At 69.3% G+C, this 57,671-nt stretch carries 51 protein-coding genes (2 of these 51 running past the window's edge); 29 read left to right on the top strand and 22 right to left on the bottom strand.

Features of this window, described 5'->3' with window-relative positions:
* The 20 genes from QN206_06235 to recA form a co-directional block, all read left to right on the top strand.
* Window positions 1-260 carry the 3' portion of a YlxR family protein gene (locus QN206_06235; protein MDR7614408.1) on the top strand. Its footprint begins 55 nt before the window's first position, so only the last 260 of its 315 coding nucleotides appear in the window; its start codon lies beyond the left edge, outside the window; the stop codon is at window positions 258-260.
* On the top strand, window positions 261-2,708 hold the full coding sequence (gene infB, locus QN206_06230) for a translation initiation factor IF-2 (GenBank protein MDR7614407.1): 2,448 nt from the start codon (window positions 261-263) through the stop codon (window positions 2,706-2,708).
* A gap of 21 nt (window positions 2,709-2,729) precedes the next feature.
* Window positions 2,730-3,011, top strand: a complete 282-nt coding sequence (locus tag QN206_06225; protein ID MDR7614406.1) for a DUF503 domain-containing protein — start codon at window positions 2,730-2,732, stop codon at window positions 3,009-3,011.
* A gap of 15 nt (window positions 3,012-3,026) precedes the next feature.
* Complete coding sequence (gene rbfA, locus QN206_06220; protein MDR7614405.1) at window positions 3,027-3,437, top strand: 30S ribosome-binding factor RbfA; 411 nt, start codon at window positions 3,027-3,029, stop codon at window positions 3,435-3,437.
* The gene (locus QN206_06215) at window positions 3,400-4,392 is read left to right on the top strand and encodes a bifunctional oligoribonuclease/PAP phosphatase NrnA (GenBank protein ID MDR7614404.1); all 993 of its coding nucleotides are present in this window, start codon (window positions 3,400-3,402) and stop codon (window positions 4,390-4,392) included. Before rbfA ends, QN206_06215 begins: the two co-directional genes overlap by 38 nt.
* Window positions 4,393-4,404: 12 nt before the next feature.
* Window positions 4,405-5,307, top strand: a complete 903-nt coding sequence (gene truB / locus QN206_06210) for a tRNA pseudouridine(55) synthase TruB (GenBank protein MDR7614403.1) — start codon at window positions 4,405-4,407, stop codon at window positions 5,305-5,307.
* Window positions 5,307-6,119 (top strand): FAD synthetase family protein, encoded by an 813-nt coding sequence (locus tag QN206_06205; GenBank protein MDR7614402.1) that lies wholly within the window; start codon window positions 5,307-5,309, stop codon window positions 6,117-6,119. Before truB ends, QN206_06205 begins: the two co-directional genes overlap by 1 nt.
* 31 nt (window positions 6,120-6,150) lie before the next feature.
* Window positions 6,151-6,420, top strand: coding sequence for a 30S ribosomal protein S15 (gene rpsO, locus QN206_06200; protein MDR7614401.1), 270 nt, complete (start codon window positions 6,151-6,153; stop codon window positions 6,418-6,420).
* Window positions 6,421-6,608: 188 nt separating this feature from the next.
* Complete coding sequence (locus QN206_06195) at window positions 6,609-8,825, top strand: polyribonucleotide nucleotidyltransferase (protein ID MDR7614400.1); 2,217 nt, start codon at window positions 6,609-6,611, stop codon at window positions 8,823-8,825.
* Window positions 8,826-8,835: 10 nt separating this feature from the next.
* Window positions 8,836-10,113, top strand: coding sequence for a pitrilysin family protein (locus QN206_06190; protein ID MDR7614399.1), 1,278 nt, complete (start codon window positions 8,836-8,838; stop codon window positions 10,111-10,113).
* Window positions 10,110-10,931, top strand: coding sequence for a 4-hydroxy-tetrahydrodipicolinate reductase (gene dapB, locus QN206_06185; protein MDR7614398.1), 822 nt, complete (start codon window positions 10,110-10,112; stop codon window positions 10,929-10,931). Before QN206_06190 ends, dapB begins: the two co-directional genes overlap by 4 nt.
* 26 nt (window positions 10,932-10,957) lie before the next feature.
* Window positions 10,958-12,001, top strand: a complete 1,044-nt coding sequence (locus QN206_06180; protein ID MDR7614397.1) for an aspartate-semialdehyde dehydrogenase — start codon at window positions 10,958-10,960, stop codon at window positions 11,999-12,001.
* Between the two features lie 52 nt (window positions 12,002-12,053).
* Window positions 12,054-12,947 (top strand): 4-hydroxy-tetrahydrodipicolinate synthase, encoded by an 894-nt coding sequence (dapA, locus tag QN206_06175; GenBank protein ID MDR7614396.1) that lies wholly within the window; start codon window positions 12,054-12,056, stop codon window positions 12,945-12,947.
* A complete protein-coding gene (locus QN206_06170; GenBank protein ID MDR7614395.1) occupies window positions 12,948-14,618 on the top strand; it encodes a ribonuclease J in 1,671 nt (556 codons plus the stop codon). It begins immediately after the preceding gene.
* Window positions 14,619-14,624: 6 nt separating this feature from the next.
* On the top strand, window positions 14,625-15,467 hold the full coding sequence (locus tag QN206_06165) for an undecaprenyl-diphosphate phosphatase (GenBank protein ID MDR7614394.1): 843 nt from the start codon (window positions 14,625-14,627) through the stop codon (window positions 15,465-15,467).
* The gene (locus tag QN206_06160) at window positions 15,464-17,683 is read left to right on the top strand and encodes a DNA translocase FtsK (protein MDR7614393.1); all 2,220 of its coding nucleotides are present in this window, start codon (window positions 15,464-15,466) and stop codon (window positions 17,681-17,683) included. The genes QN206_06165 and QN206_06160 overlap by 4 nt, the downstream gene beginning before the upstream one ends.
* 36 nt (window positions 17,684-17,719) lie before the next feature.
* Complete coding sequence (locus QN206_06155) at window positions 17,720-18,475, top strand: DUF4115 domain-containing protein (protein ID MDR7614392.1); 756 nt, start codon at window positions 17,720-17,722, stop codon at window positions 18,473-18,475.
* Window positions 18,465-19,724 carry a competence/damage-inducible protein A gene (locus QN206_06150; protein ID MDR7614391.1) on the top strand — a complete coding sequence of 420 codons (1,260 nt, stop codon included), beginning with the start codon at window positions 18,465-18,467 and terminating at the stop codon, window positions 19,722-19,724. The genes QN206_06155 and QN206_06150 overlap by 11 nt, the downstream gene beginning before the upstream one ends.
* Complete coding sequence (gene thpR, locus QN206_06145) at window positions 19,721-20,296, top strand: RNA 2',3'-cyclic phosphodiesterase (protein ID MDR7614390.1); 576 nt, start codon at window positions 19,721-19,723, stop codon at window positions 20,294-20,296. The genes QN206_06150 and thpR overlap by 4 nt, the downstream gene beginning before the upstream one ends.
* 53 nt (window positions 20,297-20,349) lie before the next feature.
* Complete coding sequence (gene recA / locus QN206_06140) at window positions 20,350-21,423, top strand: recombinase RecA (protein ID MDR7614389.1); 1,074 nt, start codon at window positions 20,350-20,352, stop codon at window positions 21,421-21,423.
* Window positions 21,424-21,442: 19 nt separating this feature from the next.
* On the opposite strand, the gene acs is transcribed toward recA, so the two are convergent.
* The 6 genes from acs to QN206_06110 are packed head-to-tail and all read right to left on the bottom strand — an operon-like array spanning window position 21,443 to window position 29,298.
* A complete protein-coding gene (acs, locus tag QN206_06135; protein MDR7614388.1) occupies window positions 21,443-23,416 on the bottom strand; it encodes an acetate--CoA ligase in 1,974 nt (657 codons plus the stop codon).
* Between the two features lie 33 nt (window positions 23,417-23,449).
* Complete coding sequence (locus QN206_06130) at window positions 23,450-24,580, bottom strand: lipid-A-disaccharide synthase-related protein (protein ID MDR7614387.1); 1,131 nt, start codon at window positions 24,578-24,580, stop codon at window positions 23,450-23,452.
* Window positions 24,568-25,539 (bottom strand): glycosyltransferase, encoded by a 972-nt coding sequence (locus tag QN206_06125; GenBank protein MDR7614386.1) that lies wholly within the window; start codon window positions 25,537-25,539, stop codon window positions 24,568-24,570. The genes QN206_06130 and QN206_06125 overlap by 13 nt, the downstream gene beginning before the upstream one ends.
* Window positions 25,512-26,429: a glycosyltransferase gene (locus QN206_06120; GenBank protein ID MDR7614385.1), complete on the bottom strand. Its 918-nt coding sequence runs from the start codon at window positions 26,427-26,429 to the stop codon at window positions 25,512-25,514. Before QN206_06120 ends, QN206_06125 begins: the two co-directional genes overlap by 28 nt.
* Before the next feature lie 2 nt (window positions 26,430-26,431).
* On the bottom strand, window positions 26,432-28,168 hold the full coding sequence (locus QN206_06115) for an ABC transporter ATP-binding protein (GenBank protein ID MDR7614384.1): 1,737 nt from the start codon (window positions 28,166-28,168) through the stop codon (window positions 26,432-26,434).
* The gene (locus QN206_06110; protein MDR7614383.1) at window positions 28,165-29,298 is read right to left on the bottom strand and encodes a hypothetical protein; all 1,134 of its coding nucleotides are present in this window, start codon (window positions 29,296-29,298) and stop codon (window positions 28,165-28,167) included. Before QN206_06110 ends, QN206_06115 begins: the two co-directional genes overlap by 4 nt.
* A 57-nt stretch (window positions 29,299-29,355) precedes the next feature.
* On the opposite strand from QN206_06110, the gene QN206_06105 reads away from it, so the two are divergent.
* From QN206_06105 to QN206_06075, 7 genes are all read left to right on the top strand, one after another.
* Complete coding sequence (locus QN206_06105; GenBank protein MDR7614382.1) at window positions 29,356-30,810, top strand: hypothetical protein; 1,455 nt, start codon at window positions 29,356-29,358, stop codon at window positions 30,808-30,810.
* Window positions 30,811-30,858: 48 nt separating this feature from the next.
* Window positions 30,859-32,256: a phosphomannomutase/phosphoglucomutase gene (locus QN206_06100; GenBank protein ID MDR7614381.1), complete on the top strand. Its 1,398-nt coding sequence runs from the start codon at window positions 30,859-30,861 to the stop codon at window positions 32,254-32,256.
* A 134-nt stretch (window positions 32,257-32,390) separates the two neighbouring features.
* Window positions 32,391-32,975: an LmeA family phospholipid-binding protein gene (locus QN206_06095; protein MDR7614380.1), complete on the top strand. Its 585-nt coding sequence runs from the start codon at window positions 32,391-32,393 to the stop codon at window positions 32,973-32,975.
* Window positions 32,976-32,985: 10 nt separating this feature from the next.
* Window positions 32,986-33,576 (top strand): dTDP-4-dehydrorhamnose 3,5-epimerase, encoded by a 591-nt coding sequence (gene rfbC / locus QN206_06090; protein MDR7614379.1) that lies wholly within the window; start codon window positions 32,986-32,988, stop codon window positions 33,574-33,576.
* A gap of 4 nt (window positions 33,577-33,580) precedes the next feature.
* Entirely contained in the window at window positions 33,581-34,504 is a 924-nt protein-coding gene (gene rfbD, locus QN206_06085; GenBank protein MDR7614378.1) for a dTDP-4-dehydrorhamnose reductase, read from the top strand.
* Between the two features lie 62 nt (window positions 34,505-34,566).
* Complete coding sequence (locus QN206_06080; protein MDR7614377.1) at window positions 34,567-36,105, top strand: ABC transporter substrate-binding protein; 1,539 nt, start codon at window positions 34,567-34,569, stop codon at window positions 36,103-36,105.
* 14 nt (window positions 36,106-36,119) lie between these two features.
* Window positions 36,120-37,202 (top strand): Zn-dependent alcohol dehydrogenase, encoded by a 1,083-nt coding sequence (locus tag QN206_06075; protein MDR7614376.1) that lies wholly within the window; start codon window positions 36,120-36,122, stop codon window positions 37,200-37,202.
* Between the two features lie 3 nt (window positions 37,203-37,205).
* On the opposite strand, the gene QN206_06070 is transcribed toward QN206_06075, so the two are convergent.
* The 14 genes from QN206_06070 to QN206_06005 all read right to left on the bottom strand — a co-directional run bounded on the left by QN206_06070 (window position 37,206) and on the right by QN206_06005 (window position 51,882).
* A complete protein-coding gene (locus QN206_06070) occupies window positions 37,206-37,958 on the bottom strand; it encodes an ATP-binding cassette domain-containing protein (protein MDR7614375.1) in 753 nt (250 codons plus the stop codon).
* A 53-nt stretch (window positions 37,959-38,011) separates the two neighbouring features.
* On the bottom strand, window positions 38,012-38,965 hold the full coding sequence (locus tag QN206_06065; protein ID MDR7614374.1) for a sugar-binding protein: 954 nt from the start codon (window positions 38,963-38,965) through the stop codon (window positions 38,012-38,014).
* A 64-nt stretch (window positions 38,966-39,029) separates the two neighbouring features.
* Window positions 39,030-40,028, bottom strand: a complete 999-nt coding sequence (locus tag QN206_06060) for an ABC transporter permease (protein MDR7614373.1) — start codon at window positions 40,026-40,028, stop codon at window positions 39,030-39,032.
* Window position 40,029: 1 nt separating this feature from the next.
* A complete protein-coding gene (locus QN206_06055) occupies window positions 40,030-40,776 on the bottom strand; it encodes an ATP-binding cassette domain-containing protein (GenBank protein ID MDR7614372.1) in 747 nt (248 codons plus the stop codon).
* Window positions 40,773-41,759, bottom strand: a complete 987-nt coding sequence (locus QN206_06050; GenBank protein MDR7614371.1) for a sugar-binding protein — start codon at window positions 41,757-41,759, stop codon at window positions 40,773-40,775. Before QN206_06050 ends, QN206_06055 begins: the two co-directional genes overlap by 4 nt.
* A 14-nt stretch (window positions 41,760-41,773) precedes the next feature.
* Window positions 41,774-42,778: an ABC transporter permease gene (locus QN206_06045; protein ID MDR7614370.1), complete on the bottom strand. Its 1,005-nt coding sequence runs from the start codon at window positions 42,776-42,778 to the stop codon at window positions 41,774-41,776.
* An 8-nt stretch (window positions 42,779-42,786) separates the two neighbouring features.
* Window positions 42,787-44,295 carry a xylulokinase gene (gene xylB / locus QN206_06040; protein MDR7614369.1) on the bottom strand — a complete coding sequence of 503 codons (1,509 nt, stop codon included), beginning with the start codon at window positions 44,293-44,295 and terminating at the stop codon, window positions 42,787-42,789.
* Window positions 44,292-45,440, bottom strand: a complete 1,149-nt coding sequence (locus QN206_06035) for a TIM barrel protein (protein MDR7614368.1) — start codon at window positions 45,438-45,440, stop codon at window positions 44,292-44,294. The genes xylB and QN206_06035 overlap by 4 nt, the downstream gene beginning before the upstream one ends.
* Before the next feature lie 20 nt (window positions 45,441-45,460).
* On the bottom strand, window positions 45,461-46,390 hold the full coding sequence (locus QN206_06030; GenBank protein MDR7614367.1) for a carbohydrate kinase family protein: 930 nt from the start codon (window positions 46,388-46,390) through the stop codon (window positions 45,461-45,463).
* An 11-nt stretch (window positions 46,391-46,401) separates the two neighbouring features.
* A complete protein-coding gene (locus QN206_06025; protein ID MDR7614366.1) occupies window positions 46,402-47,232 on the bottom strand; it encodes a carbohydrate ABC transporter permease in 831 nt (276 codons plus the stop codon).
* A gap of 32 nt (window positions 47,233-47,264) precedes the next feature.
* Window positions 47,265-48,128: a sugar ABC transporter permease gene (locus QN206_06020; protein MDR7614365.1), complete on the bottom strand. Its 864-nt coding sequence runs from the start codon at window positions 48,126-48,128 to the stop codon at window positions 47,265-47,267.
* A 9-nt stretch (window positions 48,129-48,137) separates the two neighbouring features.
* Window positions 48,138-49,691, bottom strand: a complete 1,554-nt coding sequence (locus QN206_06015) for an extracellular solute-binding protein (protein ID MDR7614364.1) — start codon at window positions 49,689-49,691, stop codon at window positions 48,138-48,140.
* A gap of 63 nt (window positions 49,692-49,754) precedes the next feature.
* Entirely contained in the window at window positions 49,755-50,885 is a 1,131-nt protein-coding gene (locus QN206_06010; protein MDR7614363.1) for a hypothetical protein, read from the bottom strand.
* 4 nt (window positions 50,886-50,889) lie between these two features.
* Window positions 50,890-51,882: a LacI family DNA-binding transcriptional regulator gene (locus QN206_06005; protein ID MDR7614362.1), complete on the bottom strand. Its 993-nt coding sequence runs from the start codon at window positions 51,880-51,882 to the stop codon at window positions 50,890-50,892.
* Between the two features lie 118 nt (window positions 51,883-52,000).
* Here QN206_06005 and miaB point away from each other — a divergent pair, with 118 nt between their 5' ends.
* Complete coding sequence (miaB, locus tag QN206_06000) at window positions 52,001-53,335, top strand: tRNA (N6-isopentenyl adenosine(37)-C2)-methylthiotransferase MiaB (GenBank protein ID MDR7614361.1); 1,335 nt, start codon at window positions 52,001-52,003, stop codon at window positions 53,333-53,335.
* A gap of 21 nt (window positions 53,336-53,356) precedes the next feature.
* On the opposite strand, the gene mutL is transcribed toward miaB, so the two are convergent.
* Together mutL and mutS are read right to left on the bottom strand one after the other, a co-directional pair.
* Window positions 53,357-55,015: a DNA mismatch repair endonuclease MutL gene (gene mutL / locus QN206_05995; protein ID MDR7614360.1), complete on the bottom strand. Its 1,659-nt coding sequence runs from the start codon at window positions 55,013-55,015 to the stop codon at window positions 53,357-53,359.
* Complete coding sequence (gene mutS / locus QN206_05990; protein ID MDR7614359.1) at window positions 54,993-57,566, bottom strand: DNA mismatch repair protein MutS; 2,574 nt, start codon at window positions 57,564-57,566, stop codon at window positions 54,993-54,995. Before mutS ends, mutL begins: the two co-directional genes overlap by 23 nt.
* Before the next feature lie 71 nt (window positions 57,567-57,637).
* Between mutS and miaA the strand changes: the two genes are divergently transcribed.
* Window positions 57,638-57,671, top strand: partial view of a tRNA (adenosine(37)-N6)-dimethylallyltransferase MiaA gene (gene miaA / locus QN206_05985; GenBank protein ID MDR7614358.1) — the start only. 905 nt of this gene lie beyond the right edge of the window; 34 of the gene's 939 nt are visible here — the first part of the coding sequence; its start codon is at window positions 57,638-57,640; its stop codon lies off the right edge, out of view.

The raw sequence follows: 57,671 nt of genomic DNA, 5'->3' as shown, positions 1-57,671 counted from the left end.
CCAAAATGGAGATGATCCGCGTGGTCCGCACCCCCGCGGGGGAGGTGGTGGTAGACACCACCCGCAGCCGCAAGCTCTCAGGCCGGGGAGCCTACGTGGACCCCAACTGGGAGTGCCTGGCCCTGGCCCGCAAGGGGAAGCGGCTTGAGCGGGCCCTGGAGGTGCCGGTTCCGGAGGAGATCTTCCACCAGCTGGAGGCCATGATCCAGCAGTCCGCACCGGCGACGGCAAAGACCGCGGGGAAAACGGAGGAGAAGTGAATGCGCCTGTACGAACTGGTGAAGGCGACGGGATTGCCGCTCCGGGAAGCCGTGGAGAAGCTGGCGGAGCTGGGGTTCGACGTGAAACCCAATCCCCAGGCCGCCATCCCGGAGGGGGCCCTGGCAAAGCTGCGGGAGGCGTTTCCGCAGCTGGGGGCGGCGCCGAAGGATGGGTCCCCAAGGCGTGGGGCCGCGACGAAGAAAGTCGCCCCCGTGCCCAGTGAGCCTCCAGGGCCCAAGCGCCGGATCATCAAGCGGGCGGAGGAGATCGAGCGGGAGCGGGAGGAGCAGCGCGTCCTCGCGGAGCAGGCGGCCCGGGCCGCGGAGGAGGCTCGGCTTGCGGAGGAGGCGGCCCGCCGGGCCGCGGAAGAGGCCGCCCGGGCCGCGGAGCAGGCCCAACTGGAGCCCACCTCCGCACCCCCCGTGATCGTGGAGCCCCGTCCCGCCCCTCCCCCGCCTTCGGAGGAGCCCAAGCCCGTTCCCCTCCCCGAGCGGCACGCGGAGCCCGCGGTTACCATCTCCCCGGAGGTGCTCCGGAAGGTGGCGCAGCCGAGGCCTGAGGCCAAGCGGGTGCCGCCTCCCCCTCCGCCGCCCCTGCGCCAACCCCCCCGGCCCTCCAAGCGCCCGGCTCCCCCTCCGCCACCCCCGCCCCGGCCCCATGTGGCTTCCCCTCCGGTGGCGGAGTCGGCTCCCCCGGAGGTCCCGGTCCTTGCCAAGGAGATCCGGCTGGAGGGATCCATCACGGTGGGGGAGCTGGCCCAACGGATGGGCGCCCCTCCCTCCGAGGTGGTGAAGCGACTGCTCACCATGGGGATCCTGGCGGGCATCAACCAGCAGCTGCCCCCCGCCACCGCCAGGGCGGTGGCGCAATCCTTCGGGGTGGCGGTGGTGGAGGAGAGGCGGGAGCTGAGTCCCGCGCTGCAGGCGGCCAAGAGGCTCCGGGTGGAGGCTCAGGGGGAGCCACGACCCCCGGTGGTTACGGTCATGGGACACGTGGACCACGGCAAGACCACCCTGCTCGACGCCATCCGGAAGACCAACGTGGCCGCGGGGGAGTATGGAGGGATCACGCAGCACATCGGGGCCTACCAGGTTTCCGTGGACGGCCGCAAGATCACCTTCATCGACACGCCCGGGCACGAGGCCTTCACCACCCTGCGGGCCCGGGGCGCCCAGGTCACGGACATCGCGGTCCTGGTGGTGGCCGCGGACGATGGGGTGATGCCCCAGACCATCGAGGCCATCAACCACGCCCGGGCCGCGGGGGTTCCCATCCTCGTGGCCATCAACAAGATCGACCTCCCCACCGCCAACCCGGAGCGGACGAAGCAGCAGCTGGCGGAGCTGGGGCTCGTGCCGGAAGAGTGGGGGGGAGAGACCATCATGGTCCCCGTCTCCGCGCGAACAGGCCAAGGCATCCAGGATCTCCTGGAGATGATCCTCCTCGTGGCGGAGCTCAACGAGCTGCGGGCAGATCCCCGCAAGCCCGCGCGGGGGACCATCCTGGAAGCCAAGCTGGATCGGGGCAGAGGGCCCGTGGCCACCGTGATCGTGCAGGAGGGCACCCTGCGGGTGGGGGATCCGGTGGTGGCCGGGGAAACGTACGGGAAAGTGCGGGCCATGATGGACGACCGGGGCAACCGCCTGCAGGAGGCCGGTCCCTCCACCCCCGTGGAGGTGGTCGGGTTGGAGGAGGTGCCCACGGCCGGGGACATCCTGGAGGTGGTGCCGGACGAGCGGACGGCGAAGGCCATCTCGGAGGAACGGAGGGAGCGACGTCGGGAGCAGGAACGCGCCCAGATCCGGCGGGGCCTGGAGGAGGCCACGGGGACGGTACGGGAGCTGCGGCTCGTGGTGAAGGCGGACGTGCAGGGGTCCTTGGAGGCCATCACCGCGGCCCTGGAGCGGCTCAGCACGGAGGAGGTGCGGGTCCACATCCTGCACGCGGCCGTGGGGGCCGTGACGGAGAGCGACGTGATGCTGGCGTCCGCGAGCAACGCGGTGGTCGTCGGGTTCAACGTACGGCCGGACGGGGCGGTCCGCCGTCTGGCGGAGCAGGAAGGGGTGGAGGTGCGCCTGTACCGGCTCATCTACGAGGCGGTGGACGACGTCCGTCAGCTCCTGCAGGGGTTGCGGGCTCCCGTGGTGAGCGAGGTGGTGCTGGGCCGTGCGGAGGTCCGGCAGATCTTTCCCATCTCCCGTGTGGGGACCGTGGCGGGTTGCTATGTGCGGGAGGGGAAAGTGATCCGGGGCGCCCAGGTGCGGCTTCTGCGGGACGGCGTCGTGGTCTACCAGGGACGGGTGGCCTCCCTGCGGCGGTTCAAAGAGGACGTGCGGGAGGTGGCCGCGGGGTTCGAGTGCGGGGTGCTCCTGGAGAACTTCAACGACGTCAAGGAAGGGGATGTCCTCGAGACCTTCGAGGTGCGCGAGGAGCGCCCGACGTCGTGAGCGGGACGAGGATAGGGTGCCATGGTGGTGGGGACGCTGCGCGTCGCGCTCAGCCTGCCCGGACCTCGGAGCCTGAAGGACAAGCGGCGGATCGTGCACAGTCTCCTCCAACGTCTCCACAACGAGTTCGCGGTGGCGGCGGCGGAGGTGGACGACCAGGATCTGTGGGGCCGTGCCACCCTCGGGATCGCCGTGGTCACCAACGACGGGCAGCACGCGGACCAGGTGCTCGCCCGGGTCCTGCAGTACATCGAGCGGCAACCCGAGGCCGTGATCGTGGACTACGACGTGGAGATCCGGTAAAGCGAGGTGGTCCTCATGGCGTCCCCGCAGCGGGTGGAGAAGCTCCGGGAGCTGATCCGGGAGGAAGTGAGCGAGATCATCCACCGGGTCCTGAAGGACCCCCGCATCGGGTTCACCTCCGTAACGGACGTGGAGCTCAGCAGTGACCTGCGCCACGCGAAGATCTTCGTGAGCGTGCTGGGGAGCGAGGAGGACCGGCGCCGGACCATGGAGGCCCTGCAGAACGCGGTGGGATTCGTGCGCACGGAGCTGGGCCGGCGCATCCGGATCTACCGGACCCCGGAGATCCAGTTCCGGCTGGACACCTCCATCGAGCGGGGCACCCGGGTGATGGAGCTGCTCCGCTCCCTCTCCGCTCCCCAGGAGGGATCCGGGAGGACCGAGGACGATGGAGACGGTGCGGAATCGGATCGCGCGGGCACTTGAGTCGGCCCAGCGCATCCTCCTCGTGGTCCACGAGCGGCCGGACGCGGACGCCCTGGGAGGCGCCCTGGCCCTGGCGTTGGCCCTGGAGCGGTTGGGCAAGGAGGTGGTGGTGGGAAGCCAGGACGGTGTCCCCCTTCTGTATCGGTTCCTGCCCACCTGGGAGCGGGTGACCACAACGCCTCCCCAGGACGCCTTCGACGTGTCCGTGGGGATGGAGTGCAGCGATCTCTCCCGGGCCGGGAGGTTCGCGGTTGCCCTGGGCGCGGCCCAGGTGGTGGTCAACCTGGACCATCACCTCAACAACAGCGGGTATGGGGATCTGGTGTGGGTGGATCCGGAAGCGAGCGCGGTGGCGGAGCTCGTGGCGGAGCTGGTCCGGGAGCTCCGGGTGCCCTTTGAGGAACCCATCGCCACCTGTCTGATGGCGGGCCTCCTCACGGACACGGGATCCTTCCGGTACGCCTCCGTACGTCCCGAAAGCTTCCTGCTGGCCGCGGAGCTGGTGCGCAGCGGCGCCCGGCCCCACGAGATCTACGAGCAGGTGTACGAGTCCCGTTCCCCTGCCAGCATGCGGCTCCTCGGATGGAGCCTCGTGCGCCTGCGGCTCGAGATGGGGGGAGCCCTCGCGTGGACCACGGTGGACGAGGCCCTGCTGCGGGAAGTGGGGGGGAGCTGGGAGGATACGGAGAACATCGTCTCCCATCTGAGGGGGATTGCGGGCGTGCGCGTGGCGGTGCTCTTCCGGGTGGACGCGGAGGAAGTTCGGGTGAGCCTGCGCTCTCGGGGAGAGGTGCGGGTGAACGAGCTGGCGGCCCGGTTCGGGGGAGGAGGGCATGCGCAGGCCGCGGGGTTCACCTCCAAGGAACCCCCGGAGCAGGTGATCCGGAAAACCCTTCGCGCGGCGGAGGAGCTGCTGCGTGCAGCTCCCGCGTCCGGAACGCACGGATTCCCTTAAAGGGTGCGGCCCATGGACGGACTCCTGAACCTCCTGAAGCCCCCGGGCATGACCAGCCACGACTGCGTGGAGGAGCTGCGGGGTCTAGTGGGCATGCGGCGCATCGGGCACACGGGGACCCTGGACCCCGGGGCCGCGGGGGTCTTGGTGTGCTGCATCGGGCGGACCACCCGGCTCAGCGAGTTCCTCATGGAGCAGGACAAGGCGTACCGGGTGGAACTGGTCCTGGGAGTTTCCACCACCACGGGAGATGCCCTCGGGGAGGTCCTCGCCCGGAGGGAGGTGGCCGTGGAGCGGGAGGACCTGGAACGGGTCCTGCAGCGGTTCCGGGGGACCCTCCAGCAGGTGCCCCCCATGGTCTCCGCGGTGCACCACGAGGGCCGCCGCCTGTACGAGCTTGCCCGGAAGGGGATCGAGGTGGAGCGCTCGCCCCGCACCGTTACCGTCCACGAGATCCGCCTCCTCCGGTTCGATCCCCCGCGGGCCCTCCTGGACATCACGTGCTCCAAGGGAACCTACGTGCGCCAGCTGGCGCACGACATCGGGGAAGCGCTCGGGTGTGGAGCCCACGCGAGGTTCATGATCCGGACCCGGGTTGGCCCGCACCGTCTGGAGGAGAGCCATACCTTTGAGGAGATCCGGGAGTCCCTGCGCGTCGGGGAGTTCTCCCGCCTCCTGATCCCCCCTGCTCAGGCGCTGCCGGATCTCCCGGAGGTGGAGGTGGAGGGCCGCATGCGGGCCGCGGTGCTCCACGGGCAACCCCTTCCCCTGTGGAAAGTGGCCCCTCACCTCTCCCTCCCCCAGGGCGCCCTCGTCAAGGTCCTGGATGTGGAGGGGAACCTGGTGGCCATCGGCCGGGCGGTGGGGGGGCAGTTGCGGCCGTACAAGGTGCTCCTCGTGGCCTCGGGACGTTGATGCGGGTCTTCCACGCGCCGGAGGAGGTCCCCCCTGCTCCCACCTGCATCGCCCTGGGGACCTTCGACGGCGTCCACCTCGGTCACCGGGCGGTTCTGGAACGGACCGTGGCCTGGTCCCGGGAGCAAGGCTGGCGGAGCATGGCCCTTACCTTCCACCCACATCCCCTGGAGATCCTCGCCCCCCCTCCGGAGCCCTTCCTGCTCACCACCCTCGAAGAACGGATCGAGCGGATGGCGGCAACGGGGCTTCAGGCCCTGCTGGTGTTGAGGTTCGACGAGGCCCTGCGGAACACGGAACCCCACGCCTTCGTGGAGATGCTCGTCCACCGACTGGGGGTCCGAGGCGTGGTGTGTGGACCGGGCTTTGCCTTCGGTCGAGATCGGAAGGGGGATGTGCACCTGCTGGAACGTCTCGGGACCCGGATGGGGTTCGCGGTCCGGGTGTGCCCGCCCGTGGAGGTGGGAGGGGCTGCGGTGAGCAGCAGCCGCATCCGGGCTCTTCTCCGGGAGGGACGGGTGGAGGAAGCCACGGCGTTGCTGGGCGGCCCGTACGAGGCCCGCGTCCGGCTCCGACGTCAGGTCCAGGAGGCGGGGGGGGTTGTGGGCTGGTGCGAGGTCCCCTCCAGGAAGCTGGTGCCCGCGCCGGGGGCCTACGGGGTACAGGTGGGGGAGGAGGGAGAAGGGGTGGTCCAGATCCGATCCCAGGAGCTGATCCTCAGGGTTCCCCGACCCCTCCCTGCCCTCGCCCTCCTCCGGTTCGTGCGCCGCCTCGACCGAGAGCCCGTGTTTGCCCCCGGGGGAGGGGCGTGATAAGATGGACCCGGTTTCAGGAGGGGAGAGGATGGCTCTTCTGAAGGAGGAGAAACAAGCCCTCATCGAGCGGTTCCGCCGTTCGGACCCGGATACGGGCTCCCCGGAGGTCCAGGTGGCGCTCCTCACGGAGCGCATCCGGCTCCTCTCGGAGCACCTGAAGGTTCACCGCAAGGACCTCCACTCCCGTCGGGGCCTCATCCAGATGGTCAGCAAGCGCAGGCGGCTGTTGCGGTACCTCCAGCGGGAGGACCCGGAAAGGTACCGGCAGCTCATCGAGCGTCTGGGTCTCCGGAGATAAGGGCCGGAATGGATCGTCTCGGGCGGACGTAGTAGGGGGTGGGGAGGTCCGGGGACGGAGGGAGGGCGATCATCGCGACCTCTGCTTCGGGTCCGCGCTGACCTGGAGCAAAGCTCCCGGTGATCGAGCCCTCCTCTCCGGCCTCCCGAAGAACAGGCACCCGGAGTGCCGGAACGCGAGGAGGATCTATGGCCATTGCCGTCTCGTACGCTACCCCGGAGGTTCACCGGGTTACCTTTCAGGTGGGGGAGGAGGAGTGGGTCATCGAGACCGGCAAGCTGGCCCGCCAGGCGAACGGGGCGGTGACGGTCCGGTACGGGGAGACGGTGGTCCTCGTCACGGCCACGGCCTCCGAAAATCCCCGCGAGGGCATTGACTTCCTGCCCCTCACCTGCGAATTCGAGGAGCGGCTGTACGCCGCGGGCAAGATTCCGGGAAGCTTCTTCCGCCGGGAGGGCCGGCCCGGGGAACGGGCCATCCTCAGCGCGCGGCTCATGGATCGGCCCATCCGCCCCCTCTTCCCTAAGGGGTTCCGGAACGAGGTCCAGGTGATCGCCACCACCCTCTCCGCGGACAAGATCCACCCGCCGGACGTGGCCGCGGTGGTGGGGGCAAGCGCAGCCCTCGCCATCTCCGACATCCCCTGGGAGGGACCCATCGGATGCGTGCGCGTGGGTTGGGTGGACGGGCACCTCGTGCTGAATCCCACCCTCCAGCAGATCGAGGGGCCGAGCCGGCTGGACCTGGTGGTGGCCGCCACGGACGAGGCGGTGGTTATGCTGGAAGCCGGCGCGGACCAGGTGCCGGAGGAGGTGGTCCTGGAAGCCATCGAGCTCGCCCACGGGGAGTGCCGGAGGATCATCGCCGCCATCCGGGAGCTCGTGGAGAAGTCCGGCAAACCCAAGCGGACGTTCCCGCTCTTCACCGTGGACCCGGAGCTGGAGAGGGCCGTGCGGGAAGCGGCCACCCCGGTGATGGATGCCGCCCTGCGCAACGCGGATAAGCTGGCCCGGGAGGCCGCGGTGGCCCGGGCGGCGCAGGAAATCAGCGCGCGCCTGCTGGAGCAGTACCCGGATCGGGCCCTGGAGATCAAGACCGTCCTGGAGGCGGTCCAAAAGGATCTGGTGCGCCGCATGATCCTGGAGGAGGGCGTGCGCACGGACGGCCGGACCCCCACGGAGATCCGTCCTCTTTACCTCGAGGTGGGTCTCATGCCCCGGACCCATGGCAGCGCCCTCTTCCAGCGGGGGCAAACGCAGGTGCTCACCCTCTGCACCCTCGGCACAGGGGAGGACGAGCAGATCCTGGACGACCTGGGGATTCTCGAACGCAAGCGCTTCATGCACCACTACGTCTTCCCGCCCTACAGCACGGGGGAGGTCCGGCCCCTGCGGGGCCCCAGCCGACGGGAGATCGGGCACGGAGCCCTGGCGGAACGGGCCCTGGCGCGCATGATCCCGCCGGAGGAGGAGTTCCCCTATACCATTCGGCTCGTGAGCGAGGTCCTGGAAAGCAACGGCTCCACCTCCATGGCCTCCGTGTGCGGGAGCACCCTGGCCCTCATGGATGCGGGCGTTCCTATTCGGGCGCCCGTGGCGGGGATCTCCATCGGGCTCATGACGGGTGAGGACGGCCGTGCGGTGCTTCTCACGGACATCCAGGGGATCGAGGACGCCCACGGGGACATGGACTTCAAGGTGGCGGGCACCCGGGAGGGGATCACCGCCATCCAGCTGGACATCAAGCTGCGGGGGCTTTCGCGGGACCTCATCGCCGAGGCCTTGAGCCGGGCCCGGGAGGCTCGGCTTGCCATCCTGGACGCCATGCTCCAGGTCCTCCCCGCTCCCCGTCGCGAGCTCTCGAAGTACGCCCCGCGCCTGGTGACCCTGCAGATCCCGCCCGAAAAGATCCGGGAGGTGATCGGTCCGGGCGGGAAGGTCATCAACCGGATCACGGCGGAGACGGGCACCCGGATCGAGGTGGAGCAGGACGGCCGGGTGATCATCGCCAGCACCAGCGAGGAGGCCGCTCAGAGGGCGATGCAGATGATCCGGGAGATCGTGCGGGAGGTGGAGGTGGGCCAGACCTACCTCGGCCGGGTCACCCGGCTCACCAGCTTCGGCGCCTTCGTGGAGGTCCTGCCGGGGAAGGAAGGCCTGGTGCACATCTCCGAACTCAGCGACCGGCGGGTGAACCGGGTGGAGGACGTGGTGAAGGTGGGCGACCAGATCCTCGTGCGGGTGAAGGAGATCGACGCCCTGGGCCGGGTCAACCTCACCCGTCGTGGGTTGACGTCGGAGGGGGAGGCACCCGCCTCCGCGGCACCCGCCCGGGGACGTGAGCGTGAAGACCGGCGGCCGGTCCGTCCGGATGCCCGGCCCCGCAGGCCCGAGCCCCGACGGTAGGGGAGCGGTCGTGGACAGCGAGGTACGGAGGACCCGGCTCCCGAGCGGGATCCGGGTGGTCACGGAGGCCATTCCCGACGCCCGCACCGTCACCCTCGGCATCTGGGTGGAGACGGGAACCCGCTTCGAGCCGCCCGAGTGGGCGGGCATCTCCCATTTCGTGGAGCACATGCTGTTCAAGGGGACCCGTCGCCGCAGCGCGCAACAGATCGCGGAGGAGGTGGACGCCCTGGGGGGACAGCTGAATGCGTTCACGGATCGGGAACTCACCTGCTACTACGTGCGGGTCCTTGCGGATCACCTGCCCCGGGCCGCGGAAATCCTGGCGGACATGCTGGTGGCCTCCGTCTTCGACCCGGAGGCCATCGAGAAGGAACGGCAGGTGATCCTGGAAGAGATCAAGATGTATGAGGACAGCCCGGATGACCTCGTGCAGGATCTGTTCCTGGAGACCCTGTGGGCCGGGGATCCCCTGGGGCGGCCCGTCATCGGCACCGCGCACACGGTGCGGCGACTCCACCGGGAAGCGTTCCTGGAGTACATGGCCCGGGAGTACGTGCCCGGCCGCACCCTGGTGGCGGCCAGCGGAGCCGTACACCACGAGGCCATGGTGACCCTGGTCCAGGACCTGCTCGCCCCCCTCCAGGGAGCGGCCCTGCCCCGGACCCTGAAGCCCCCGGAGGTACGGCGGGAGGTGAGGGTGCGGGAGAAGGACACGGAGCAGGTCCACCTCTGCTTCGGCTATCCAGGGCTCCCGCAGGCGCATCCCGATCGGTACGTCCAGGCGGTTCTGGAGACCATCGCGGGAGGCGGGATGAGCAGCCGCCTTTTCCAGGAGATCCGGGAGAAGCGGGGATTGGTGTACACCATCGGGACCTTCTCCGCCATGTACCGGGAGGCGGGTGCCCTGGCCGTCTACGCGGGGACGAGCCCGGAGCGGGTGGGGGAGGTGTTGGAGATCTCCCTTCGGGAACTGGGGCGGTTGCGGGCGGAACCGGTGCCGGAAGAGGAGCTGCGGCGGGCGAAGGAGTCCCTGAAGGGCAGCCTCATGCTCTCCCTGGAGGGGACCGCGCCGCGCATGTTCTACCTGGCCCGCAGCGAGCTGTACCTGGGCCGCTACGTCTCGCCGGACGAGATCCTCGCGGAGGTGGAGGGGGTGACCGCGGAGCGCGTTCAGCGGCTCGCTCAGGAGCTCCTGAGCGGACCTCCCACCTTGGCCGCGGTGGGGCCGGAGGGAGCGGACCAAATGGTCCGGGGCTGGTTCGAATCCGTGGGGGTGGTGGTGTGAGACAGTCCGCTTCGTCCGTCCTGCGGGTGGCGGTCTCCGGGGCCGCGGGCCGCATGGGCCGCGCGGTGGTTCGGGCCGTGGCTGGGCAACCGGATCTGCGCCTCGTGGCGGCCTTCGGACACGCGCGGGCCCTCGGGGAGGATGCGGGGGAGGTGGCGGGGGTGGGCCCGCTTGGGGTTCCCATCCGGCCCGCGGAGGAGATTGAGAGGCTCGTCGCCGACGTGCTCGTGGACTTCGCCGCGGGTGAGGCCACCCTGACGAATGCCCTCCGCGCGGTGAGAAGAGGTGTGCGACCCGTGGTGGGAGGGACGGGATACGATCCAGCCGCCCTGGGGATCCTCGAACGGGCATGCGGGGAGGAGGGCGTGGGGGGCGTGGTGGCACCTAACTTCGCCCTGGGGGCCGCCCTGATGATGCGGTTCGCGGGTCTCGCGGCCCGGTACTTCCCGCACGTGGAGATCTTGGAGCTCCATCACGACCGGAAGAAGGACGCGCCGAGCGGCACGGCGCTTCGAACCGCCCAGCTCATCGCCTCGGCCCGCTCCGCCCTCCCGGAGAGAGCGGTCCAGGAGGCGGAGACGGTGCCGGGGGCCCGGGGCGGGGTGTGGGAGGGAGTCCGGGTACACAGCGTGCGGCTTCCGGGACTGGTGGCCCACCAGGAGGTGATCTTCGGAGGACCCGGACAGGTCCTCCGCATCCGCCACGATGCCGTGAGCGAGGAGGCGTACTTTCCGGGGATCCTGCTCGCCGTCCGGCGGGTCATGGAGCTGGACCGCCTCGTGGTGGGCCTGGAGACCCTGCTGGCCTTGGAAGGCTAATCCATGGGAACCGCGGAGGTGAAGCCGTGTCCGGCGGATACGTGGTCGCCGTGGTAGGGGCCACGGGCGCGGTGGGGCGCCAGGTGGTGAACGTCCTGGAGACCCGGAACTTCCCGGTCCGGGAGCTGCGGTTGCTGGCGAGTCCGCGCTCCGCGGGAAAGCGAGTGGACGGCCACCTGGTGGAAGCCCTCCACGAGGAGGCGTTCGAGGGATGTGACATCGCCCTCTTCGACACCCCGGACGAGGTGGCCCGGGAGTGGGTGCCTCGGGCTGCGGCTCGCGGATGCGTGGTGATCGACAATTCCGCGGCGTTTCGTCTCGAGCGGGATGTGCCGCTGGTGATTCCGGAGATCAACGCCCACCGGATCCTGGACCGGCCCCGGAACATCATCGCCAACCCCAACTGCACCACCGCCACCTTCCTCATGCCCCTCGCGCCCCTCCACCGGGCGTTCGGCCTGCGCTGGGCGGTGGTCTGCTCCTACCAGTCCGTCTCCGGCGCGGGCCAGCGGGGAACGGAGCAGCTGTGGCTGGAGATGCGGGCCGTGGTGGAGCGGGGGGAACCTCTCACGGAGCCTTTGGGGGATGCCTTCCCGCACCCCATCGCCTGCAACCTCCTCCCCGCCATCGGATCCGTGAAGGAGGACGGGTGGACCAGCGAGGAGCGCAAGGCGCTGTTGGAAAGCCGCAAGATCCTGGAGCTCCCGGACCTGGAGGTGGCCGTCACCTGCGTGCGGGTCCCCACCTTGGTGGGGCACGGGGTGGCGGTGCACGCGGCCTTCGCGCGGACCCCCACCGCGGAGGAGGCCCGGAGGGTCCTCTCGGATGCCCCGGGGATCGAGGTGGTGGACGACCCCCTCCGCCACCGGTACCCCACCCCCCTCGGAGCCGCCAGCCGGGATCCCGTGTACGTGGGGCGCATCCGGCGAGACGGCATGGGGAACCTGGCCTTCTTCGCCGTGGCGGACAATCTCCGGAAGGGGGCGGCCCTCAACGCGGTCCAGATCGCGGAGGTCCTCATCGCGCAGGACCCCCGCCTCGGCAAGGCGCCGGCCCCGGCCCGCCGGTAGGGAAGGGGAAGGTGGGTGGGGAATTGAGCAGGGAAGACCATCGGGGGAGGCGATGGAGATGAACTGGGGACGCGTGATCACCGCCATGGCCACGCCCTTCGACCCAGACGGCCGGCTGGACGAGGCACGGGCTGCACAGCTCGCGGTACGCCTGGTGGAGACGGGGACGGACGCCCTCGTGGTGTGCGGTACCACGGGGGAAGCCCCCACCCTCTCGGACGAGGAGAAGATCCGACTCGTCCGCGTGGTGAAGGGAGCGGTGGGCGGGCGGGCCCCCGTGATCGCGGGAACGGGCACCTACGACACCGCCCACTCCGTCCACCTCAGCGAGGAGGCAAAGCGGGCGGGTGCGGATGGCCTCCTGCTCGTGGTCCCGTACTACAACCGTCCCTCGCAGGAGGGGATCTACCGCCACTTCCGGACCATCGCGGAGCGGGTAGACCTCCCCATCCTGCTCTACAACATTCCCGCCCGCACGGGCACCAACATGCTGCCGGAAACCGTGGCCCGATTGAGCGAGATCCCCAACATCGTGGGCGTCAAGGACGCCTCGGGGAGCCCAGACCAGGTCTCCGAGATCCGGCGCCGTACGCCCGAGGACTTCCTCATCTACAGCGGGGACGACAGCCTTACCCTGCCTTACCTGAGCGTGGGCGCGGTGGGCGTGGTGAGCGTGGCCTCGCACCTGGTGGGCCGCGAGATCGGGGAGATGATCGACCTCTTCTTCGCCGGCCGGGTGGCGGAGGCCCGGCGGCTGCACCTGCGCCTGTATCCGCTCTTCCGGGTGCTCTTCATCGCGCCCAATCCCGTGCCCCTCAAGGCCGCTCTGAACCTCGTGGGCTTTCCCATCGGGGCTCCCCGACTTCCCCTGGTGGAGGCCACGGAGAAGGAGCGGGAGCAGATCGGGGCGGTCCTGCGGGAGCTGGCGGTGGCCACCGTGGCGTAGATGGCACGCGGCCGCAGGCGCCCTCATGGAGAGGGAGTCCTCCGGGTCATCCCCCTCGGAGGGCTCGGGGAGATCGGCAAGAACGCTACCCTGGTCCAGTGGCGCCAGGAGGCGGTGCTGGTGGACGCGGGGGTCCAGTTCCCGGAGGAGGAGCTGTTCGGGGTAGATCTGGTGATCCCGGACTTCTCCGTGCTCCGCCGGGACGGGCGTCGGGTGCTGGGGGTGTTGCTGACCCACGGACACGAGGACCACCTGGGGGCTCTGCCGTTCCTGCTGCGGACGTTGCCCGTGCCCGTCTACGGGACCCGGCTCACGGTGGGCCTCGCCCGGGCCAAATCCCCCCCCGAGGCCACCTTCCATACCACGCAGCCCCGGACCCGAATCCGGTTGGGCCCCTTCGAGGCGGAGTGGATCCGGGTGAGCCACAGCATCCCGGACAGCTGCGCCATCGCCCTGCGCACCCCGGTGGGTACCCTGGTCTTCAGCGGGGACTTCAAGTTCGATCAGACGCCCATTGACGGGCGGCCCCCGGATCTGGCACGGCTCGCGGAGCTGGGAGAGGAAGGGGTGCTGGCCCTGTTCCTCGACAGCACGAACGTGGAACGTCCCGGCATGACCCCCTCGGAACGGGTGGTGGGGGAGGCCTTTCAGGATCTCTTCCCCAGGATGGGCGGGCGCATCCTTCTCACCACCTTCGCCACGAACGTGCACCGGATCCAGCAGGCCATCGATGCCGCGGCGCGGGTACGCCGGAAGGTGGCGGTGGTGGGCCGGAACATGGAGGAGGTGGTTCGGACCGCCTCAGCCCTCGGCTATCTCCACATCCCGCCGGGGTTGCTCGTCTCCGTGGAGGAGGCGAACCGGCTTGCGGATCCGCGGGTCCTGTTCCTGGTCACGGGCTCTCAGGGGGAGCCGTTCTCCGCCCTCGCCCGGATCTCCGCGGGCTCCCACCGGCAGGTCTCCCTCCGTCCCGGGGACACGGTGATCTTCTCCGCCTCTCCCATCCCCGGCAACGAGGTCCTGGTGGCGCGGACCATCGATGCCCTGTTCCGGGCGGGCGCGGAGGTCATCTACGGGGCCGCCTCGGGCGTGCACGTCTCCGGACACGCCTCCCAGGAGGAGCTCCGACTCATGATCAACCTCCTCCGCCCCCGATACGTGGTCCCCGTGCACGGGGAGTACCGGCACCTGATCCTCAACGCGCGCCTCGCTCAAAGCGTGGGGATCCCGTTGGATCGGGTCCTGGTGGGGACGAACGGCACCGTCTTCGCCTTCACCGCCGCGGAAGGGCGCCTGGCGGGGCGGGAGGACGTCTCCAACGTGCTCGTGGACGGACTGGGAGTAGGGGACGTGGGGGAAGCCGTGCTCCGGGACCGCCAGCACCTCGCCCGGGACGGAATCGTGGTGGCGGTGGTGGGGCTTGAGCGGGAGAGCGGCCGGATCGTGCATGGGCCGGAAATCGTAACCCGGGGGTTCGTGCACGCGCCGGAGGCGGGCGGGCTCCTCCAGGAGAGCCGGCGCAGGGTCGTGGAAGCGGTCACCCGGTGCTGGCGGAGGGGACAGACGGAGCTCGGGGTCGTGCGGGGGGAGATCCGGGATGCCCTTTTCCGATTCCTCCACCGGAAAACAGGACGGCAACCCATGATCCTTCCCCTCGTGGTGGAGCTCTAGCGGGCCATGGGATGGGGGTTCCCGTTCCCCGGGGACGGCGCATACCTGTGGCGGATGGTGGTGCTGGGCGCCCTCCAGGGCCTCACGGAGTTCCTCCCCGTCAGCAGCTCCGCGCACCTGGTTTTCGCGGAGTCCCTCCTGGGACTTCCCCGGCCGGGGCTCCTGCTGGAAGCCGCGCTGCACCTGGGAACCGTGGGCGCGGTGCTCGCGTTGTACGGCCGGGATCTGGGGACACTCCTGCGGGCGTGGGGCCGTGCTCCCTTCCAGGTCGCCACCAACCCCTCGGGCCGGGTGGTGTGGCTGTTGATGTGCACCACCGCGGTCACGGGCCTCGCGGGAGTTCTGTTCATGGAGCCCCTGGAGGCCATGTTCGCCTCCGTTCGATGGACCGCCTTCCAGCTCGTGCTCACGGGCCTCATCCTCTGGTGGGCGCCGCGCACGGGAAGCCGGGCCCTGCACCACATGACGTGGGCGGATGCGGGGTGGGTGGGACTTGCGCAGGCGGTCTCCATCGTCCCGGGGATCTCCCGGTCCGGGATCACCATCGTCGCGGCCCTGTGGCGGGGCATCGGGCGGGAGGAGGCGGCCCGCTACTCCTTTCTCGCGGCGGTTCCCGCCATCCTCGGCGCTGCAGGGTTTTCCCTGCTCCGGGATTGGCAATCCGCCGCATCCCTGGGATACTCGGCCGTGGACCTCCTGATCGGGTTCGCCAGCGCCCTGGGATTCGGGGTGCTGGCCATCCGGTGGCTGATGCGCTTCCTGCAGCACGGTCGGCTCAGGGCCTTCGCCTGGTACTGCTGGATCGTGGGGCTGGCTGCCCTGGCGTATGCGTGGAGGCGGGGCCTATGAGCCGTCCAGCTCGCCATCGCCCTTCCACCCGCCGGCGCGCAAGGCGCCGGAGCCCGGCCCGCAGGATCCTGAGCCTGGCCTTGCTGGTGGCCGCATCCGCGGCCGCGTTGAGCCTGCTGCCCGGTGCGGACGGCGCGCTCAGCCGCGCCCTCCGGTCCGGTGCCCGATTCCTGTTCGGAGTCCACGCGTGGGGCCTTCCCGCCCTTCTCGCCCTCCTGGGGTTCCTGCTGCTCGCCCTGCAGCGCCCCCGGATCACCCCGCGCCTGGGAGGGCTCCTGCTGGCCTTTGCCGGGCTTGTGCTCTGGGCCCACGCCTCGGTCCCTGCGGGGCAGGAACTCCCGGCGGGGATGAGGGGAATCGGGGGCGGGGTTGTGGGGGGTGCCCAGGCATGGGGGTGGCGGCGCCTACTAGGAGCCTTCGGAGTTTGGGTGGGGGTGGGCCTGACGGGCCTGGGTGCCCTCTTCCTGTTGAGCCAGCGCAGCCCCGTGCGGGTCCTCGAGGCGGCCACAGACGGGGTGCAGGCGCTCGTGGCGAGGACGGGAGCCCGCATCCGGGAGGGCAGGCGGACGGCCCGCCTGCCCGGCCAACCCCCGCCCCAGAGGTCGCGGGTGGTTCCTCTCGAACCGAGACGGAACTCCCCACCGCCTTCCCCTCCTGCCCCCCAGGTTTTGGGACAGCCCGGTGCCCAGGAACCCGGGGAGCGTCCAGAACCCATCCTCGCGGTGGAAGCCCCGCCCGCCGGACGGTGGGTCCTTCCACCGCTGGATCTCCTCCACCCGCCCCCGGACCCCCGTACCCGCCAGAAGCTCCAGCCCCAGGAGGTGGCCCGGGCCCTGGAGGACTGCCTCCGTTCGTTCGGGGTGGAGGCCCGCTGCGTGGGGTGGGATCAGGGGCCTGTGGTGACCCGGTACGAGCTCCAGCCGGCTCCAGGGGTCAAGGTACAGCGCATCACGAGCCTCGCGAACGACATCGCCCTGGCCCTGGCCGCACCTTCCGTGCGCATCGAGGCCCCCATTCCCGGGAAATCCGCGGTGGGCATCGAACTCCCCAACGAGCAGGCGGCCCTGGTCACCCTGCGGGAACTCCTGGAGGCTCCTCCCTTCGAGCGACCCGACCCTCTGCTGGTGGCCCTGGGGAAGGACATCGCGGGATATCCGGTGGTGGCGAACCTCGTGGAGATGCCGCACCTGCTGATCGCGGGCGCCACGGGGTCCGGGAAGAGCGTGATGCTGAACACCCTCATCGCGTGCCTGCTCATGCGGGCCACGCCGGACCAGGTGCGGTTGGTGCTCATCGATCCCAAACGGGTGGAGCTGGTGCACTACGAGGACGTACCGCACCTCCTCGTGCCCGTGGTGCGCACGCCGAAGGAGGCCGCGGCGAAGCTGCGGCGCCTCCTGGAGGGCATGGAACGGCGGTACGAGGTCTTCGCCCGGGCCGGGGTCCGGAACCTCCAGGCCTTTAACGGCCTCGCTCCGGAGGAGCGGGAGCGGGCCCTGCGGGAGATCCCGGGGGAGAAGTTGGGGGAGGGGGAGGATGGAGCCCTGCCGTACGTGGTGGTGGTCATCGACGAGCTGGCGGACCTGATGATGGTGGCCCCCGCGGAGTTCGAGGACTGTATCGTGCGGCTCACGCAGATGAGCAGGGCCACGGGCATCCACCTGGTGGTGGCGACCCAGCGGCCTTCCGTGGACGTGATCACCGGCCTCATCAAGGCCAACATCCCGTCCCGCATCGCCTTCGCGGTCTCTTCCATGGCGGACTCCCGCACCATCCTCGACGCTCCCGGCGCGGAGAAGCTCCTGGGTCGGGGCGACATGCTCTACCTCCCCATCGGCGCCAGCCGTCCCACCCGCGTGCAGGGGGCCTTCGTGTCAGATCCGGAGATCGAGCGGCTGGTGGATTTCTGGAAGGACCAGGGACGGCCCGCCTACGATCCCGGGCTCCTAAAGGCGCAGGCCGCGGAGGAAGGGGAGGGGGGGGAGGACGAGCTGTTGGCCCAGGCGGCCCGGATCGTGGTGCAGGCGGGCTACGGGTCGGTTTCCCTGCTGCAGCGAAAAATGCGGATCGGGTACGTGCGCGCCGCCCGCTTGGTGGACCAGCTGGAAGCCCGGGGGATCGTGGGCCCGGCCCAGGGGGCCAACCCCCGCGAGGTGCTGGTGGGGCCGGATGACCTGGAGCGCCTTTTTCCCGGGACGGGCCCTGAACGCGCCTAGCCCACCGCGATGCCTCTGCTACCATAAAAAGTGCGGATGGGCCGCCCAGCACCGCAGGCGGGGGTCGGGGAGCTCCTGCGCAGACGCCGGGAGGCCTTGGGGCTTACCCTGGAGCAGGTGCACGCGGAGCTGCGGATCCCCGTCCGGTACCTGGAGGCCCTGGAGGAGGACCGGTTCGATCTCTTCCCCGCGCCCCACTACGCCCGTGGATTCCTCCGGAGCTACGCCACGTTTCTCGGCCTGGATCCCCAACCCCTCTTGCCCCGGTGTCCCCCTTCCCTCCCGCCGAGTCCTGCTCTGACCGCCCAGGGGAGGGTACCCATCCATCCCGTGCGGCGAGAGGCCCGGTGGCGCCAGCTCTTTCGGTGGTTCCTCCTCGTGTTCCTCGCGGGGCTCGTAGCCGTGGGGTACGTAGCCTACCGGGAGGTGCGGGCTTTCCTGGAGTCTGCACCTACCCCCCCGCGACAGGCCCACCCGGTGGTCTCCCCGCCCCCTTCCCCCCAATGGACCCCGGATCTGCCCGCGCCCTTGCAACCCACCCCGGGAGTGCGGGTGACCCTGATGGCGGACGAGGTCTCCTGGATCCGGATCCTGGCGGACGACCGCCGGGTCTTCGAGGGGTTCCTCCGAAGGGGGGAGCGGAGGGAATGGACCGCCCGCCGCAGAATCCACGTGGTGCTGGGAAACGCGGGAGGGGTAAGGGTGGAGGTGAACGGCAGGGATCTGGGACGTCTGGGAGGGCCCGGAGAGGTGGTGCGTCGGACGTTCGGGGGTCAGGATGGTGCGCGCTGAGATCCTCTCCGTGGGCACTGAGCTCCTGTTGGGGCAGATTACGGATACGAACGCCACGTACCTCTGCCAGCGGCTGGCAGAGCTGGGGATCCCGGTGTACTTCCGACAGACGGTGGGGGACAACCGGGAACGGATCCAGCAGGCCTTCCGGCTCGCCGCGGGCCGAGCGGACCTCATTCTCTTCACCGGCGGCCTGGGCCCGACGGAGGACGACCTCACCAAGGAGGCGGTGGCCGAGGCCGTTGGCGTGGATCTGGTGCTGCACGAGCCCTCGTGGGCCCACATCCAGGATCTGTTGCGCAGCCGAAGCCGTCCCCTTACCCCGAACCAACAGCGGCAGGCCATGCTGCCCAGGGGAGCGAAGGCCATCCCCAACCGGTGGGGAACCGCGCCCGGGGTCCTCTGGGAGCGGGATCAGCAGATCATCGTGATGCTTCCCGGGGTCCCCCGGGAGATGCGGGGAATGTTCGAGGAGACGGTGGTGCCCTACCTGCAGGAGCGGGGATGGGCGGGGAAGGAGGTGATCCGCTCCCGGATCCTGCGGGTGGTGGGCATCGGAGAGGGAGCGCTGGAGGAGCTCATCAAGGACCTCCTCCGTTCCTCCAACCCCACCATCGCCCCCCTCGCGCACCTGGGAGAGGTCCACCTCAGGATCACGGCCCGGGGGCAGGCCGCCGAGGTGGATCGGATGCTCTCCGAGGCGGAGGCGGCCCTGCGGGAGCGGATTGACCGGTACGTGTACGGCACGGACCAGGAAACCCTGGAAGGAGCGGTGGCGAAGCTGCTGCTGGCTTCCCGGCGCACGGTGGCGGTGGCGGAGTCGTGCACGGGAGGACTCCTGGGCCACCGGCTCACCAACGTGCCCGGGAGCTCCGCGTACTTCCGGGGTGGGGTGGTGGCGTACGCGAACGAGCTCAAGCGTTCCCTGCTCGGGGTCTCCGAGGAGATCCTGCACGCGCACGGAGCGGTCTCGGAGCGGGTGGCGGAAGCGATGGCCCGGGGCGTGCGGGAGGCGTTCGCCGCGGATCTCGGGGTGGCCATCACGGGGATCGCGGGACCCTCCGGGGCCACCCCGGAAAAGCCCGTGGGGCTGGTGTACGTGGCCCTGGCGGACGGAGAAGAGATCCAGGTCCGGCGGGCCGACTTCGGACCTCAATTCGGCCGGGAGGGAATCAAGCACCTCGCTACCCAGGCCGCCCTGGACCTCCTCCGGCGCCACCTCCTGCGGACCCTGCCCCGGAAGGAGTGAGCTTGCGCCTCTTCGTGGCGGTCCCCCTCGCGGAAGGGCTCCGGGCCCGGGTGGTCCATCTCCAGCAGGCCATCGCACGAATCTGGCCGGAGGCGGATGCGCGGGTGAAGTGGGTGGAGCCCCAAAACCTCCACTTCACCCTGAAATTCCTGGGCGAGATCCCGCAGGAGCGGGTCCCGGATGTGGGAGAGGCGGTGCGGTCCGTGGCGCAGACAAAGCCCTTCGAGATCGCCGTCGGGGGTCTCGGAGCCTTCCCCAACCTGAGGACCCCACGGGTGCTCTGGGTAGGGGTCACGGAGGGAGCCGGGGACCTCGCGGCCTTGGCCCGGCGCGTGGAGGACGCCCTCTTCCGGGTCCATTTCCCCCGGGAGGTCCGTCCCTTCGAGCCCCACCTCACCATCGGCCGCATCCGGCAGGGATCGGGAGGACCTGACCTCGCGAGGGCCCTGGAACGGTCAGGGGATGCGAAAATCGGCCGGCAGCGCGTTGAGTGGGTGGTGGTGATGGAAAGCCGGCTCGGTCCAAAGGGCCCCACGTACGTGGTCCTGGAATCCGTCCGGCTCGGGGGTTGACATGCAAACATATGTTTGCTAGCCTTGAGAAAGCCGCGGGGAGGAGGGAGGCCATGAACGATCGGCAGAAGGCGTTGGACCTGGCCGTGGCCCAGATCGAGAAGCAGTTCGGCAAGGGCTCCATCATGAAGCTGGGGGAGGCCAACCAGCGGCTCACCGTGGAGGTGATCCCCACAGGGGCCATCGGGCTGGATGCGGCTTTAGGGGTGGGTGGGGTTCCCCGGGGGCGGGTGGTGGAGATCTACGGTCCGGAGGCGAGCGGGAAGACCACCCTGGCCTACCACATCATCGCGGAGGCCCAGCGGGAGGGTGGGGTGGCCGCCTTCATCGACGCGGAGCACGCCTTGGATCCCAACTACGCGCGGGCGGTGGGCGTGAACGTGGATGAGCTGCTGGTGTCTCAACCCGACAGCGGCGAGCAGGCCCTGGAGATCGCGGAGACCCTGGTTCGGTCCGGGGCCGTGGACGTGGTGGTGATCGATTCCGTGGCCGCCTTGGTGCCGAGGGCGGAGCTGGAAGGGGAGATGGGGGACGCGTTCGTGGGACTGCAGGCGCGGCTCATGAGCCAGGCGTTGCGGAAGCTCGTGGGCGCCATCAGCCGGTCCCGGTGCGTGGTGGTGTTCATCAACCAGATCCGGGAGAAGGTCGGCGTGATGTTCGGCAATCCGGAGACCACCACGGGCGGCCGGGCCCTGAAGTTCTATGCCTCCGTGCGCATGGAGATCCGCCGGACGGAGAACATCAAGAACGGCGAGGACGTCACGGGCATGCGGGCCCGGATCAAGGTGGTGAAGAACAAGGTGGCCCCGCCCTTCCGGGAGTGCGAGGTGGAGATCCTCTACGGGAAGGGGATCAGCAAGGCCGCAAGCCTCCTGGACCTCGCTGCCGCGCACGGCTTGGTGCAGAAGGTGGGGACCTGGTACAGCTACGGGGAATTGCGCCTGGGCCAGGGCCGGGACAACGCCCGGGAGTTCCTGGAGAGCAACCCGGAGCTCGCCGCGGAGCTGGAGGCCAAGCTGCGGGAAAAGATGGGGTGGAACCGGGGCCGGAGTCAGGTTCCGGAGACCCCCGTGGTGCCGGAGCCGCCAAGCCGGAACCACAAGGACATGCCCCTTCGGACGCGCTAGGCCGGGAGGGAGGAGGCCCTTACTCCTCCCTCCCCTCCGCGATGTACCGCTGCTTGATCTCCTCCACCACCTTGGGATCCGTGAGGGTGGTGGTGTCTCCCAGGGCCCTTCCCTCTGCGATGTCCCGCAGGAGCCTCCGCATGATCTTCGCGGAGCGCGTCTTCGGCAGGTCCGCGCAGAAGAAGACGTCATCGGGCCGCGCGATGGGGCTGATCTTCCGGGCCACCCATTCCCGCAGCTCCTTCCGCAAGGCATCGCTGGGCTCGTAACCGCTCCGCAGGACCACGAAGGCGGCGATGGCCTGCCCTTTTTCGGGGTGGCTGCGGCCGATGGTGGCCGCCTCCGCCACCGCGGGGTGGGCGACCAGGGCGCTCTCGATCTCGATGTTGCTGAGCCGGTGGCCGGCCACGTTCACCACGTCGTCCACCCGGCCCTGGATCCAGTAGTACCCCTCCTCGTCCCGCCGGGCCCCGTCCCCCGTGAAGTACTTTCCGGGGAACCGGCTCCAGTAGACCTGGACGTACCGGTCCGGATCTCCCCAGAAGGTGCGCAGCATCGCGGGCCACGGCCGGGTGAGGACGAGGTATCCGCCCACGTTGGGCGGGAGGGAATTGCCGTGTTCGTCCACCACGTCCGCAGCAATCCCCGGGAAGGGGAGGGTGGCGGATCCGGGCTTGGTGGTGGTGATGCCGGGAAGGGGAGTGATCAGGATCATCCCGGTTTCCGTCTGCCACCAGGTGTCCACGATGGGACACCGGGTACCGCCGATGTGCTCGTGGTACCACATCCAGGCTTCCGGATTGATGGGTTCCCCTACGGTTCCCAGCAGCCGCAGGCTTCTGAGGTCGCACCGCTTCGGGTACTCCGGCCCCCACTTCATGGCGGTGCGGATGAAGGTGGGCGAGGTGTACAGGATGTTCACCCGGTACTTCTCCACGATCCGCCAGTACCGATCCTTGTCCGGCCAGTCCGGGGCCCCTTCGTACATCACGGAGGTGGCCCCGTTGCTGAGCGGCCCGTACACGATGTAGCTGTGGCCCGTGACCCACCCGATGTCCGCGGTGCACCAGTAGTAGTCCTCCTCCTTGAGGTCGAACACCCACTTGGTGGTAAGGTGGACGCCGAGCAGATACCCGCCCGTTGTATGCAGCACCCCCTTGGGCTTCCCGGTGGTCCCGGAGGTGTACAGGATGAAGAGCGGGTGCTCGCTGTCGAGCGCTTCCACGGGGCAGTGGGGATCGGCCGCCTCCATGAGCTCGTGCCACCAGAAGTCCCGCCCGGGCGTCATGGAGACGGGGTTCCCGACCCGCCGCAGCACCACCACCTTCTCCACCGAAGGGCAGGCCTTCAGGGCCTCGTCCGCGTACTGCTTGAGGGGGACCACCTGGCCCCGCCGCCACGCCCCGTCCTGGGTGATGAGAACCTTGGCCTGGGCGTCCTGGATGCGATCCGCCAGGGCCTCCGCGCTGAACCCGCCGAACACCACGCTGTGCACAGCCCCGATGCGGGCGCAGGCCAGCATGGCGATGGGGAGCTCCGGCACCATGCCGAGGTAGACGGTGACCCGGTCCCCTTTCTGGATCCCCAGGCCCTTGAGGACGTTGCTGAACCGCTGGACCTCCCGGTGCAGGTCCTGGTAGGTGAGCACCCGGCTGTCCCCGGGTTCTCCCTCCCACACCAGGGCGGCCTTGGTGCGCCGCCACGTCTCCACGTGCCGGTCCACGCAGTTGTCGCAGGCGTTCAGTTGTCCCCCGACGAACCACTTGGCCCAGGGCGCATTCCACTCCAGGACCCGGTCCCACTTCCGGAACCACCGCAGCTCCTGCTCCGCGTACTTGGCCCAGAAGGCCTCCGGATCCCGGGCCGCCTCCTCGTAGATCCGGGGGTCGTTCACGTTGGCCCGGGCCGCGAACTCCCGCGGGGGCGCAAACCGCCGGGTCTCCTGCAACAGGGCCTGGATGGTGGCCTGGGTCTGCACGCCCGTCTGGTCCATGCGGCTCCCCCTTTCCCGTCTGAACTGGAAATCCTAAATTCTATCCTCCGTCTGTCCCCTCCTGCTCACGAGCCAGGCTGCCAGGCCCTCCGCGGCCCCCGGAGGGCCCATCCGCGCCCGTCCCACCTCCCCGCGTCTTGCCCGTTCCTCGGGATCCGCCAGCAGCCGCAGCACGGCCCGGGCCGCCTCTTCCGGCCCCTCCGCGGGCACCAGGGCCTCCCCCAGGAGCCTCGCCTGCAGCGCCAGGAACTTCCGGGTGAACTGGGGGCCGGGGCCCGGAAGGGCCACCACGGGTTTCCCGAGCCCCGCCGCCTGCTCGTTCGCGGTGCCGCTCATGCCCAGCACCACCGTGGCCTGCCGCACCGCGTCCGCGAAGGATCGGGTAAGCCGTACCCGTACCCCCCGATAGGCCATCTGGCCCTCGAGGAGCTCCGCGCCCGCGGCCCGGGCGAGGGAGGCGGGGTCCACGGTCGGGGAGAGGGCGCACAGCCAGCGGACCTCCCGGTGGACGGCGGCCACGCGGGCGGCGGTCTGGAGGAGCAGGCGGAAGTTTACGGGGGCATCCCGTCGGCTCCCCGGAAGCAGCAGCACCACGGGTTCGTCGGGGGCGTATTCGAACGCCTCCTTCCCGAACTCCAGGCAGTCCATCATCAGGTTCCCCACGCACACGGCCGCAAGCCCCGCCTTCCGATAGCGCTCCGCGGTGAGGGGATCCCGCGGAAAGGAGACGCGGGCCCACCGTCGGATCAGGAGGAGCTCCCACGGTTGGTGGGGCTCGCTGTACTCGGATTTGGCCGTGGGGACGTAGACGGGGCGGATGCCCGTGGCCGCGGCCATCCACAGGCAGAAGAGATCCCCGATGGCCACCGCCTCGTCGCACGTCCCGTGCTGCCTCCGCAGGGTGCGGCGTTGCGCCAGGGTGAGGGAGATCCATCCGGCCCGCAAGTCCTCCCATGCCTCCCGCCAGCCCGTCCGGAATCCGAAGCCTGCGGTGGGCAGGGTGCGGCGGGGATCCAGCACCGGGACGCCCACGGCCTGGTAGGCGTGTCCCAAGCCCACGAGAGGGTACGCCAGGACTTCCGCTCCGTACCTCCGGAGGGCGCGGCCCAGGACCGCCCCCATGGCGTCCTCCCCGTACCCGTTGGAGACCATCAGGATGCGCATCCGGCAGATCCCTCCCGCAGGGCCTGCCAGACCCCTTCGTAGTAGGCATGCCAGAGGAGGTGCGCGTAGCACTCGTTGGCCACCGCGAGCCACAGCTTCCGCGCGGCCCCGGTGGCGGAAAGGAGTCTTCGTTCCGTGCGCTCGAGGACCTTGCGGATCCAGGGGGTGAGGACGCCGCTCCGGTACACGAGCCACTTCAGGGGGAGCAGGGCGGGGTGCAGCTCCAGGAACAGACCGAGCCCCAGGGGACGGCGGTATTTGTTCCAGAAGTACACGGCCCCCCGACCGGCTTCCACCAGCTTGCGCCGTGCGCCCTCCAGGTCCTCCACGTGGTAATGCCAGGTCACCGCCCGGGGTTCCCAGTGGATGCGGACCCCGCTGCGTCGTAGGCGCACGCCCAGCTCGATGTCCTCCCACCCGTACCCTGAGAAGGCCTCATCGAACCCTCCCACCCGCCAGAAGTCCTCCGCCCCCACGGAGAAGTTGCGGGTGATGACGTGGTAGGGGGAGAGGTTCTGGGGACGGCGGGGTGTGAGGTCCGGGAACATCTCCTTGACTTCCATGAAGGGGTTCACCTGGGCCTGGGGGTGCGTGCGGCTGGGGCCCTGCACCGCCACGCGGTAGCCCTTTCGGTAGTGGGCGGCGTGGGCCCCGAGGAGGCCGTCTTCCGCCCACACGTCCGCGTCCAGGAACAGGAGGACCTGCCATCTGGCCTCCCGCGCGCCGCGGTTTCGGGCCGCGGCCCGACCCGCGTTCGGCTGCCGGATGTAGCGGAGCTGAACCCAATCCGCCCAGCGGGATGCCACCTCCGGCGTCCCGTCCGTGCTCCCGTCGTCCACCACGATGACTTCGTAGGCGTCCTTGGGGTAGTCCTGGCGGGCGAGGTGCTCCAGGGTCGTCCCCAGCACGGACGCGCAGTTGTAGGCGGGGATCACCACGCTGATGCGGACCGGTTCCATGCGGCCGTCCACTCCCGGCTCAGGGTCTGAAGGTAGTGGCGGTTGAGGACGCCTCGGAGGAGCAGGTACTTCCGCGCGGGGGAGAGGTGGGAGAGCTGGAGGAGCTGGCGCAGGCGGTCCCCGTCCACGTGTCCGCCCTGGGTCATGAGGAAGGCGAGGGCGCGGTGCAGGGGGGTGTGCTGCACCGCCCACCGGGTGCGCCATCCGGGCCGCTTCCGCAACAGCCGTACCGCCATCCTCGCCCGTTCCTCCTCCTTCCGGAAGAGGTGTTCCAGGGATTGGGGATCCGGAAGGGGCTGGTAGTGGTAGGCGAGGGCGCGGCGGCGGTACACCCGCCGGAGTCCGAGCCGGGCAAGCCGCGTGCCCAACTCGAAGTCCTCCCACCCGTACTCCCGGAAGTCCTCATCGAACCCGCCGGCTTCCAGGAGGTCCTCCCGGCGCACGGAGGCGTTTGCGGTGTCCAGAAACGCCGGGGAAGGGTCCCGCAGATAGGGCGGGTTGCGGAGGGGGTCCTCCAGGTGCTCCGTCAGCAAAAGCGGTCCCCGGCCCACGGCCCGAAGGCGGTGCGCGTGGATTTCCGCGTGGGCCGCCAGGAACTCGGGGACCACGAAGACGTCGCTGTCCACGAAGACCACCACCTCTCCCCGCGCGGCGGCGATTCCTCGGTTTCGGGCCGCGGCCCGGCCGAGGTTCCGCGGTTGCCGGAGCAGCCGCACCTGTAGGCCTCCCCGGAAGGAATCCACCACAGGCCGGAGATCTTCCTCGGATCCGTCATCCACCACGATCACCTCGTAGCGGTCCGGCGGAAGGGTTTGGCGGCTCAGGCAGCGTAGGCACACCTCCAGCACCCTCGACCGGTTGTGGGCGGGGATCACCACGGACAGATCCATGGCTAGGAGCCCGAAACCGGGGCGGTCGGCAGTTGTCCCTGCGCGAGGGCCCGGAAGAGCCCTCCGGCCCTCATGAGCTCCTCGTAGGCCCCCTCCTCCACGATGCGCCCCTCCTGCAGCACCAGGATGCGATCCACCTCCTGCACCGTGCTCAGCCGGTGGGCGATCACCAGGACCGTGCGTCCCCGGAAGAGCTGTTGGAGGGCCTGCCGGATCGCAGCCTCCGCCTCCGCGTCGAGTTGGCTCGTGGCCTCGTCCAGCACGATGATCTCGGGATCCAGCAGGAGGGCCCGGGCGATGGCCAGGCGCTGCCGCTGCCCCCCGGACAAGTTCTGGCCCGCCTCTGAGAGGGGCGTATCGTAACCATGGGGGAGCGCCCGGATGAATTCGTCCGCATGGGCGACCTGCGCCGCCCGGATCACCTCCTCCAGGGTCGCCTGCGGCCTTCCGTAGGCGATGTTCTCCCGCACGGTGCCCGCGAAGAACACGGGGTCTTGAGGCACGTATCCGATGCGGGATCTCAGGGAGGCGGTACGTACCTCCCGCAGGTCTACCCCCCCGATGGTCACCCGGCCCCGGGTGGGGTCGTAAAACCGCAGGAGCAGGTTCACCACGGAGGTCTTGCCCGCGCCGCTCGGCCCCACTAGGGCCACCCGTTCTCCCTGCCGGATCCGGAAGCTCACCCCCCGCAGGGCCCACCGCCCGGGTTCGTACGCGAGCCACACGTCCTCGTACACGATGTCCCCCGCGGGCCGGGGGAGGTCCCGGGCGCCGGGAGGGTCCACGTACACCGGGACCCGCAGCACCTCCTCGATGCGGTCCAGGGCCGCCTGGGCCTGCTTCAGGTTCGCGTACACGCGGGTGAGGTTTATGCCCGGCTCGATGGCCAAGGCCACGTACGCGATGAAGGCCACGAGGCTTCCCGGCGTCATCCACCCGGAGGCCACAAGCCGACCCCCGATCCACAGGAACCCCACGAGTCCCAAGGCCGTGGCCATGGTGACCGCGCACACCTCCCAGGCCACAAGCCGGCTCATCCGGAGCTGCTGCCGCACGAGCCGTGCGTTCTCCTCCGAGAACCGGGCCTCCTCCCGTCCCTCCTGCACGAAGGCCCGGACCACCCGGGCGCCCGTCACCGCGTCCCGCATCCGGTTCGCCAGCTCCGCCACCTGCTGCTGGGCCCGGGCGCTGGTGCGCTGGATCTGAACCCCGAAGTGGCGGGCCAGCAGGGCCACCGCGGGCAGGATGGCCAGGGTGAGGGCCGCGAGTCGCCACTCCAGCACGAACAGCATGGTCACGGTCCCCGAGAGGGTGACCAGGGTGCCTGCGAGGTCCACGATGCCCACCAGGAGGTGGGTGTGCACCAGCTGCGTGTCCGAGAGGGAGCGGCTCAGAACCTCCCCGCTGTGCCAAGCCCCCACCCGCTCCACGGGCCATCTCAGCAGGGAGGAGAAGATGCGGCCACGCAGCGCCGCGGTGGCCCGATGCGCGAAGGCGAAGTTGGCGTAGATGCTTCCGTACAGGAAGACGGTCCGCAGGGCCAACACCCCCAGCACCCACAGCCCCGCCCGCTCGATGAGATGGACTTCCGCACGGGCCACGAGCTGGTCGATGGTTTGGCCGAACACGTAGGGGACCACCAGGCCCAGGGCCGTCACCACGAGGACGCACCCCATCGCCACCGCCAACAGGCCGACCTGGGATCGGATGGCGTCCCGGAGGAGGGGGGAGAGCCTCATGCGATCCTCTCCGCGATCCGCCGGGCGATCCGCTCCGCCGCACCGGGCGCATAGGGGAAGTGCGCGCGCAGAGCTTGCTGCATCCGGGCCCGGCGCGCACCGTCCCGAAGCAGATCCACCACCCGCTGAACTACGACCTCCACGGGGGCGTCTCCCACCACCTCCTCCACGATCCGCGCGCCCGCGAGGCGATTCGGGAGCGCCACGAGCCGGGGCGTGCGGAAATGCCTGCGCACCGCGGCGGCCTTCAGGGCCCGGCCCGCGAGCGGGATCCGCCCCACCCACTCCAGGAGACCCTCGAGGGGCAGCCGGGCGGGGTCATAGAGGGGCAGCCACACCACCATGGGGGTGTGCAGGTACGCCAGCTCCAGGTTGCTGGACCCGGGGATGGTGAGGGCCAGGGCCGCCCGGCGGTACGCCCGCAGGCGCTCCTCCTCCGGGAGGATCCGGATCCCGCGGTCCGGGAGAAGGCCTTCCAGAAGTCCCGGGGGCAGGAACGGAGAGGCCGCCATGGCCACCTCCACGTCCCGATGTACGCGGCGTACGAGCTCCCCGATCCGCGCCATGACGGGCGCCAGATCCCGGACGAGGGAGGGGCGGGAGCCGGGGAGCAGGAGCAGGAGGCGATCCCGCTCCGCGAGGTCGTCCCCCTCCTCCGGGGAAAGACCGGCCGCGAGGGCATCCACCCGCAGCTCCCCCACAGCTTCCACCTTCCCCTCCGGGACGCCGAGCGCGACGAGCCGGCGGGCGACGCCCTCCGTGGGAGTCCCGATCCAGACAAATGCCCGGTGCCGGGAGGCGATGAGGGTGCGCTCCGTGTAGGCGAAGACCGGGCACCGCGCCCGACGGCCGAACCGCACCGCGTACCACAGGTCTCCGCCCAGGTGCACCACCCCGTCCACCCGGAGGGACCCCACTCCCAGACTCAGCCGGACGCATGATCCGGGGTCCAGCACCTCCTCAAAGAGGCCGGTCCTGCGGGCTACCTCTGCCTCCCGCCCCGTGGCGTACTGGCAGGGCAGAAGACCGAGACGGACCGTGACCCCGCCTACCCGTCGGAGGGCCCGGGCCACGGGGAGAGCCCAGCCCCACAGCTCGCCGGGCCCGTTGCTGACCAGTAGAACTTCCACGCGGCCATTATAGGCAACGGAGGAAGCCGGTGGCCCCGAGGCGAATCCCTGGGATTCGTGCGGTGGGCGTGGGCCGCCCTCTTCGTGCTCGTGCTCGCCCGCGGGATCGCCGCGGCACAGGATGAGCTAGTTCTGGAGGCGGACCGCATCCTGTACGATACCACCGCCCGCACCCTGGAGGCCACAGGAGACGTGCGGATCCGGTACCGCGATGTGCGACTGCGGGCGGAGGAGGCGCGGGCGGACCTGAACCGAGGGGAAATCCTGGTGCGGGGGCGCGTGGTCCTTGAGCAGGCGGGCAGAAGGCTGGCTGCGCAGAGCCTTCGCTACGACCTCCGCACGGGCCGTGCCACCGTCACGGGGATGCGGGGTGTGCTCGATGGGATCTACTACGCGGCGCGGGAGGCGACCCTTCAGGGGAACGTCCTGCGGGCCCTGGAGGCGCTCGCCACCGTGTGCGACCCCGCCGCTCCGCTCCTGCGGATTACGGCCCAGCGGATCCTCCTCGTTCCCGGGGAGCGACTGGTGGCGGAGGGTGCGAGTCTGTGGGGGGGACAGGCGCGCCTGGTGCACCTCGGCCGGGTGGAGATCCCTCTGGGGGAGCGTCCCCTGGAACGCCTCGCGGAACACCTTCCCCGACCGGAAGCAGGCTACGAGGCGGCTTCGGGGCCCTGGGTGGCCCTCCGGTATCCGTACCGGGCCGGGGACCTTGTGGGGGAAGCCTACCTCCGGTACAACGCATCGCTGGGGTGGGAAGGGAACGGCCGTCTTCGGTACCCTGCGTGGGGCCTGGAGCTGGTGGCCGGAACCCTCCGGGACGAGGAGAACCGGCTCTACGACGCCCTGCAACTCCAGTATGCGTCCCAAGCGGTGCGGCTGTCTTCTTCCGCGGCCCTCCACGCGACCTTCCTGGCCGGGACCTATCGGGAACGTGCCACGGGCGCGGAGGCGCCGAAGATCGAAGGTGCCCTGCGCCTGGTGGCGGAGCCGTTGCGGATTCTTCCCCGTGCCCTCTTGGACCTCACCGCCTCCCTCCGGGCCGCCCTCTACCCGGACCGTTCCCTGGTGGTGCCCACGGTACGTCTCGGGCTTGCCCGCCCCCTGGACGAGCGCTCCACGGTGATGGCCTCCTACACGCGGACGGATCTCTTGGGGAGGAGCCCGTTTCTCTTCGACGTCCCGGACCGCACGGAGGAGGTTTTTCTGGGCTACGCGTACCGCACACCGGCCTTCCACGCCTCCGCCGGCGTGGCGTACGACCTCGTGCCCGGACACCTCAAGCTCCGGGCGGACGGGGGCGCGGAGATGTGGCGAGGGTGGGAGATCCGGGTCTCCGGAGTCTACAACGCGACCCTCTCCGCATTCGAGGATCTCGACATCCGCGTGGGCACCCGGTGTGACTGCCTGTCTGTCTCCGTCACCTACCGGGTGGCCCGCAAAGAGGTGTTCCTGGGGTTCGCTCTCCGGCCATCTCCGGCCCTTCCCGCCGCGGCCCCCCTCCCTCTGGAGTGAGGGAGGCCGCTGTTAGAATTGAGGAAGGAGCGGTGCAGGAGGGCAGGCATGACGGTTCCACCCCGCATCTTCCGGGAGTACGACATCCGGGGCGTGTTCGGTGAGGATCTCACGCTGGAAGGGGCTGCCGCCATCGCCCGGGCCTATGCCCGCTTCCTGGCGGAACGGGGAGTCCGAGAGGTCGTGGTGGGCCACGACAACCGCACCTCCTCCCCCGTGCTCCGGGACGCGGTGGTGGAAGCCCTGGTCCGCTCCGGGTGCGCGGTCACGGACATCGGGATGGTGACCACCCCGGTGTTCTACTTCGCCCGGGTGCATCTCGGGATCGACGGGGGGATCATGGTCACCGCGAGCCACAACCCTCCGGAGTACAACGGGTTCAAGCTGGCCCACGGGTTCGGCACCCTGTACGGTCCGGAGATCCAGGAGATCCGGCGGCTCGTGGAAGCCCAGGCGGGCGTGGAGGGGAGAGGAAGCGTGCGCGTGGTGGACGTGAAGCCCGCCTACCGGCAGATGCTGCGGGAGAAGATCCGGCTCGGGCCGCGGCGACCGCGGGTGGTGCTGGACTGCGGGAACGGCACCGCGAGCGTCATCGCCCCTCAAGCCCTGCAGGACCTGGGGGTGGAGATCATCCCCCTGTACTGCGAGAGCGATCCCACCTTCCCCCACCACCACCCGGACCCCATCGATCCCCGCAACCTCCGGGACCTCATCCAGACCGTTCTCCGGGAAGGGGCGGATGTGGGCATCGGGCTGGATGGGGACGGGGACCGGATCGGGGTGGTGGACGAGCGGGGACGGATCGTGTGGGGGGATCAACTCATGATCCTGTACTGGCGGGAGATCCTCCCCAAGCATCCCGGGGCCGTGGCCCTCATCGAGGTGAAGTGCAGCCAGGCCCTGGTGGAGGAGGTGGAGCGGCTGGGGGGCCGGCCCCTTTTTTACAAGACCGGGCACTCCGTCATCAAGGCGAAGATGCGGGAGATCGGGGCGGTGTTCGCGGGCGAGATGAGCGGCCACATGTTCTTCGCGGACGAGTACTACGGGTACGACGACGCGGTGTACGCCGCCGCGCGGCTCCTGCGCATCCTCTCCCATACGGAGAAGCCCCTGTCGGAGCTGCTGGGCGACATCCCTCGCTATTCCGTGACGCCCGAGATCCGGGTGACCTGCCCGGACGAGCGCAAGTTCGAGGTGGTGGGAGAACTGGTGCGGCGCTTCAAGCAGCGATATCCCGTGGTGGACGTGGACGGCGCCCGGGTGATCTTCCCGGATGGGTGGGGATTGGTCCGGGCCAGCAACACCCAGCCCGTGCTGGTGGTCCGGGCGGAGGGGAAGACCCCGGAGGCGCTCGAGCGGATCAAGGGGATCCTGGAGGAGGCCCTGCGGGCCTTTCCGGAGTGCGGCCCCATCGACTGGCTGGAGACCGCGGCGGGGGTCGGGTGATCGGAAGGGGGCGGTGGGCCCACGGCCCATCGGTCTTTGGGCTCCTCCTGATGCTCTGGAGCGTCGCCGCGCCGGCAGGAGGCGCGGAGGGGGCTCTTCGCGGTGCGTTTGCGGATCTGCTGGGAGGCCCGCCCGTGCTTCGCCTGGAGGCCGTCCCGGACCTCCAGGAGGGGATGTACGCCCGGATCTCCCTGTACGCTCAGCGGGCCCGCATCGCGGGCCTCCTAGTGGACCACCTCTGGGTGCGGTTACGGGGGATCACCTTGGATCCCGAGGGGCTAAGGCGGGGGAGACTCCGAATCCTCGCCCAGCGCGACGCGGCCCTGCACGCCCTGGTGGGCCTCCGCAGCCTCGAGGAGTTCCTGGCGCGGAACCCGGATGTGGAGGAGGTCCGTCTCGAGTACCACCGGGGTCTCATCGCGGGCCAGGGGGTCCTCCGGATGAGGGGGATGCCCGTGCGGGTGGGGATGGTGGTGGGGTTCGAGGCCCTGGGGACCCCGGCGGTCTTCGTCCGGGTGCACGCCCTCCGGGTGAACGGCGTGCCTCTCCCCGCTCCCGTGGTCGAGGAGTTCGAGCGCCGGATCAACCCCCTTCTGGACATGGCGGAATGGCCCGTGTCCTTCCGCATCCGGTCCGTGCGCATCACCTCCACGCACGTGGTGCTCACCACCCTGCGGCATCCCGCCGACCCCTGTGACTTCTGCCAGATGCCGCCCTGAGAGGAGCGGGATGCCCTTCGTCTTCCTTCCCCTGGAGATCCCGGATGTGGTCCTGATCCGGGCCCGGGCCTTCCCGGACGCACGCGGGTTCTTCCTGGAAACCTACCGGAGGTCGGAGTTCGAACGCCACGGGATCCCGGTGACCTTCGTGCAGGACAACTTCTCCCGCTCCGTCCGGCGGGGAATCCTGCGGGGATTGCACTACCAGAAGGCTCCCAGGGCCCAGGGGAAGCTGGTGATGGTGCTCCGGGGGGCGATCTACGATGTGGCGGTGGACATCCGCCGGGGCTCACCCACCTACGGCCGGTGGGTGGCGGTGACCCTCTCCGAGCAGGAGCACACCATGCTGTACGTGCCTCCTGGGTTCGCGCACGGATTCTGCGTGCTGAGCGAGGGCGCGGACGTCCTGTACAAGTGCACGGAGGAGTACGATCCCGCCCTGGACCGAGGCATCCGGTGGGACGACCCGGACCTGGGCATCCCTTGGCCGGTGAAGGATCCCCTGCTCTCCGAGAAGGACCGGGCATGGCCGCCCCTGCGGGAGGCGGACCACAACTTCGTGTACGGGTTCCCCCGTGGTCTCCCGGCGGGAGGAGGGTAGACGGGTGAAGCGGGTGGTGGTCATCGGAGCCACGGGGCAGCTGGGACGCGAGGTGGTTCGGGCCCTCCGGGAGGCGGGGGCGTGCCCCATCGGTCTCGGGCACGGGGAGGTGGAATGCGCGGATCCCGCCTCGGTGGCGGAGGCGATCCTCCCCCTGCGTCCGGAGGCGGTGGTGAACTGCGCGGCCTACGTGCGGGTGGACGAGTGCGAGGACCGCCCGGACGTGGCGTTCCGGGTGAACGCCCTGGGCGCCCTGAACGTGGCCCGGATGTGTCGGGAGGTGCAGGCCCGTTGCGTGTACCTGAGCACGGACTACGTCTTCGATGGCGGGAAAGCGGACCCCTACGGGGAGGAGGATCCGCCGAATCCCATCAACGTGTACGGAGCCTCCAAGCTGGCCGGGGAGTATCTCGTGCGCCAGACCTGCCCGGACGCCCTCATCGTGCGGGTAGCGAGCCTGTTCGGGGGAAGCGGGGCCCGAACGAAGGGCGGCAACTTCGTGCTCTCCGTGTTGGAACGCGCCCGGCGCGGGGAGCCCCTGCAGGTGGTGACGGACGTCCGGATGTCCCCGACCTACGCGGTGGACGCGGCCCGGGCCCTGGTGGACCTCCTGCGTCGGGGGGCGGGAGGGGTGTTTCACGTGGTGAACGACGGGTCGTGCACCTGGTACGACCTCGCCTGCCAGGTCCTGGTCCTGTTGGGGTACAGGGCAACCGTGCAGCCCGTCCCTCAGGCCCTCTACCCCACGCGGGCACGGCGTCCGGCGAACTCCGCCCTCTCCACGGCCAAACTGAAAGCTTTAGGGATCCGCATGCGGCCCTGGGAAGAGGCCCTCTCGGAGTACCTCGCCGCCCTCCGCACCTCCGGGATCCCCCTTCCCGCCGCCCCGGATGCCGAAGACGAGGAGGAAACCCGGGAGGGCTCGTAGAAAACATCAGGACGGAGAAGATGTTGACAGCTCTGATTACAAATTGCAGGGGGTGAGGGTAGATGCATCGGTCCTGGAAGGTGGCTCTCGGCCTCCTCCTGGTTTTGAGCCTTGGCTTGGCCGGGGTTGCGGGGCCCGCGGAGCAGAAGCAGCGGGGAGGGGTCATCCGGATCGCGGAACCTCCCGCGGGCGGTCCCATCGGGGTTCCGTGGCTCATGCCCATCTTCGGGATCCTGCCGGCCATCCCGGTCTACGAGACCCCGGTGTTCGTGGACGCGTGGAACCGGGTGTACCCCCGGCTGGCAGAGCGGTGGGAGGTGGCCCCGGACCGCAAGGCGTTGATCTTGCGGCTGCGCCGGGGCGTGCTCTTTCAAGACGGCACGGAGATGACCGCGGAGGCGGTGAAGTTCAACCTGGACCATCAGATCGAGGTCAAGCGGCTGCCCTCGTACATCCAGTCCGTGGATGTGTTGGACCGGTACACGGTACGCCTGAACCTCTCCCGGTGGGACAACGGCATCTACCTGGCCCTCTCGGGGAGCGGGGCCCTCATCGCTTCCCCCACCACCATCCGTCGGATGGGCGTGGAGCGGGCCCAATGGCAACCCGTGGGCACCGGTCCTTTCCGGATCACCCGGTACGATCCGAACGCGTATGCGGATTTCGTCCGGTTCGATCGGTACTGGGATCGCCCCAAGCCGTATCTGGACCGCATCGAGCTCCGGTTCTTCGGCCAGGCGGAGCCCCTGACCATCCAGGCGGCCCTCCTCGCGGGACAGCTGGACGTGGCACGGTTCGCGGATCCCCAGATCGTTAACCAGCTCCGGCAGACGGGAAAGTTCGACGTCATCACCGGACCTCCCTCCCGGGCCATCCTGATGTTGATTCCGGACAGCGCGAATCCGGATTCCCCGTTCGCGGATCCCCGGGTGCGGGAGGCCGTGGGGTACGCCTTGGACCGGGAGGGCCTCGCCCGGGTGCTGGGGGCCGGCCTCGGAGAGCCATGGAACCAGATCGTCCCTCCGGGAACGCCTGCCGTCCTCAACGACTACCGGGGAACCACGTACAATCCACAGCGGGCCCGGGAGCTGCTGGCCCAGGCAGGATATCCCAACGGGTTCAGCACGCGGCTGATCGTGGCGTTCTACCTCCAGCGGGACGTGGGGGTTGCCTTGCAGCAGGCCCTCCAGCAGGTGGGGATCCGGGCGGAGCTGGAGCTGCCGCAGATCGGCCGCTACGTGGAGTACCAGCGGAAGGGCTGGCGGGGGCTCCTGGTGCATCTCTACGGCTACTTCCCGAACATCAACAGCTACATCGGGTTCTACCTCTCGGACACCGCGGCGGAGGTGTGGGCCAGCCTGAAACGCCCGGAGGGGCTCCAGAAGCTCCTGGAGGAATCCGCGGGGACGTTGACCCCGCAGCGCCACAAGCTCCAGCAGCTCCACCGGATGCTGCTCCAGGATCACACCGTGATCCCCGTGTACACCCATCCCGGAGCCGCGGTGGTGGTCCGGAAGGGGATCCGGGACACCGGACACCTGCAGGGGGCCACCTGGCCGTTCTGGAAGCCCGCGGAGGCGTGGATCAGTCGGCAACCGTAACCGAGGAGGTTCCCATGAGGGCAGCGGTCCTGCAGGAGTACAAGAAGCCCCTGGTGATTCAGGAGGTGGAGGTGGACGAGCCGGGCCCCCGGGAGATTCTGGTGCGCACCATGGCCGCGGGGGTTTGTCACAGCGACCTCCACATCGCGGAGGGGGATGCTCCCTGGCCCGTCCCCGTGGTGTTGGGGCACGAAGCCGCGGGGGTGGTGGAGAAGGTGGGGAGTTTGGTGACCCGGGTGAAGCCCGGGGACCACGTGGTGGTCTGCGTCACCCCCTTCTGCGGGCAGTGCGAGAAGTGCCTCACGGGACACATGAACCTGTGCCAGAGCCCCCTCACGAGACGGGGGCCGGGGGATCCTCCGCGTCTGCGGCGGAATGGGCAGCCCATGGGGCAGTTCGCGGGCATCGGGGCCTTCGCGGAGCAGATGTTGGTGCATGAGAACGCGGCGGTGGCGATCCCTGAGGACGTGCCGTTCGAGGTGGCGGCGCTCGTGAGCTGCGGGGTGCTGACCGGCGTGGGGGCGGTGTTTAACAGGGCCAAGGTGCAGCCGGGCAGCACCGTGGCGGTCTTCGGCGTGGGCGGCGTGGGGACCGCGGTGCTCCAAGGAGCCTACCTCGCGGGAGCGCGGCGCATCATCGCGGTGGACATCGTGCCGCAGAAGTTGGAGATGGCCAAGCGGTTCGGGGCCACGGATGTGGTCAACGCCTCGGAGGTGGATCCCGTGGAGGCCATCCTGCAGTTGACGGGAGAGGGCGTGGACTACTCCTTCGCGGTGGTGGGGTCCGCGAAGGTGTACCGCCAGTGCGTGGACTGCCTGGCCCCCCTGGGCACCGCCACGGTGATCGGGTTGATCCCTCCCGGAGAGCGGCTCGAGCTGAATCCCCGGCAGATCCTTTGGGAGCGTGCCATTCAGGGGTGCATCATGGGATCCAACCGGTTCCCCGTGGACATCCCGCGGTACCTGGAGCTGTACCGGCAGGGGCGGTTGAAGCTGGACGAGATGGTGAGTCGGAAGGCGGGGTTGGAGCACGTGAACGAGAGCTTCGAGTGGATGCGCAAGGGGGAGGTGATCCGCACCGTCCTCACCTTCCCGTGAGCGCTAGCCTTTCCGCTCGCGGGCTGCGGGTGGCCGATCCCCCGCGATGATGAGCTCCAGGAGCTCCTCCTCGGTGGTCTCCGTCACCCGCCGGACCCCGACGTTGCGTCCCTGTTTGAGGACCATGACCCGGTCCCCGATCTGGAGGATTTCCTGCAGACGGTGGCTGATGAAGATGCAGGACACCCCTTGATCCCGGAGGACGCGGATCAGGGCCAGCACCTGGTGGGTGGCGGCGGGGGAGAGGTTCGCGGTGGGCTCGTCCAGGATCAGGACCTTGGGGTTGAAGGAGAGGGCACGGGCGATGGCCACGCTCTGCCGCTGTCCACCGGAGAGGGTGACCACCGCGCTCCGGACAGGGAGTTCCGCGATGCCGAGCCGTTCCAAAACGCGCTGGGCCTCCTGGTCCATGCGGGAGCGGTCCACGAGCAGTCCTCGACGGGGCCATCGTCCCAACCAGATGTTCTGGGAGACATCCAGGTTCTCGCACAGGGCAAGGTCCTGGTAGACCATTTCGATTCCTAGGGCCCGGGCGTCCGCGGGCGTGGTGAAGCGTACCCGGCGCCCCTCGAACAGGATCTCCCCTTCGTCCGGCTGGTAGGCGCCGGAGAGGACCTTCATGAGGGTGGATTTTCCGGCGGCGTTGTCCCCCACAAGGCCCAGGACCTCCCCCGGGTACAGGACGAGATCCACCCCGCGCAGCGCCTCCACGGCCCCGAACCGCTTTCGGATGCCTCGCATCTCCACGAGCTGCATCGGTCTCCCGCCCGCGGGAAGGAAAAGGGGGGCCGCACAGGCCCCCCTCCCGCTCACTTCAGGAACCTGTCCACGTTCTCCTTGGTCACCAGGTCCACACCGGTGTTGTAAAAGGTGCGGGCGGGCTTCCGCTTGCGCACCACGATGTCGTAGAGGAGCTCCATGCTCCGCACGCCCATCTGGTAAGGGCGCTGGCCCACCAACCCGTGCACATACCCTTCCTTGAGGAGCCGCAGCTCCGGCTCCAGGGTATCGAAGGAGACGATCACGAACTTCCCTGCCTTGATGTCCGTCTCCTTCTTCTTGACCGCGTTCTTGTAGGCTTCCGGCGCGAACAGGGGCCATCCACCCACCATGACGATGGCGGTCAGATCCGGATTCGCGGTGATCATCTGCTCCACCAGCTGCACGGCCCGGTTGATGTCGTCGTTGCTGGGGAAGGGAGATCCCCGGACCTCCCGGTAGTTCGCGCCCCGGACCACGCTCTTGAAGCCCTTGATCCGCGCGTTGAGGTTCTGGGCGCCCAGTCCCCCGGTGATGATCCCGTACACGGCTCCCTGGGGCGCGAACCGCAGGAACAGCTTCCCCAGCTCGCGGCCCGCGGCTTCGTTGTCCGTGCCCACAAAGGCCAGCCGTCCGCTCTCCGGAGCCGCATCGGAGTCGAAGGTGATGACGGGGATGCCGCTTCCCATGGCCTTCCGGATCACGGGGACCACGCTCTTTGCGTCCACGGGCGAGATGGACATACCGTCCACCTTTCGGCTCACCAGCCCCTCCAGGACCTGGATCTGGGGGGCGATCTCCGTGCGCTCCGGCCCCGTGTACTCGCACACCACCCCCAGACGTTTGGCGGCGTCCATGCATCCGTCCCGTGCCTGGTTGAAGAAGGGGTTGTTGATGGCCTTGGGGACCAGGGCGAAGGTGGGCCGGCGCGCTTGCCCCGCGAGGGAAGCGGAGGCCAACACGAGGCCCATCACGAGGCCCAAGGCGAGTCTTACCCGATACATGTTCTCACCTCCAAGGTGGAATGAGGGTCCTGCCCGCGGTTTGCTCCGTGCACATCACCTCCTTTCATACAGACGCGAGCCGTACCCGCAGTCGGTCCACGAGCACGGCGGCGATGATGGTGGTTCCGATCACCACCTGCTGCCAGAAGGCGGGGACTCCCACGATGACCATGGCGTTCTGCAGGACGCCGATGAGGGCGGCGCCGATCAACAGGCCCAGGATGGAGCCACGTCCGCCCTGCAGGCTCACCCCTCCGATCACCACCGCGGCGATCACGCTGAGCTCCATCCCCTGTCCCAGGGTGGCATCCCCCACGGAGAGACGGGCCGCGAGGAGGATGCCGGTGAGGGCCGCAAGTCCCCCGCTCGTCACGTATGCCACGAACCGCACCCGGTCCACGGGAATCCCGGCAAGGCGGGCCGCCTCCGCATTCCCTCCCACCGCGTACAGGTCGTAGCCGTAAGGCGTACGGGTGGTGAGAAACCATCCCAGGAGGACCACGGCCACCATGTAGATCACGGGCGCGGGAACTGGACCCACGAATCCCGCGCCCAGGGACACGAACAGGTCCGCCTGCGGACCGAGTTCGGTGATGGGGAAGCCCCGGGTGATGACCAGGGCCAGCCCCCCCGCGATGGAGAGCATGCCCAGGGTGGGGATCAGGGGAGTCATGCGGGCCTGGGTGACCAGTAGGCCGTTCACGGCGCCGGCCAGGAGTCCGGCCGACACGCCTGCTCCCAGGGCGGGCGGGAGTCCGTACCCCAGGCTCAGGAGCTTCGTGGTGACCACACCCCCCAGGCTCATCACGGATCCCACGGAGAGGTCGATGCCGCCTCCGCCGCTCAGGATCACCATGGCCTCGCCCACCCCCGCGGCCGCGATGAAGGCGAAGTTTCGGGCGATCTGGAAGAGGTTGTCCGGCTGCAGGAAGCGGGGGGCGAGAGTCCCGACCACGGCCATGAGGAGGCCCAGCACCGCCAGCATGGCAAGCTCATACGAGACCTCTACCCGTTGTGGCCCTCGGGCCGGAGAGGCCGCGACCCCATCCGTCTTCTGCGCCACCTTAGGCCGCCTCCACCCCCATCATCATCCGCACGATCTCCTCCTCCGTGGTCTGCGCGGTTTGCCGCTCCCCCACCTTCAGGCCCCGGCGCAGGACCACGATCCGGTCACACACCGCGAAGATGTCCGGCATGCTGTGGCTGATGAGGAGTACGCTCTTGCCCTCATCCCTTAAACGGCGCACCAGGTCCAGCACCCGGGATCGCTCCCGCACCCCAAGGGCCGCGGTGGGCTCGTCCATGATGACGATGCGGGCCTCCCAGTACACCGCCCGGCTGATGGCCACGGCCTGACGCTGTCCGCCGGACAGGTGCCGCACCAGGGTCCGCACGGAGGGGAGCTGGATCTCCAGCCGCTGGAGGACCTGGGTCGAGGCCGTCTCCATCTGACGGCGAGCGAGGATCCGGAGCACCCCCCAGCCGTATCCCGGCTCCCGGCCCAAGAAGATGTTCCCCGCCACGTCCAGATTCTCCGCGAGGGCGAGATCCTGATAGATGGTCTCGATGCCCGCGGCCCGGGCCTCCCGGGGGCTCGTGAACCGTACGGGCCGACCCTCGAGCTCGATGCTCCCCGCGTCCGGTGGGTAGACTCCCGAGAGGATCTTGATGAGGGTGGATTTTCCCGCCCCGTTGTCCCCCACCAATCCCAGGACCTCCCCCGGGTACAGGTCCACATCCACGTCCTGCAGGGCCTGGACGGCCCCAAACCGCTTGCTGATCCCTCGGGCTCGGAGGAGCGGCCCCCTCATGGCTTCCACGTGTGGGGGATCCCCAGCTCATCCAGCTTCTTGGCGTACGCGGCGAGCGTGGCCCGGGTCACCACGTCCACACCCGTATCCACGATGCGGCTGGGAGGGACCCGGTAGAGGCGTAGGGCACGCTCCACCCCCTCCCGGGCCATGAGGGTCAGGAGTTCCACGCTCCGGTAGCCCTGGAAGTACTCCCGCTGAGCCACGAGCACGTGGATGGCGCCTTCCTTGAGCAGGGCGATGTGTTCATCCGTGGCGTCGAAGGCGACGATCTTCAGTTTCCCGGCCACCTTCGCCTCCTTGGCCGCGCGGGCCCATGCGGGGCCGTTGTAGGCGTACACCCCGTATGCCCCCGCGAGGTCCGGGTGAGCCCGCAGGGTGGCAGCCGCGAGGCTCACCGCGGTGGCCGCGTCCTCTTTGTCGTTGTTCGTGGCCACGATGCGGATCGGACTCCCCTGGATGGCCTGCTTAAATCCCTCGATGCGCTGCAGGGAGTTGAGGGCGGTGAGGCTTCCGGTCCCGATGGCCACCTTCCCGCCCTGGGGCAAAAGCTTGCGCATCTCCTGTCCCGCGATCCGCCCGGCCGCCAGGTTGTCCGTGCCGATGTAGGCGAGGCGAGCGCTTTCCGGCGCATCGGTGTCCAGGGTGATCACCGGAATCCCGGCGTCCCGTCCCTTCTTGATGGTGGGCCCGAGCGCCTTGGGATCCGAGGGCGCGACGGCGATGCCGGACACCTTCTGGGCGATGTAGGTCTCCATGGTGCTGATCTGGGCGGCCACGTCCTCCTTCTGGGGCACGAAGAAGACCGCTTGGACCCCCAGCTTCTGCGCCGCGGCCTTTACCCCTCGCTCCACGTTGGCCCAGTACGGGTGCACGGACTTCCCAATCACGACCACCCGGATGGTGGGTGCCGGGATGCCTGCGGAGGCCACCAGGCCCACCGCCAGCCCCACCGCGAGAAATTTGAGCCACGTGCGCTTCATGCCGATCACCTCCCTCAGAGTCGTATTTCCTTGCGCTTGCGGAGGATGTCTACGGCAACAGCCGCCACGAGGATCAATCCGAGCACGATGTCCTGGTAGTACGCGGAGACGTCGACGAGGATCATTCCGTTCACGACCACGGCCATGATCGCCCCGCCCAACAGCGCTCCCAGGATCGTCCCCTCCCCGCCAAAGAGGCTCGTCCCGCCGATCACGGTGGCCGCGATCGCCCAGAGCTCATAGGCCCCACCTACGTTCGGGTTGCCTTGCCCGAGCCTCGCGGCAACCACCACCCCCGTGATCCCCGCGATCACGCTGCAGGCCGCGTAGGCGAAGATCCGCACCCCATCCACGTTGATGCCCGCTGCACGGGCGGCTTGGAGGTTTCCGCCCACCGCGTACATGTGGCGACCGAGGACCGTGCGGTGGAGGATCACACCGCACACTCCCGCCACCGTGAGGAGGACGACGAAGGGCATCGGAATCCCGAAGAGGTCCCCCTGTCCCAGGGCGAGGTAGGGCGTGTCCGGCAGAGCGATGATGAACCCTTTCGTCATGAGGGAGGAAAGGCCCCGGGCCCACATCAGGGTGCCCAGCGTGATGATGAAGGCCGGTACTCCCAGCTTCGTCACGAACAGCCCGTGCCAGAGCCCGACCAGGCAGGAGAGGGTGAGGATCACGAGGATCGCCACAAGCCAGTGCACGTTCCACGTCACCATGAGGTAGGCGGCGACCATGTTCGTGAGGGCGACCATCGAACCGACCGAGAGGTCGATGCCCCCCGTGACGATCACGAGCGTTTCGCCGACACCCAGGAGCGTGTAGCGCGGCATGTCCCGCAGGATGATGTTCAAGTTGGAGGTGGAGAGGAACGTGGGGTTCCGCCAGGTGAAGAAGAGGACGAGGGCCCCGAGAGCCAACAGGATGTTGAGCTCCCGGAATCGCACGGCGAGGGCGGGTCGTCCCACCCGGCCCAGTGGCCTCGCCCGCTCTACCCCCAGCGATTCCCCTCTCGACACGCCTGCCCCTAGGAGAGTCGGCTCAGCCTGTGCATTGCATCTCGCAACCGGGGATAGAGTTCGACGTACACCCGGTACAGTTCCTCGTACCGTTCCCGGCCGGGGCCCGGTGCAGTGCGCTCCACGACCCGGACCGCCCGGTCACACGCCGCCTCCACGGAGGGGAACGCACCCGCCCCGACAGCGGCCAGGAGGGCCGCCCCATAGGCAGCCCCTTCGGTGACCTCCACGGTCACGAGTTCGGTCCCGAACACGTCGGCGAGGATCTGCCGCCACAGGGCACTGCGGGCCCCTCCGCCGGAGACCCGGACCTGGGTGGGCGCAAGTCCCATCGTCCGGAGGATCTCCAGGGAATCGCGCAGCCCAAACGCCACGCCTTCCAGGACCGACCGCACGAAGTGGGCCCGGCGGTGGCGGAGCGTGAGGCCCACGAAGGCTCCCCGGGCGAACGGATCCGCGTGCGGCGTCCGCTCCCCTGAGAGGTAGGGGAGGAAGAGGAGGCCTTCGCTCCCGGGCGGCACCTCCGCGGCCTCCTCCGTCATGAGGGCGTAGGGGTCGCCCCCTGCGCGGTGCCAATCCGGGATGCCGAGGCCTTCCCGCAGCCATCGGAGGGATCCCCCGGCCGCCAGCATCACGCCCATCACGTGCCACTTGCCCGGCACGGCGTGGCAGAAGGTGTGGGTGCGGCCGAGAGGGTCCACCTGTACCGCGTCGAGGTGGGCGAACACGACCCCGGATGTCCCGATGGTGACCGAGAGAAGCCCACTCCGCACGATCCCGGCTCCGACCGCCTGGGCTGCCTGATCTCCGGCCCCCGCCACCACCGGGACGCCGGCCCGAAGCCCCGTGAGCCCCGCAGCCGCTTCGGAGACCCGGCCCACCACCTCCGGTGACTCGAAGACGTCCGGGAGCCAAGATCGGGGGATCTCAAGGGCGGAGAGCATCTCATCCGACCACCGGCGTCCGCGCACGTCGAACAGCGACGTCCCGGACGCATCCGCGACGTCGGTGGCGAGTGTGCCCGTGAGCCGGTACCGGACGTAGTCCTTCGGGAGGAGAACATGGGCGATGCGGCGGTAGACCTGAGGCTCGTGCCGGCGCACCCAACAGATCTTGGGTGCCGTAAACCCGGTGAGGACGGGGTTACCGGTGAGCTCGAGAACGCGCTGTGGACCCACCCGCTCCGTGATCCACGCGACCTCCTCGGCCGTGCGCTGGTCGTTCCAGAGGATCGCCGGCCGCAGGACCTCGCCCTTCGGATCGAGGGCCACGAGGCCGTGCATCTGACCGGTGAGCCCCACCCCGTCGACCTGCACGTCTTGGGCCGCGAGGACCGCCCGGATGCTCAGCACCGTGGCCTCCCACCACGCCTGCGGCTCCTGCTCGGACCAGCCCGGTCGGGGGACCGAGAGGGGGTAGTCGTGGGTGGCCGAGGCGAGGACCCGACCCTGCCCATCCACCAGCACCGCCTTGGCGCCGGTGGTCCCCACGTCGATCCCCAGGAACGCGCCCCTCACCGCGCAAGCTCCCACAAAGGCGGGAGGGCATCCGGAGTCCGGGCCCGCTGCCGGATCAGGTAGGCTTCCAGCCATCCGCGTGCCCGGTCCGGGTGCTCGATGGCCCAGACGATCCGCTCGTGGTCCAGGTGGTTGACCCGGTCGGCGGCCGCCCGGAGGGCATCGATGGAGTTCTTGATCGCGACCTCCGGCGGCATCCGCTCGGGATTGATGTCGATCCCGAAGTGTTCTTCGTACCCGTGCATCTTCAAAGCGTACAGGGCCGCCTCCGTCTGCTCCGGCGAGACGACACCCACGTTCAGGTCCTGATCGTAGTTCCCGAGGGGCTGGCTGTTCCAGTGGGTGTGCGCGAGGCGACCCTCCTCGCAGGCGAGGCTCAGGGAGTAGGCGAGGTCCTCGTACCCCATGAGCATGTGCCCGGTCTCGGGGTTGAGCCCGACCAGGGCGTGGCCTTCCTGAAGGAGGCGGCGGTTGTCGGGATTCGTCAGCATCGCCTCCACCCGGTGGGCCAGAAGGAGCCCTTCGGCTGTGGTCCCGAACAGGATGCGACCTCGCGGTTCATAGGGCTTGGGCTCGAACGCGATCCGGACGCTGGGGACCGCGTCCATCGCTTCCGCGAGCCCTTCTGCGAACCGTGCGCGGAGGTCCGTGAAGTTCTGCCCGAAGGGGTTCTCGTACCCGTCGATCCCGGGCCACACGATGGTCACGTCCGTCCCGAGTTCCCGGCTCAGCTCCAGCGTGCGGATTGTCCGCTGGATTGCCCTCCGTCGGGCCTCCGGGATCGGAGAGGAGAGGGATCCGAACTCGAACTCGCGGTCATAGAAGATCCCCGGCGCCAGCGCCACGAGACGGATGCCCGTGTCGCGGATGAAGCTCTTCCAGAGGTCCAGGTTGTCCTCGTTCACCTCGGCCGGGTAGTGGGCTTCGACCCCGACCACGCCGTACTCCTTCAGGGAGGTCACCAGGTCCAACCGTGCGCGGATGTCCCGGTCGGGCTGGTACTTGTCGTGGAACCGGCTCGCAAACGGCGACAGGTACCAGACCCCGACGGAGAACTTTGGCTCCAGCACGAAGCTCTGCAGGTGGCGCACGAGCTCTTCCCCCGAACGCCGCACCCTTTGCCCGCGCAGATCCCGTAACGGCATCCTCTCCCCTCCTTCCCCCTTCAATTTCGAACCCGCGCCCGGCGTAGGAAATCCACGGTTTCCTCGAAGCTTCGCACGCCCGTCGTCCCTCCCACCGCGGTCACGCAGAGGGCTCCCACCGCGTTCGCGAACCGGGTAACCTCCTCCCAGCTCCAGCCCCGAAGCCAGGCGGCCAGGAATCCGCCGCAGAAGGCGTCTCCCGCGCCCGTGGTGTCCACCACGGGGACGTCGAATGCGGGAACCCACCCCTGCCAGCTGCCCGCGTCCACGTACGCTCCCCGTTCGCCCAGCTTCACCGCCACCACGCCCACTCCTCGCTCCCGCAATGCGGCCGCGGCGCGTTGGGGATCCCGGGTCCCCGCCAGCTGTGCCACCTCGTCCTGATTGGCGAACAGGACGTCCAGGTGCGCTAGACAGGGCGCCAGGTCCTCCATCCATCGGCCCCGGGCGTCCCAGGCCACGTCCAGGCTCGTACGACATCCATGGGCTCTTGCGCGCGCCAGAAGCCGAGCCGCGGGGGGTCCGTCCATGCCGGGGAGCACGAAGTATCCGCCCAGGTGCAGGATCCTTGCCGCGGAGAGGAGGTGATCGGGGACGTCTTCCGGGACGAGGCGGGCGTTGGCGCCGACGAAGTGGAGGAAGGACCGTTCTCCGCCGGGGGCCACCGCCACCACGGTGATGGAGGTTCCGATCGCGGGATCCTCCACCACGTGTGGCTCTACCCCATGGTGCCGGAGCCGCTCGATGAGGTAGCCGCCGAAGACGTCCGCGCCCACCCGGCCCACCGCGGCGGTGGGGACCCCCAACTTCGCCAGGGTGATGGCCGTGGTGTGGGCGAGGCCCCCGCTTTGCAGCTCGATGGATTCCACCAACCGAAGGCGTCCCAGCTCCGGCCAGGCGTCCACGGTCCGGACGATCACGTCGGCCACCATGATCCCCACGCTCAGCACTTGCGGCATCGTTAGTGCAGCGCGCCCAGGGTGAGGCCCCGCACCACGTACCGCTGGACGGCGAACGCCAGGAGTACGGGGGGCAGGAGGGCCAGCAGCACCCGGACGGACACGAACCAGAACTGAATCCCCTGGCTCATCTTGGCCCCCGCGATCAGGAGGGGAATGGTGGTGGCCCGCTCGAACGTGAGGGTGAGGGCGTAGATGAACTCGTTCCAGGAGAACGCGAAGGCCAGGATTCCCGTGGAGACCAGTGCAGGGGCTGCGAGGGGCAGCACCACGTGCACGAGGGCGCGTAGCCGGCTGGCCCCGTCCACCAGGGCGGCCTCCTCCAGCTCCACGGGAAGGCTCAGGAAGGTGTCACGCATGAGCAGGGTGGCGAGCGGCAGGTTCATGGTGGTATGCGCGAGGATGAGGGCGAGAGGCGTGTCCAGGAGGCCCAGCCGCTGCATGAACAGGAAGAAGGGGATGACGACCACCGCGGGGGGCAGGATGACCTGCGAGAGGAACCAGGTGGCGATGTCGTGATTGCGAAGGGGACCGACGTAAAACGGAAAGCGGGCCAGGGCGTAACCCGCCATGCTCCCGAGCAGGAGCGCCAGGGAGGCGCTCGCTGCGGCGACGAGCAAGCTGTTCTGGAGATCCCGGAGGATGTCCCGCCCCGCCAGTCGGAACTGGTCCTGCCAGTTGGCCAGGGTGGGGATGAACTGCACGAAGGGGAGGAGGGTGGGGCGGAAGGTCTCCGTGGGCTCCTTGAGGGAGGTGATCCCGGCCCAGTAGAGGGGGAACAGGACCCAAATCAGGACGGCCAGGAGCAGCGCTCCCAGCGCCGCCCGCTCCATCCGGCGCGTCAGTCCACGGGCCGGGCGAACGGCTAGAGACGTTCGTACAGATGCCGCACGCGAAGCACCAGACCGATGCATGTCAGGGACACCAGGACGAGAAAGATATACGACAGGGAGGAGGCGTACCCGAGATTGAAGAACTCCAGGCCCTGTCGGTGGATGTAAAGGGCCAGGACCTCCGTGGAGATCCCCGGCCCCCCTCCGGTGAGTCCGAACGCGAGGTCGAAGACCTTCACGGAATAGATAAGCTTGAACAGCAGGGCGGTGACGATCACCGGCGTCAGCAGGGGAAGCAAAACGTGTCGGAAAAGAGCCCACCGCCCCGCACCGTCCACGATCGCCGCCTCGATGGGTTCCTGCGGGACGCCCGCGAGGCCCGCCAGGAACACGAGGAAGGCGAAAGGCGTCCACTGCCAGATGTCCAGGAGCACCACGGACCCCAGGGCGGTGGTGGGGTCCGAGAGCCAGTGGACTTTGCCGGCCCCCACGGCCCGAACGAGATGCGCGATGGGCCCGTCCTCCTCGTGGAAGAGCATCATGCCCAGGAAGGCGAGGGCGATGGGAGAGGTAAACAGGGGTGCCACCACGACCGCCCGCAGAAGGCGAATCCCCCGCATGGGCCGGTGGAAGAGCAGGGCGAGCGCGAACCCCAACAGGAGCTCTGCGGCGACCGTCGCCCCCACGAAGAGACCCGTGACCCGGAGCGCGTTGTGCGTCCGGGGGTCCTGCACAGCCCGCACGTAGTTTGCCAACCCTGCCCAGGTGGGCGGAGACGTCAGGTTCCAGTTCTGGAAAGAGAGGAGCAGGGAAAAGACGAGGGGGTAGACGGTGAAGGTCAAGATCCACCCCACCGCGGGCAGGAGCAGTGCCCACTTGACCCCCTCATCCCGCACGGTTCCCCCCTAGCGCGGCCGGTACCGGGGCGCGGGCCTGCCGTAGCCGATGGACTCCTGGTACGCGCGCCGTAGCTTCTCCCGGCCCAGCTTGTTCACGATCTCCGTCCACTCCCGAGCCACCGCATCCAGGGCCTGCTTGGGCGTCTCCCGTCCCACCAGGGCCTGGCTGATGTGCAGGTCGAGGCTGTTGATCATCTCCGGAGCGCCCGGGATGCGGAGGTACTCCTGCCAGGCATCCATCTGGTAGTAGTTCTGCCAGTAGGCCCGCAGCCAGTCCAGGGCGTCCTGCCGGTCGAACCCCTGCTGGAGGTAGGCCTGGATGGATCCCGTGCCCTGGCCGTTGCTCACCTCCGGCGGGAAGTCGTAGATCTTCCCGGGATCCACGCCGCCCCAGCCGAAGGTGGTGATCTGGAAGAGTCGGGACCGCTCCGCCATGTACGCGAACAGGTGGTAAATGGTCTCCTTGTTCCGGCTGAGGGAGCTGATCAGCCCGTGCCAGGAGCATCCCAGGAGGTTGCCGACCCGGTTGAGCCTCTGGACCCACCGGCCGGTCCGTCGGTCGTAATACTCCGTGCTGGCCGGCATGGGGCCTGCGGTGAGCTTGCCCTTGATCCGGGAGCGGTCGGGGTTCTTGGCGAGGGAGCCGATGTCGCCCGGGCTGTAGGTCAGGGCCGCATTGCCCTTCAGGAACGGATCCCAGGACTCCACGAGGTCCCATCCCAGCTGGGCCCGGGGGCCGTTCTTCGTGAGCCGGATGTAGTCCTCCAGGGCCTTCACGTGTCCCGGGGAGTTGATGAGGGGCTCCATGGTGCGGGGGTTAAAGAAGAACACGTTGTGGTACTCGTCCACGGTGGGGCCCGGAACCACCACGTAGGGAGCCGCGAAGGCCAGGTAGAAGAAGAACCCCTGGGCACTCACCTTGAGGGGGAGGACGATGCCGAAGTCGGCTCGCCCGTCCCCGTTCCAGTCGCGGTTGTTGAAGAACTCGCTCACGTCCAGGAGCTCCTTGATGGTTTGCGGCAGCCGCAGCTCATACCCGTACTTGGCCCGGAACGCAGCCTTCTCCTTGGGATCGTTGAGAAGGTCCCGTCGGCCGTAGAGCACCCAGGCGTCCGCGTCGTAGTTGGCTCCGTACTGCCGCCCGCCCCACCGGTACAGCTGCCGGATGGGAGGACCCATGTCGTTGGGGTCCCACCGGGGGAACCGCGGATCCCGGATCCACGGATCCACCGGCACGATCCAGTTGTTGGTCACCAGGTCCCCGTAGATGGTGGCGCAGGGCACGAATCCGTCGAACCGTCCCGCCCGGGTGATGAGGTCCGTCTTGATCTTCGTGGGAAGCTGATCGAAGGGAATCTCCACGATGTTCAATTTGGCTCCCGTGCGTTGCTCCCACGCGGAGCGGAAATAATAGAAGGGGCCAGAGATGGCTCCTCGGGTGCCTCCTGCGAATACCCCCAGCGTAACGGTACGGCCCGCGAAGGGCCGGGCCGCGGCGAACGCCACGCCCACCACGGAGAGGAGCACCATACCCAGCACGCCCCATCGTACCACCTTCATGTGATTCACCCCCTCGCAGACTCTGTGTTCTCGGTGCTTGAGGGCGCTTGGAGTTCTGCGTTCTCACCCCCTTCGTCCGTAGGTCTGTGGATCGGGCCCGAACAGCTTGAACACCTCCAGGGTCTCCTCTGCCTCGAAGAGATGCGGACGGCATGCCGCTTCCGCGGTCACGAACCACTCCGTTCCCGGGCGGAGGGGATATCCCAGGAGCCGGCCCTGCCCGCGCCACACGAAGAGGGCATACGGTGCCTGCTCTACGCTCTCGAACCGCTTCCGGACCACCAACCGCTTGCCGCTGAACTTCCGGAGCCTTGGGGGGAAGATCCACGCCTCCTCCCCGCCCCGGGCGTGGGTGATCCCCTCCGGAGCGAGGCGATTCCGCTCCAGCAGGTCCGGTGCGCACGCGGCCTCGAAGTCCAATCGCCTCAGAGCCTCCTCCAGGTGCGGGAAGCCGGGATGGATCTGTTCGGGCCTCAGGGGGGTTCCGCCCGCGGTGGTCTCCAGCAGGGTATACACGTCCGAGGGCTGCTGGATCTCCAGGGTGAGGGCGGTCCCCGGGCGGTGGGGGACGCCGGCCGGCACGAAGAACCCTTCCCCGATCCGCTGATGCACCACCGGGGAGAGCTCCAGGGTCCGCTCCCGGCCTTGGTGGATGGCCTGGAGCAGGGTGCGGAGCGTGACCCCGGGGTAAAGGCCCACGTGGGTGTAGGGGACCGGGCCTTTGGGGGCGTCGAGGAAGTAGTACGCCTCGTCTTTGCCGAACCGGTGGCCGAACCGGGCCGGGTCCTGCCAGACGTCCTCGTCCCGGGCATGGAAATGGAACGCGATGGGCTCTCCGGGGTCGAGCAGCTTCGTAAGGACCGGGAAGTCGGGTCCGTACGCGGCGAAGTGGCGGGGTCCCAGGATCCGCTCCCCGCGCAGACGGAGCGCCTGTGGCCAGCTGAGCGGTGTCCGGAACGCCAGGAAGCTGATCCCCTCGTCCGGTACGGGGGAGGGGTTGGTGGCCGGAACGCAGGAGGCGATCCAGCGTTCGGGCTTCCAAAAACGCCGGCGCGGATGGAGGGCTCCCCCCGTCCGGGTCCTCAACCCCAGGCGCCCCCCGTCCGGGTAAAACCGGCGCACATACGTGGGCCGAAGCGGCAGGATGCCGCGGTCAAGCCAGCGGTCCAGACTGGCGAGCGCGGCGTTGGACATCCGGTTAGCCCTCACACCCGCACGAGCGTCGGATCACGAGGTCCGCGCGGAGCACCTCCAGCCGCGGCTCCCGGGTTCCTCCCTCCCGCAGGCGATCCAGCAGGCACCGGGCCCCGGTGGCCCCCAGCTCGTACATGGGCTGGACCACGGTGGTCACCGGTGGCTCCGCCACGGACATCCACTCGACGTCGTCGAACCCCACCAGGGCACAGTCCTGCGGGACCCGGAGGCCGAGCTCCCGGGCCGCCCGCAGGACCGCCAGCACCATGGTGTTGTTGGCCGCGAAGACCCCGTCGGGTCTCCGCCGGAGTAGGTCCCGGGCGGCCTCCTGGGCGTGTTCCAGGGAGAGCCGGGAGAGCACCACCAGCCCCGTAGGCCGCAACCCCGCTTCCTGGAGAGCCCCCCGGTAGCCGGCCAGGCGTTCCTCCCCCGTGGAAAGCCCCGCGCGGAATCCCAGGAGTCCGATCCGTCGGCGCCCGTGGGACACCAGGTGCCGTACCGCTTCCCGGGCGGCCTCCTCGTTGTTCACCACCACCGCATCCGCGTAGAGGGGCCGGGGACGGACGTCCACGAACACCACCTGGAGGCCCTGGCGCCGCAGGGCCTCCAGGTGGCTCCGGGGGATCACGTGGGTGAGGATCACCCCCTCCGCCCGGCGGCCTACCAGGGTGCTGAGGTAACGCTGGATCTTCTGGGGCCTCCGGTCGGTGTTCCCCAAGATCACCGTGTACCCGTGCTCCCGGGCCACGTCCTCCACCCCACGCACGAGGGCGGTGTAGAAGGGGTTGCGGATGTCGGAGACCAGCAGGGCGAGGGTGTGGGTGCGGCGCGTCTTCAACCCCCGGGCCAGGGCGTTGGGGTGGTAGTCCAGGGTCTGGATGGCCCGCTCTACCCGGTGGCGCAGAGCCGGGCTCACGAACGCGCTGTTGTTGATCACCGCGGAGACCGTGGCCGGGGAGACCCCGGCAAGCCGCGCCACGTCCTTGATGGTGGCCATGGTGAAACGGTTCGCTAAACGTTTCAGAACTCCTCCTGGCGGGGCTCGGTTTCTCCGGATGCCCTCGATCCGCTCCCCCGGGGCCGTGTAAGATTTCTTCGGGAGCGGAGGAGGATCCATGACGAGGCGCTACCACATCATCACGTACGGGTGCCAGATGAACGTCCGGGACTCGGAGACCATGGCGGGGCTGCTGGAGCAGATGGGGTACGCCCCCGCGGAGCGGCCCGAGGAGGCGGACGTGATCCTGGTGAACACCTGCACCGTCCGGGAGAACGCGGACGAGCGGGCGTACGGACGGCTGGGGGAGCTCAGAAGGCTCAAGCAGCGCCGACCCGGGGTGATCCTGGGGGTGGCGGGGTGCCTCGTGCAGAAGGACCGAGAGGAGGTGCTGCGCCGGGCGCCCCACGTGGACCTGGTGTTCGGCGTGCACAACCTGCACCGGCTCCCGGAGCTGTTGCGCCAGGCGCAGGAGGGGTGCCAGCCCGTCTACGAGGTCTGGGACCGGTTCCCCAAGGATGAGCCTCTCCCCCTCCTCCCCGCGGCGCGATCCCGGGGAATCCGGGCGTTCGTGAACATCATCCACGGGTGCAACAAGTTCTGCACCTTCTGCATCGTGCCCTTCGTGCGGGGACGGGAACGCAGCGTGCCCCCGGAGGCGGTGCTCCGGGAGGTCGAGCAACTCGCAGAGCAAGGGTACAAGGAGATCACCCTCCTGGGCCAGAACGTGGATTCTTACGGCCACGACCTCCGGCCCCGCACGGACCTGGCGGACCTCCTGCACCTCGTCCATGATGTCCCGGGGATCGAGCGGATCCGGTTCACCACCAGCCACCCCCGGGACATGACGGAGAAGCTCATCCGGACCGTGGCGGAACTTCCTAAGGTGTGCGAGCACTTCCACCTCCCGGTGCAGTCCGGGGACGACGAGATCCTCCGCCGCATGCACCGCACCTACACCGTGGCGGACTACCTGCGCCTCGTGGACCTCGTCCGATCCTACATCCCGGAAGCCAGCATTACCACGGACCTCATCGTGGGCTTTCCGGGCGAGACCGAGGAGCAGTTCGAGAACACCCTGAGGCTCGTGGAGACCGTCCAGTTTGACGCCTGCAACACCGCCATGTACTCCCCCCGTCCCGGGACCAAGGCCGCCACGTTCCCGGACCAGGTGGATGAGGAGACTAAGCACCGGCGCCTGCAGGTTTTGAATCGGCTCGCGGAACGCACGGCGTACGCCCGCAACCGCCGGCTGTTGGGGAGCACGCAGGAGGTGCTGGTGGAAGCACCGGGAAGGCAGACCGGGGTGGTGGGCCGCACCCGGACCAACAAGGTGGTGACCCTGGAGGGAACGCCGGACCTCGTCGGCCGCACCGTCCCGGTGCGGATCACGGAAGTCGGATCCTGGGTCCTGCGCGGGGAGCGGGTGGGGGAGGCCCTGCCGGTGGGGTAGATCCGGAGGGCACATCAAGACCTAGCGGCGCAAGAACCATCCCTCCAGCCGCTCCCGCGGCACCACCACCAGGGTGGGCCGGCCGTGGAAGCAGGTGTAGGGATCCCGGCACCGCAGGAGGTCCGCCACCAGGGCCTCCATCTCCGCCTGGGTGAGCGCCTCCCCCGCCCGCACCGCACTGTGGCAGGCCACCGCGATCCGCATCCGGTCCACGGCGTCCTCCACGGAGCGGATCCGGGGGCCCTCCAGGAGGTCTTTGAGGCAGGCCCGGAGGAGGTCCGCGGCGGCATTCCGGGCAACCGCGGGGACGGCCCGCACCAGATAGGTGTTTCTGCCGAAGGGCTCCAGGAGAAACCCCGCTTCCCGGAGCCCTTCGGAGAGTTCTTCTGCCAGCTGCGCCTCCCCGCTGCTGAGCTCCACGGACAGCGGGACCGCCAAGATCTGGGCTGCCCCTCCCGGCTCCATCCGCCGCTGCAGCCGCTCGTACAGCACCCGCTCGTGCGCCGCATGCTGGTCGATGAGCACCAGGCCTTCCCCGGACTCCGCCGCGATGTACGTCCGCAGGACCTGTCCCAGAACCCGGAGGGAGGAGGGCACCGGCCGCGCCCGGCGGGGTTCCGGGGTCCAGGGCACCGCGGGCTCCCGGACGGGAAGGCTTCCCGGTTGGGTCTCCGTACGGGGTCCTTCGGGGATGCGGGTCAGGGGACGGGAACGATAGGCCTCCCGCACCGCGGCTTCCACGGCCCGGAAGACCCGGTCCTCCTCGGCGAATCGCACCTCCAGCTTGCGGGGGTGCACGTTGGGGTCCACGGCGAGCGGGGGCAGGAAGACGAACACCGCGCACACTGGGTGGTGCCCCGTGGGGATCAGGGTATGCGCGCCCTGCTCCACCGCCCGGGCCACGAGCGCGCTGTGCACGGGCCGGCGGTTTACGTAGAAGTGCTGTCCCGTGCGGCTGCGCCGGGCGATCTCCGGGGAACCCACGAATCCGGCCACCCGCACCTCCCGGGGCAGTTCGGGGATGGGGATGAGCCGATCGCTGGGCACCCGAAGCACCCGGGCAGCCCGCTCCAGGGGGTCGGAAGCCGGGCACCACAGGACCTCCTCGCCGTCCCGGATCACGCGGAAGGCCACCTCCGGGTGCGCCAGGGCGTGCCGCTCCACCGCCTCCAGGCAGAGGGCGGCCTCGCGGGAGACGGATCTCAGGAAGTTCCGACGGGCCGGGGTGTTGTAGAACAGACGGCGCACGGTAACCACGGTCCCTCGTCCGGAGCCCACCTCCTCCACGCCCACGATCCTTCCCGCCTCCGTCCGTACCCGGGTGCCCCGGATTCCGTCGGAGGTCACGAGTTCCAGGTGGGACACCGCGGCGATGCTGGGAAGGGCCTCCCCCCGAAACCCCAGGGTGACGATACGGTGCAGGTCGTCGGGGGAGGTGATCTTGCTGGTGGCGAACCGCCGGAGGGCAAGCACCGCATCCTGGGGGTCCATGCCCTCTCCGTCGTCCGTCACCCGGATGAGCCGGAACCCGCCCTCCTCGATCTCCACCGTGATCGTCCGGGCACCCGCGTCCAGGGCGTTCTCCACCAGTTCCTTCACCGCGGAGGCAGGGCGTTCCACCACCTCGCCCGCGGCGATGCGGTCCGCCAGCCACTGCTCAAGGACCTGGATCTTCCCCATGGAAGATGGAGGCCTGCCGGGCGATGGCGCGACGCCGGAGCCGCGGGCGTTTCCCCCTCTCTGCCCCCCCGTCCCGTCCCGCGGGGATCTGGTCTGGGGAGGGAGATTGGAGTGCAAGGGTCGTCTGGACCGCCTCCACCCGCTGTTCCAGCCCCGGCGAGATGCGGTTGCGCCCACCGGCCCCTTCCAGGCGCGCCAGGATCTCCTCCGCCCGGGCCACCACCTCCCGCGGGAGGCCCGCAAGCCGCGCCACGTGGATGCCGTAGGAGCGGTCCGAAGCCCCTTCCGCCACCCGGTGGAGGAACACGATGCGGTCGTGTTCCTCCCGGACCATCACGTTCAGGTTGAACACCCCCGGGAGTCGCTCCGCGAGCTCCGTCAGCTCGTGGTAGTGGGTGGCGAACAGGACCCGGGCTTTCCGGTGTTTCCACAGGTATTCCACCACCGCCCACGCGATGCTGAGCCCGTCGTAGGTGGCGGTCCCCCGACCCACCTCGTCCAGCAGCACCAGGCTGTGGCAAGTGGCATTGTGCAGGAGGTTCGCTACCTCCTGCATCTCCACGAGGAACGTGCTGCGGCCGGAGGCGATGTCGTCCGCGGCTCCGATGCGGGTGAAGATCCGGTCCACCACTCCCACGCGGGCATATTCAGCGGGCACGAAGCTGCCCATCTGGGCCAGGATCACGATGAGGGCCACCTGGCGCAGGTAAGTAGATTTCCCCGCGAAGTTGGGGCCCGTCACGATGGCGATCCGCCGGTTCGCGTCCATCCGGAGGTCGTTGGGCACGAACCGCTCCTCCCGCAGGGCACGCTCCACTACGGGATGCCGGCCCGCCCGGATCTCCAGCACGGGCTCCGGCACCACCTCGGGCCGGGTGTATCCGTACAGCTCCGCCACTTCCGCGAAGGTGGAGAGCACGTCCAGGGTGGCCATGGCCCGGGCGGTCCGCAGGAGGGTGGGGCCGGAGCGGGCCACCTCTTCCCGCAGCCTGCAGAAGAGCTCGAACTCCCGCTCCGCCATCCGCTCCTGGGCGTTGAGGATCAGGGCCTCGTGCTCCTTCATCTCCGGAGTCACGTAGCGCTCCGCGCCGACCAGGGTCTGCCGCCGCTCGTAGTGGGGAGGGATGCGGTCCCGATGTGCCCGGCCGATCTCGATGTAGTACCCGAACACCCGGTTGTACCCCACCTTCAAGGACTTGATCCCCGTGCGTTCTCGCTCCCGGGCCTCGAGATTCCGGATCCAGTCCTGCGCCTCCCGTACCGACCGGCGGAGGGCGTCCAGCTCCGGATCGTATCCGTCCCGGATGAGTCCTCCCTCCCGTAGGGTGGCGGGCGGGTCCGGCACCAGGGCCTGCTCGATGCGCTCCGCGAGTTCGTGATGCGGATCCAGATCCTCCCGAATCGCCCGTACCAGGCGGCTCCGGAGATCTGTCAGCAGTTCCCGCAAGACGGCCACCTGCCGCAGGGTGCGGCCGAGGGCCACCAGGTCCCGGGGGGTCGCAGACCCATGCCCGCATCTTCCCACCAGCCGTTCCAGGTCCGCGCACGTCCCCAGGACCTCCCGGATCCGGGACCGGACGGGCGAGCGCAGCAGGTCCGCCGTGGCGTCCAGGCGCTCCCCGATGCGGTCGGGGTCCCGGAGGGGAGCCGTGATCCACTGGCGCAGCAGCCGGCCACCCATAGGGGTCCGCGTCCGGTCGAGGACCCCCAGGAGGGTAGCCTGCCGGTTCCGGGCCCACAGGGGGTCCAAGAGCTCCAGGCTCCGGATGGCGCCCGGGTCCAGGAAGAGGGTCTCCCCGCGAAGATCAACCTGCAGCCGGTGGAGGTGCCGGAGCTCGCTGCGCTGGGTCTCCCGGAGGTACTGCACCAGGGCACCGGCCGCGCAGGTGGCCACGGGAACCTCCGCACACCCGAAGCCTTCCAATCCCTGCACCTGGAACTGCTCGCACAGGGCCTGCCGGGCGATCTCGGGGTCGAACCGCCACGCGGGATACGGGGTGAGGGCACAGGCGGATTCGGAGAAGGGCGGGAGGCTTTCGCCCTCGGGGTACAGCAGCTCCCGGATCTCCCTCCGGACCACCTCTTCCCAGATCCCTTCCGCGCCCGGCAGCTCGAGGATCCTGAACTCCCCGGTCAGTAGATCCGCGAAGGCGAGCCCCCATCGCCCCATCCGGTGCAACACCGCCCCCACATACACGTTGGCCCGGGGCGGAAGGAGGCCCTCCTCGGTGACGGTGCCTGGGGTAACGACCCGCACCACCTCCCGCCGCACCAGCCCGCGGGCTTTTCTGGGGTCCTCCACCTGCTCGCAGATGGCCACCCGGAATCCCGCCTCCACGAGCCGGGCGAGATAGCTTTCCAGGGCGTGGTGCGGGATCCCGCACATGGGGACGCGCCGTCCCTTCGCCACGGGCCGGGAGGTCAGGACGAGGTCCAGCGCGCGGCTTGCGACCACCGCGTCCTCTCCGAACAGCTCGTAGAAATCCCCGAGCCGGAACAACAGCAGGGTCCCGGGATAGGCCCGGCGCAGGGCCTCGTACTGGCGCATCATGGGGGTGTCCATACCGATGAGGTGTTCGATCCATGCCCGGGCCTCTCCTTCCGTGGGCTAAAATGGAGGCGATGCGGTTGCCCATCCTGGCCATTGTGGGCCCCA

Source organism: Armatimonadota bacterium (assembly GCA_031460175.1).
Lineage (GTDB): Bacteria > Sysuimicrobiota > Sysuimicrobiia > Sysuimicrobiales > Sysuimicrobiaceae > Sysuimicrobium > Sysuimicrobium tengchongense.
This window is presented reverse-complemented; position numbering and strand designations above follow the sequence as displayed.

Bases quoted from the DNA above. Each gene is read 5' to 3' on its own strand.
- infB (MDR7614407.1), top strand. From the start codon at position 261: ATGCGCCTGTACGAACTGGTGAAGGCGACGGGATTGCCGCTCCGGGAA.
- QN206_06225 (MDR7614406.1), top strand. From the start codon at position 2,730: ATGGTGGTGGGGACGCTGCGCGTCGCGCTCAGCCTGCCCGGACCTCGG.
- rbfA (MDR7614405.1), top strand. From the start codon at position 3,027: ATGGCGTCCCCGCAGCGGGTGGAGAAGCTCCGGGAGCTGATCCGGGAG.
- QN206_06215 (MDR7614404.1), top strand. From the start codon at position 3,400: ATGGAGACGGTGCGGAATCGGATCGCGCGGGCACTTGAGTCGGCCCAG.
- truB (MDR7614403.1), top strand. From the start codon at position 4,405: ATGGACGGACTCCTGAACCTCCTGAAGCCCCCGGGCATGACCAGCCAC.
- QN206_06205 (MDR7614402.1), top strand. From the start codon at position 5,307: ATGCGGGTCTTCCACGCGCCGGAGGAGGTCCCCCCTGCTCCCACCTGC.
- rpsO (MDR7614401.1), top strand. From the start codon at position 6,151: ATGGCTCTTCTGAAGGAGGAGAAACAAGCCCTCATCGAGCGGTTCCGC.
- QN206_06195 (MDR7614400.1), top strand. From the start codon at position 6,609: ATGGCCATTGCCGTCTCGTACGCTACCCCGGAGGTTCACCGGGTTACC.
- dapA (MDR7614396.1), top strand. From the start codon at position 12,054: ATGGAGATGAACTGGGGACGCGTGATCACCGCCATGGCCACGCCCTTC.
- QN206_06170 (MDR7614395.1), top strand. From the start codon at position 12,948: ATGGCACGCGGCCGCAGGCGCCCTCATGGAGAGGGAGTCCTCCGGGTC.
- QN206_06165 (MDR7614394.1), top strand. From the start codon at position 14,625: ATGGGATGGGGGTTCCCGTTCCCCGGGGACGGCGCATACCTGTGGCGG.
- QN206_06160 (MDR7614393.1), top strand. From the start codon at position 15,464: ATGAGCCGTCCAGCTCGCCATCGCCCTTCCACCCGCCGGCGCGCAAGG.
- QN206_06155 (MDR7614392.1), top strand. From the start codon at position 17,720: ATGGGCCGCCCAGCACCGCAGGCGGGGGTCGGGGAGCTCCTGCGCAGA.
- recA (MDR7614389.1), top strand. From the start codon at position 20,350: ATGAACGATCGGCAGAAGGCGTTGGACCTGGCCGTGGCCCAGATCGAG.
- acs (MDR7614388.1), bottom strand. From the start codon at position 23,416: ATGGACCAGACGGGCGTGCAGACCCAGGCCACCATCCAGGCCCTGTTG.
- QN206_06130 (MDR7614387.1), bottom strand. From the start codon at position 24,580: ATGCGCATCCTGATGGTCTCCAACGGGTACGGGGAGGACGCCATGGGG.
- QN206_06125 (MDR7614386.1), bottom strand. From the start codon at position 25,539: ATGGAACCGGTCCGCATCAGCGTGGTGATCCCCGCCTACAACTGCGCG.
- QN206_06120 (MDR7614385.1), bottom strand. From the start codon at position 26,429: ATGGATCTGTCCGTGGTGATCCCCGCCCACAACCGGTCGAGGGTGCTG.
- QN206_06115 (MDR7614384.1), bottom strand. From the start codon at position 28,168: ATGAGGCTCTCCCCCCTCCTCCGGGACGCCATCCGATCCCAGGTCGGC.
- QN206_06100 (MDR7614381.1), top strand. From the start codon at position 30,859: ATGACGGTTCCACCCCGCATCTTCCGGGAGTACGACATCCGGGGCGTG.
- rfbC (MDR7614379.1), top strand. From the start codon at position 32,986: ATGCCCTTCGTCTTCCTTCCCCTGGAGATCCCGGATGTGGTCCTGATC.
- QN206_06080 (MDR7614377.1), top strand. From the start codon at position 34,567: ATGCATCGGTCCTGGAAGGTGGCTCTCGGCCTCCTCCTGGTTTTGAGC.
- QN206_06075 (MDR7614376.1), top strand. From the start codon at position 36,120: ATGAGGGCAGCGGTCCTGCAGGAGTACAAGAAGCCCCTGGTGATTCAG.
- QN206_06070 (MDR7614375.1), bottom strand. From the start codon at position 37,958: ATGCAGCTCGTGGAGATGCGAGGCATCCGAAAGCGGTTCGGGGCCGTG.
- QN206_06065 (MDR7614374.1), bottom strand. From the start codon at position 38,965: ATGTATCGGGTAAGACTCGCCTTGGGCCTCGTGATGGGCCTCGTGTTG.
- QN206_06055 (MDR7614372.1), bottom strand. From the start codon at position 40,776: ATGAGGGGGCCGCTCCTCCGAGCCCGAGGGATCAGCAAGCGGTTTGGG.
- QN206_06050 (MDR7614371.1), bottom strand. From the start codon at position 41,759: ATGAAGCGCACGTGGCTCAAATTTCTCGCGGTGGGGCTGGCGGTGGGC.
- QN206_06035 (MDR7614368.1), bottom strand. From the start codon at position 45,440: ATGCCGTTACGGGATCTGCGCGGGCAAAGGGTGCGGCGTTCGGGGGAA.
- QN206_06025 (MDR7614366.1), bottom strand. From the start codon at position 47,232: ATGGAGCGGGCGGCGCTGGGAGCGCTGCTCCTGGCCGTCCTGATTTGG.
- QN206_06015 (MDR7614364.1), bottom strand. From the start codon at position 49,691: ATGAAGGTGGTACGATGGGGCGTGCTGGGTATGGTGCTCCTCTCCGTG.
- QN206_06010 (MDR7614363.1), bottom strand. From the start codon at position 50,885: ATGTCCAACGCCGCGCTCGCCAGTCTGGACCGCTGGCTTGACCGCGGC.
- QN206_06005 (MDR7614362.1), bottom strand. From the start codon at position 51,882: ATGGCCACCATCAAGGACGTGGCGCGGCTTGCCGGGGTCTCCCCGGCC.
- miaB (MDR7614361.1), top strand. From the start codon at position 52,001: ATGACGAGGCGCTACCACATCATCACGTACGGGTGCCAGATGAACGTC.
- mutL (MDR7614360.1), bottom strand. From the start codon at position 55,015: ATGGGGAAGATCCAGGTCCTTGAGCAGTGGCTGGCGGACCGCATCGCC.
- mutS (MDR7614359.1), bottom strand. From the start codon at position 57,566: ATGATGCGCCAGTACGAGGCCCTGCGCCGGGCCTATCCCGGGACCCTG.